Origin of the sequence: Brevundimonas sp. PWP3-1b1 (genome assembly GCF_049896065.1) — a bacterium.
In the GTDB taxonomy this organism is placed as follows: Bacteria; Pseudomonadota; Alphaproteobacteria; order Caulobacterales; family Caulobacteraceae; genus Brevundimonas; species Brevundimonas intermedia_B.
Map to the genome: position 1 here is coordinate 2,182,134 of NZ_JAFCTO010000001.1, position 57,671 is coordinate 2,239,804.

Genomic DNA, 57,671 nt, shown 5'->3' on the forward strand with positions numbered 1-57,671 from the left:
CGGTCGGACACGCGGCCCGAGGTCGGCGCCGTGACGCGGGTGTAGTCCAGATTCAGACGCGCCGTGCGGACGGCGGCGTTGGCGGCGGCCAGATTGGCCTGGGCCGCATCGACGGCGGCCTTGTTGGAATCATATTCGGCCTTGGACACCGCCTGCGAGGCCAGCAAGGTCTCGCTGCGGGCCAGGTTGGCGCGGCTCAGCGTGACCTGCGACTGCATCTGGGTCACTTGGGCCTGGGCCTGGGCCAGAGCGGCCTGGGCCGGACGCGGGTCCAGGGTGAACAGCAGCTGGCCGCGCTGGACCATCTGACCGTCGCGGAAGTGAACCGCCTGGATATAGCCGCCGACGCGGGCGCGCACTTCAACGCTCTCGACCGCTTCGAAGCGGCCCGTGAACTCGTCCCAGTCCCTGACCTGTTGCTTCAGCGGCGTCGCCACCGTCACCGGTGGCGCGCCTTGCGCCGGAGCTTCCGCCTTGGGGGAACAACCATAAAGCGCACCCGTCGCCATGACGGATACGGCCGCAATCTTCAGCCCGCGCATCTGCGCAATCTCCCTGTCGGAGGTAAAATCCCAGTCGTGCGGACAGAGGCCGATGGGGAGTCGGCCTTGTCAACGCGTGGTGACTTAATGGTCGGGGACGTGACGCTTGTCAACAGGCGTTGACAAAGCCATATGTGATCTACGGTTATTCACCTGTGGAGTGTCATCACCTTGTTATGTCCCGGCCCACGCCCGAGAAACGCCGCCGCAACCCGCACGGCCATTCTCGATGCTGCGCGTGAGAGATTCGCGGCAGACAGCTATGACGACGTGGGCATGCGCGACATCGCGCGGGATGTCGGCGTCGATGCGGCCCTGATCAGCCGATACTTCGGATCCAAGGACGACCTGTTCCTGGCCGCTCTGGACAGCTGCGGCGACGGCAGCGCGCTGATGCAGGGCGAGAAGGCCGACTTCGGTCGACGCGTCGCGCACGAGATCGTCTTCGAGCCCAAGAAGGCCGAAAAGTTGAAGGGCATGTCGATCATGCTGCGCTCCATCGGCTCGGCCAAGGCTGCGGAAATGGTTCAGACCACCTGCACCCAGCGTTTCTTCGGCCCGCTGGAGGATTGGCTCAGCGGACCCGACGCCACCGTGCGCGCGCGTTTGCTGGCCGGCTTCATCATGGGAATGTCAGTCAGCCGCGAGCTGGGCGGCGGCAGCTTCAACATCGAACCGGCCCAGTGCGAAGAGATGCGCGACCGGCTGGCGCCGATCCTTCAGGCCCTGATCGACGGCTGATCACGTTCCGATAATGAAGAAGGGCGCGGAGGTTTCCCTCCGCGCCCTTTGTCTTGTCCGGCGACCGGTCTCAGTGCGAGGCGGTCGATGTCACCTCAGCGCGCGGCTTGGTTCGGATGCAGGCGATGGCGAAGATGGTCAGGCCGACATAGCCCAGCATCGGCACGATGAAGGCCGGCTGAATTCTGCCCGCCGCATCGGCGATGTGCGCCGCGACCTGAGGCAGAAGCGCGCCGCCGATGATGCCGAAGACCAGCAGGCCCGAGGTCGCCGAGGTCGGCGCGGTCGAACGCTCCAGCGTCAGGGTGAAGATGGTCGGGAACATGATCGAGTTGAACAGACCGATCGACAGGACGGCATAGGCCGCCGTCGGGCCGCCGATCTGGCTCACGATCAGGCACAGGACAGCCGCCGCGACGGTGCAGCAGGCCAGAACGACGCCAGGGCGAACCTTGGTCAGGATGGCCGAGCCGATGAACCGGCCGACCATGGCGCCGCCCCAGTAGAGGGCGACCATCTTGCCCGCCGTCTCGATGGGGGCGTTCAGGATGTCGGGGCTTTCCAGGAAGTTGGTCAGCATGCCGCCGATGGCGACTTCCGATCCGACATACAGGAAGATGGCCAGGGCGCCGAAGACGGCCCAGGGCGAGGACAGCGCCTTCAGCGGCGACACCGCGTTGGTCGTGACCGGGGCGGCGGCGTTGATCTTCTTGCGCGCCGTGAAGATGAAGACGGCGACCAGAGCAAAGAAGGAGCCCATGCCCAGGAAGGCCATGTCGATGCTGCGCAGCGATTCCGTGCGCGTGGCGACGGTCACGACGGCGCCGGCGGCGAAGACCCCGCCGGTCAGCAGGACGTGCGAGCCCAGCCACGGGCCGATCGTCGTGCCTAGCGAGTTGAAAGCCTGGGACAGGTTCAGACGGCTGGACGCGTTCTTGGGGCTGCCCAGTTCGGCGACCAGCGGATTGGCCGCGACCTGCAGCAGGGTCACGCCCGAGGCGATGACGAACAGGGCGATCAGCACGCCGGGATACCAGTCGGCGGCGGTGGCGGCCGGCACGATCAGACAGCCCGCGACCATGACGATCAGGGCGCCGATGATCGAACGGCTATACCCCAGCTTGCTCAGCACCGAGGCGGCCGGCAGGGACATCAGCCCATAGGCGATGAACCAGGCGAAGGTCGTCAGGAAAGCCTCGGCGTTGTTCAGATCGAACACGCGCTTCACCGCCGCGATCAGCGGATCGATCAGCGAGGTGGCGAAGCCCCAGGCGAAGAACAGCGTGGTGACATAGGCGAAGGCCAGGCCCGCGCCCTGGCGTTTTCCGGCGTCCGGAACGGTCATGGATGTGATCCCCCAGTGAACAAAAACGGCCGCGCTGTGCTCGCGCGGTTCTCGCAAGGCTTGGTTCCGACATCGCGCTCCATGCGTCCAGCCGAAAAGCACGCTCTGTAACGAAACTTTTCCGTCATTCGACGGCGCGAGCAAAGAAAAGGGCCGCCTCGCGAACGCGGCGGCCCAAGTTTGCTCAGAAGAGAGGGGTGGAAATCAGAACCGGTAGTTCATGCCGACCGCGAAGGTCCGGCCGTAGCTCTGATAATCGATGGTCCGGCGCTCATCGCCGTTCTCGAAGGTCTTGAACGGCTCGTCGGTCAGGTTGTTGACTTGAGCCAGGATCGACAGACCCTCCAGCGGACCGGACTGGAACTCATAGCCGACCTGGGCGTCCACGACGGTTTCCGCAGCGACCGACCGCAGGGTGCGGCCGTTGCCGAAGCCGGCGACCTCGCCCAGATAGTCCGAGCGGTGACGGGCGGAAACGCGGGTCTGGAAGCCGTAGCGCTCGTAATACAGAGTGCCGTTGATGACGGTTTCCGACAGGCCGGGCATGGTGGTCGGGGCCACGTTCGGATCGGGCTGGACCTCGCTGTCCGTCTGCGACGCGCTGAACAGACCGCCGAAGCCTTCCAGCGCCGGATGGAAGATGTCGAACGGCGCCGAGACCGAGAACTCCAGGCCCTTGATCCAGCCGCCTTCGCCGTTGTCGGCGCGGGTCGACAGGCCCTGGTTGATCACCGGCGTCACGCCACCCGTGGGATAGCCGGTGAAGTCGACGATCTCGTTGCGGGTATAAACGTAGCTTTCCAGGTGCTTATAGAAGGCCGCCAGCGAGACGTAGCCCTTGCGGTTGGCGAAGTATTTCTCGAACGACAGATCGACCACATCGGCGATGTAGGGGCGCAGTTCGGGATTGCCGCCGCTGGCGCTCCAGGGCGAGGCGTTGTCAGGCTGGGCCGTGTCGTTGTTGTTGGCGATGTTGAACGAATAGTTCTGCGACGCGCGCATGTCGTCCATCCGCGGACGCGCCAGGGTGCGAGCCACGGCGAAGCGGGCGAACAGGTCGTCGCCGACTTCCAGGATGAAGTTCGAGCTGGGCAGGATTTCCAGATAGTCCACGCCGCCCGACACCGCGACCGTCTCGGACACGCCCGGACCGACCTGGCGGGCCGAGAAGCCGTCCGAGCTCTGATCGGTGTAGACGAACTGCATGCCGACGTTGCCGGTCAGACGACGACCGAACAGGTTATGATCGAGATTGGCGCGCACATAGCTGGTCGAAACCTTCTCGGTGACGCCCCAGTTGCCGGAAATGACGTCGGCGTTCGGGTTGCGGATCAGATTCAGCGCGCCGCTGTTGACCAGGCCGAGCGCGTCATAGCTGAGCACCTGCGAGATGCCGAGATAGCCCAGGTCGGTCGGGTCCAGCAGGAACTCGGAAGGCACCGCCAGATCGCCGCCGCCGGGGACGCCGAGGTAGTACTGGTCGTTGACGAAGGTCTTGGTGCGTTCGGAATAGTTGAAGCCGAAGTCGATCGACTTGAACGGGCTCTGGTGCAGCTGGCGGGTCGCCGTCAGTCGCACGGCCTTGATCTCGTCCTCGATGGACGGGGTGTTCATGTAGCCGGCCTGACCTTCCGGGATCACGTCGCCGCCCCAGCCCTGCGGGCTAGTCAGGAAAATCAGCGAAGGGTCAGCGTAGTCCAGCTGGCTGGTGAAGCGCGTCACGCCATCGTCGGTCAGCTCGAAGCCCAGGGTGTCCAAGGCGCCGTTGATGTTGCGGCCCGTACCGGCGTTGGTTTCAAGGATGATGTCGTTGCGCTCGACCTTCGAGTAGTTGACGTCCAGACCCAGGGTCCAGTCGTCGCTGGCGACGAACTCGGTGTTCCAGCCAATGGCCGTGATGTTGCTGTCGCGCTTGTTCAGGTCGTTGCGGACGACGCCCTTGATGTTGTCCCAGGTGCCGGCGACGATCAGACCGTCCTCGATCGTGGTGTCGGGACGCAGCGAGGGCGCAGGACGGCAGACGTTCGGCGTGGGAACGTTGTTGGTGATCTGGCAGCCGCCGAGGACCGTCTCGCTCCGGCCGGGGCTTTCGCCAAGACCGCCCCAATAGAGCGGGAACTCGATGCCGCGCAGGATCTGGGTGTTCTTGAACTCGGAATAGAAGGCGTCCAGCGTGGTGTGGAAGCGGTCGTTCGGACGCCATTCCAGCACGCCCATATAGCCATCGCGCTCAAGCTCCGAAGACATGACGTAGGGCTTGACGCCGCCCGTGACGAGCTGACCGATTTCGTCTTCATAACCGGGACGCGCCACGCGCACGCCATCGACCGTCTGGCCGAAGCGGTCGTCGTTGATGTCGATGGTCGGATAGCCCCAGCTGTTGAACCGCTCGGACTGGTACGGCGAGCTCATGTGGGCGTAACCCAGGGCGACGCCCAGCGTGCCGTCCAGGAACTGGTCGATGTAGGAGATGGTGTAGCGGTCGCCCTTGTCGGTCGTGCCCGAGTTCAGGGCGCCGATGTCGTTCCACTCGTGGCGATAATTCACCGCCAGGGCCTGACGGCCATAGGCCAGAGGACGCACGGTGCGCAGATCGACGGTGCCGGCCAGGCCCTGGCCCACCAAGGCCGCGTCAGGGGTCTTGTAGACGGTCACGCCGCCCAGCAGTTCCGACGGAAACTGGTCGAACTCGACGCCGCGGTTGTCGCCGGTCGTGACCAACTCGCGGCCATTCAGCAGGGCGGTGGTGAAATCGGGGCCGAGGCCGCGGATCGAGATGGCCTGGCTGCGGCCGTCGAGGCGCTGCGAGGTGACGCCCGGCAGGCGGGCCAGGGATTCGGCGATCGAAACGTCCGGCAGCTTGCCGATGTCTTCGGCCGAGATGACCTCGACGATCGAGGTGTTGGCGGCCTTGGCTGCGATCGACGCCTCGATGGAGCGGCGGATGCCGGTGACCACGATCTCGCCGACTTCCGTCGCTTGATCGTCGGCCTGAGGGGGCGTGGCGGCGGTCTGGGCTTGCGCCGCACCGACCGACATCATGGCGGCTGCGCCGAAGGCGACGCCGGATAGCAGGCGCGCGCGCCGGTTGAGACGTTGGAACATGGTCATCCTCCCTGGGGCTGATCGCGATTCTGAGCGTCGCGATCTGAAACCGTCGCAAAAATATGCAAATCTTTGGCAAGGTTGCAAGCAGTTAATATTGTCGCCCGATTTCAGCCCTCCCCGGGCGTCTCTTCAAGCCCCTGTAGGCTGGACGTAGGGCAACGAATGGCGACGCTTGCGCTGCATTGCAGCAAATTAAACCCGCGTTGACAGGCCCGGCCATTGCTGCAAAATCTTGCAAATCGATCTGGAAGGCTTTGCATTTTCCAGACAGCAGGGAGCGACCGTCATGAGGAAGAGGACCGCCGTCCGAAACGGACTGCACGCCATGGCGGCCGCAGCGAGCCTGCTGGTGGCCTCCAACGCCAGCGCCGACAGCCTGGCCGATCTGCGCCAGCGCCTGCCCCAGGACGAGGTGATCTATTTCCTGCTGCCGGATCGGTTCGCCAATGGCGATCCGTCGAACGACCACGGCGGTTACGCGGCCGAGCGGCTGAAGAGCGGCTTCGATCCGTCTGACACCGACTTCTATCACGGCGGCGATCTGGCGGGCGTGACCCAGCGCCTGGACTATATTCAAGGCCTGGGCGCCACAGCCGTCTGGCTGGCGCCCGTCTTCAAGAACAAGCCGGTCCAGTCGCACGGAAACTACACCGGCGCGGCGCACCACGGCTATTGGATCACCGACTTCACGGCCGTCGATCCGCACTTCGGCGACGAGGCGGCGATGCGCGCCTTGGTCGAGGCGGCCCATGCGCGCGGCATGAAGGTCTATCTGGACATCGTCGCCAACCACACCGCCGACGTGATCCAGTACCGTGAATGTCCCGAAGGGCGCTGCGCCTATCGCAGCCGCGCCGACTATCCCTACACCCGTCGCGGCGGCGTCGATGGCGCGCCGATCAACGAAGGCTTCGACGGCCGCGACTTCTCGCGTCTGACCCGGCCCGACTACGCCTATACGCCCTACGTTCCGGCGGGCGAAGAGAACGCCAAGGTTCCGGCCTGGCTGAACGATCCGATCCACTATCATAACCGGGGCGAGAGCACCTTCTCGGGCGAAAGCTCGCTGGATGGGGACTTCGCCGGTCTGGATGACCTGCTGACCGAGGATCCGGTCGTGATCCAGGGGATGATCGACGTCTTCGGCGGCTGGATCGACAAATACGGCATCGACGGCTTCCGCATCGACACCGCCCGCCACGTGAACCCCGCGTTCTGGCAGGCCTTTATCCCCGCCATGATCGCCCGCGCCGAGGCCAAGGGCATTCCGAACTTCCACATCTTCGGCGAGGTCTATGACCACGATCCGGCCGTGACGGCGCGGTTCACGCGCGTCGACGGCTATCCGGCCGTGCTGGACTTCCCGTTCCAGAAACAGGCGGTGGACGCGGCTTCGGGCAAGGTCGGCACCGACGCCCTGTCCAAGCTGTTCGACGCCGACACGATCTACGACAAGGGCGCCGACACAGCCGCCATCCTGCCGACCTTCCTGGGCAACCACGACATGGGCCGGGTCGGCTTCTTCGTGAAACAGGCCAATCCGAACGCGAGCGACGCCGAACTTCAGTCGCGCATCGCACTGGCCCACGCCCTGATGATGTTCAGCCGGGGCGTGCCCACCCTCTATTACGGCGACGAACAGGGCTTCGCCGGCGCGGGCGGATACGGAAACTCGCGCCAGGACATGTGGCCCAGCCAGACCCCGGTCTATGCGAACGAGACGCCCGTCGGCGGTCGCCAGCCGGCCTATTCGACCGATGCGCCCCTGTATCGCGCCATCTCCGAAATGGCCCACATCCGCGCCGCCGAACCGGCGCTGCGACGCGGCCGTCAGGTGGTGCGCGCCTATGGCGACAAGCCGGGCCTGTTCGCCATTTCGCGCATCGACCAGGACGGCGGCGAGGACGGGAGTGAAATCCTGGTCCTGTTCAACACCTCGACCACGCCCGTCGCCGCCCAGGTCGAGGTGGAGCCCGGCTCGCTTCGGTGGCAGGCTCTGCGCGGCGACTGCGCGGCCGAGTCGTCGGCTCCGGCCAGTGTCGCCGTCCGCATCCCTCCCCTCGATTACCTCGTCTGCAAGAGCGTGCCGTGACTGCCCAGCCTCTCGATCTTTCCACGGCTGACGCCGCTCCTGAACCTGCACACGACTGGTGGCGGGGCGCGGTCCTGTACCAGATCTATCCGCGCAGCTTCGCGGACTCCAACGACGACGGCGTCGGCGACCTGAAGGGGATCACCGAGCATCTGGATCATGTGGCCTCGCTGGGCGTGGACGGGATCTGGCTGTCGCCCTTCTTCACGTCGCCGATGAAGGACTTCGGCTATGACGTCTCGGACTATTGCGACGTCGATCCGATCTTCGGCGACCTCGCCGACTTCGACGCCCTGATCGCGCGCGCCCATGCGCTGGGCCTGAAGGTCGTCATCGATCAGGTCTTCTCCCACACCTCCGACGAACACCCCTGGTTCATGGACAGCCGCGCCGGTCGCCAAGGCGAACACGCCGACTGGTATGTCTGGGCCGACGCCAAGCCGGACGGCTCGCCGCCGTCGAACTGGCAGTCGGTGTTCGGCGGCCCGGCCTGGACCTGGGATGCGCGGCGCGGCCAGTACTATATGCACAACTTCCTGGCCTCCCAGCCTCAGCTGAACGTCAGGAACCCGGCAGTGCAGGACGCCCTGATCGCGGCGGCCCGCTTCTGGTTGGACAAGGGGGTGGACGGCTTCCGCCTGGACGCCATCAACTTCGCCATTCACGACCCGTCCCTGCGCGACAATCCGCCGATCGCCGACGGCAAGAAGCGGACGCGCCCGTTCGACTTCCAGGACAAGATCTACAACCAGTCCCACCCGGACATCATCGGCTTCCTGAACCGCGTCCGCGCCCTGACCGACAGTTACGAAGGCCGGTTCACGGTGGCGGAGGTCGGCGGCGATCACGCCGACCGCGAGATGAAGGAATTCACCGCCGGGAACGACCGCCTGCACTCGGCCTACGGCTTTCTCTACCTCTACGCCGACACGCTGAAGAGCGAGCTGATCGGCCTGGGCGACAGCATGTGGCCGGATCAGCAGGGTGAAGGCTGGCCGTCCTGGACCTTCTCGAACCACGATGCGCCGCGCGCGGTGTCCCGTTGGGCGCAAGGGCGCGACGAAAAGGCCTTTTCGGAAATGGCCTTGCTGCTGCTGATCAGCCTGCGCGGCAATGTCTTCGTCTATCAGGGCGAGGAGCTGGGCCTGGCCCAGGCCCAGGTGCCGTTCGAACGGCTGGTCGATCCCGAGGCCATCGCCAACTGGCCCCTGACCCTGGGCCGCGACGGCGCCCGCACGCCGATCCCCTGGGTGGCCTCGGCGCCCAACGCCGGCTTCTCGACGGTCGAGCCTTGGCTGCCGGTCGATCCGCGCCATCTGCCGCTGGCGGTGGACGCGCAGGAGGCCGATCCGACCTCGGTCCTGCACATTGCGAGACGCATCATCGCCCTGCGGCATGCGCACCCGGCGCTGCGCACCGGCGGGCTGGAGTTGGTCGAAGGACCGCAGGATCTGCTCGTCTTCCACCGCTTCGAGCGCGCTGACGGCGGTGAACGCCTGTTGTGCGTCTTCAACCTCAGCCACGATCCCATCGACTGGTCGCCGCCTACGGGTGCGCGTCGCCTTGAGGCCATCAACTGGACCGAGGCGGACGGACAGACCCTGCCGCCTCTCACCGGCCTGTTGTTCGCGGTCTGACGATGGGTTCAGCCGCCGCAGGTCTCGCGCACGATCAGCTCGGTGGGCACCCGCTCCGACCGGCCGGCGCCGACGTCGGCGCCGCCGTGGTCCAGCAGTTTGGACACCATCAGCCGGCCGGCCTTCATCGTGTCCTGGGCGATGGTGGACAGGGCCGGGCGCGAGTAGCGGCTGAATGGCACATTGTCGAAACCGATGACCGAGACCTGGCCCGGTACGTCGATACCAGCGTGCAGCAGGGCGCGCACGGCGCCCAGGGCGATCTGGTCGGAGGCGGCCACCACGCCGTCGAAGGCGACGCCGCGTCGGATCAGGGCGTCCACCGTGGCCTCGGCCGACTCGACCTCGAAATGGGCGGGCACGATCAGGTCCGGTTCGACCGCCAGCCCGGCCTGGGCCAGGGCGTCCAGATAGCCGCGATGCCGCTGCATCGACTCGGGCGGATCCAGGTCGCCCAGAAAGACGATCCGCTTTCGCCCCAGCCGCGCCAGATGCAGGGTCGCGCGCCGTCCGCCCGAGATGTTGTCCGAGCCGATGGAGCAATAGTCCTGATCCGGCAGTTCGGCGCCCCAGACGACGAAGCGATGGTCGGCGTCCACCAGCCGGTTGAAGGCCGAATGCAGGCTGGACTGCCCCAGGAAGATCACCCCGTCCGCACGGCTGGTGTTCAGCGCGCCCGACAGCTCGTCATAGTTGGCGGGCGAGATATGGCTCATCAGCAGGTCGCAGCCGCGTTCGCGCGCCGCCTCGCCCACCCCGGCCAGAAGTTCCAGGAAGAAGGGATCGCTGAGGCGCCCTTCGCGACCCTGCGGGCGCGGCACGACCAGGGCGATGGTGCCCTGGGCGCCGATGGGGCCGGCGGGCATGTGGCGGCGGAACGGATAGTCGTGCTCCTTCGCCAGCTTCCAGATCGTCTGTTTGGTGCGGTCGTTGACGGCGGGGCTGTCGTTCAGCGCGCGCGAGGCGGTGGCGATGGACACCCCCGCCAGGCGGGCGATGTCTTCCAGACGGGTTGTCTTGCGGCTCAAGGTCGCGGGTCCTCACAGCAGCATGGCGACGCTGCAAATTTTTCTGCAAATATTTCAGCCACCGTTCGCGGCGGTTGGCAAGAGGCGGCGTAACGGAGTTCCCATGATGCAACGCAGATCTTTCCTGGCCCTTGGCGGCGCTTCGATCCTGGCTTTTGGAGCGACCGGCGTGCGCGCCCAGACCACGCCGACCCATGCCCGAGCCAGCTCGCCCGGCGGCATGCTGACGGTCGAGGCCTTCACCGACAACGACGGCCGGCCGATGTATTCGGTCCTGCGCCAAGGCCGGGTCGTGGTGGCCCCGTCCAAGCTGGGCTTCCTGCTGACCGACGCTCCCGCCATCGAGCGCGGCCTGGCCATCACCGCCGGCCAGCCGGTCACCGTAGACGACACCTGGGAACAGCCGTGGGGCGAGCGCCGCCTGATCCGCAACCACTACAACGAATGGCGCGTGTCCTATGCCGAGCGTTCGGGCCTGCAGCGCCGCGTGGACGTGGTGTTCCGCCTGTATGACGACGGCCTGGGCTTCCGCTACGAGTTCCCGGACCAGGCCGCGCTGAAAACGGTGCGCATCGGGTCGGAAATCACCGAGTTCAACCTGGCCGAAAACGGCGAGGCCCTGTGGTGCCCGGCCTGGGAATGGAACCGCGAGGAATACCTCTACAGCCGCACGCCGATCGACGCGGTGGGCAGCGCCCAGACCCCGATGACGGTCAAGGGCCAGTCGGGCCTGCACGTCTCGATCCACGAGGCCGCCTGCATCGACTACGCCGGCATGAACCTGCGTCGCTCCGACGGCACCAACTTCCGCGCCCAGCTGACGCCCGGCCTGACCAACGCCGCCGTGGTGCGCGAGGCCCCGTTCAACACCCCGTGGCGCACGCTTCAGATCTCGGACAGCGCGGCGGGTCTGATCGATTCCAGCCTGATCCTGAACCTGAACGAGCCCAACAAGCTGGGCGACGTCAGCTGGTTCAAGCCGATGAAATACGTCGGCGTCTGGTGGGAGATGCACCTGGAGCTGAAGAGCTGGAACGCCGGTCCCAAGCATGGCGCCACCACCGAAAACACGATCAAGCACATCGACTTCGCGGCCCAGCACGGCTTCGGCGGCGTCCTGGTCGAGGGCTGGAACAAGGGCTGGGACGGCCAGTGGTTCGCCAATGGTTCGGACTTCAGCTTCACCGAGGCCTATCCCGATTTCGACATCGAGGCGGTGTGCGCCCACGCCCGGTCCAAGGGCGTGCAACTGATCGGCCACCACGAGACCGGCGGCAACGCCTTCCATTATGAGCAGCAGCTCGAACCGGCGATGGCCCTGTATGAACGCCTCGGCGTCCATTCGGTGAAGACCGGCTATGTCGCGGATGCGCAGGGCGCGCGCGTCGCCGGGCCGGACGGCCAGATGGTCATGGCCTGGCACGAGAGCCAGGCGATGGCCCAACACCATATGAAGGTCGTCGAGGCCGGCGCCCGTCACAAGGTGGCGATCAACGCCCACGAGCCGTTCAAGGACACGGGCCTGCGCCGGACCTATCCGAACATCATCAGCCGCGAAGGCCAGCGCGGTATGGAATATTCGGCCTGGGGCAACCCGTCGAACCCGCCCGAGCACGTGCCGAACCTGGTCTTCACCCGCCTTCTGGCCGGGCCGATGGACTATACGCCAGGCATCTTCGGCATGGAGACGCGCAGCCCGCAGGGCATCCAGACCACCTGGGCCAAACAGCTGGCCTATTACGTCGTCATCTACAGCCCGATCCAGATGGCCGCCGACCTGCTGGTCAACTACGAGAACAATCCCGGCCCGTTCCAATTCATCAAGGACGTGCCGGTCGACTGGGACGAGAGCCGCACCCTGGCCGCCGAAATGGGCGACTATGTCGTCACCGCCCGCAAGGAACGCGGCACGGACATCTGGGCTCTGGGGGCCGTCACCGACGAGCATCCGCGCGTCCTGTCCGCACCGCTGGACTTCCTGGACGCCGGCCGTCGCTATCGCGCGGAGATCTACCGCGACGGCCCCGACGCCGACTACAAGGGCAAGCGCGAGGACATCGTCATCGAGCAGCGCGAGGTCACCTCGGCCGACGTCCTGACCCTGGCCCTGGCCCCCGGCGGCGGCCAGGCCATCCGCTTCGTACCGCTGGGTCGGAGCCGTCGGTGATTAGCGGCCATCAGACCCCAAACCCGTCATCCTCGGGCTTGTCCCGAGGATCCAGACTCCCGGTGTCCGCCGGTGCGTCACGTCCTCGACGGAGTCTCTGGATCCTAGGCGCAAGGCCTAGGATGACGGCAATGAGGAGAGGCAAGGCATGAGCCTGCTCGCCCACCGCCCGCGCCTGTCAGGCCTGGCGATCTGGAACATGTGCGTCGGCTTCTTCGGCATCCAGATCGGCTTCGGCCTGCAGAACGCCAATACCAGCCGGATCTTCCAGACCCTGGGCGCCGAGGTGGATTCGCTGGCCATCCTGTGGATCGCCGCCCCGCTGACCGGCCTGTTGGTCCAGCCGATCATCGGCCATTTCAGCGACAAGACCTGGACCCGGTTCGGGCGTCGCCGCCCCTACTTCCTGGTCGGGGCCATACTGACCACCCTGGCCCTGATCGCCATGCCCAACAGCCCCAGCCTGTGGTTCGCCGCAGCCATGCTGTGGATCATGGACGCCTCGATCAACATCACCATGGAGCCGTTCCGCGCCTTCGTCGGCGACAATCTGCCGGAGGAGCAGCGCACCGCCGGCTATGCGATGCAGAGCTTCTTCATCGGCGCCGGCGCGGTCTTCGCCTCGACCCTGCCGTGGCTGCTGTCCAACGTCTTCAACATCGCCTCGACGGCCGAGGCCGGCGTCGTGCCCCTGTCGGTCAAGATCGCCTTCTATGTCGGCGCCGCTGGCCTGTTCGCAGCCGTCCTGTGGACCGTGCTGAGCACAAAGGAATACAGCCCCGAACAGATCGCCGCCTTCGAGCGCGCCAAGCAGGAAGCCCTGGGCGCCCCCGCCGACGACGGCCTCGAAGCGCCGGCCCGAAGCGTCCAAGGCTGGATGACCTCCGGCCTGGTCTGCGCCGTTCTGGGCGTGCTGGGCTTTGTCCTGATCGGCGCGCTGAACCTGGAAAAGGAGCTGCTGATCCTGGCCGGCTTCTTCGTCGGTTTCGGCCTGCTTCAGATCGCGGTCGGCATGATGCAGCGCCGCCGCATGGTCAACGCCGCGACCGAGATCCTGAACGACATCTTCCGCATGCCGCAGACGATGCGCGGCCTGGCGGTCGTTCAGTTCTTCAGTTGGTTCGCCCTATTCGCCATGTGGATCTACACCACCGCCGCCGTGACCCGCGTTCACTACGGCACGACCGACACGACCTCGGCCGCCTACGCCACGGGCGCGGACTGGGTCGGGGTGCTGTTCGGCGTCTATAACGGCGTGGCGGCCCTGGCGGCCTTCACCCTGCCGGTGCTGGCCAAGCGCATCGGCCGCAAGGCGACCCACGCCCTGATGCTGTTGCTGGGGGCGGCGGGCCTGTTCGGGGTCTTCGCCATACGCGAGCCAGGCCTGCTGTGGCTGCCGATGATCGGCGTCGGCTTCGCCTGGGCCTCGATCGTCTCCATGCCCTACGCCATCCTGTCGGCGGCGGTGCCGGACCGGAAGATGGGCGTCTATATGGGCGTCTTCAACATCTTCATCGTCGTGCCCCAGCTGCTGGCCGCCACCGTCCTGGGTCTGATCCTGAAGACCCTGTTCGACGGCCAGGCCATCTGGGCCCTGGTGCTCGGCGCCGTCTCCTTCGTGCTGGCTGCGGTCAGCGCGCTGTTCGTCCGCGAGTCCCGCTCGCTTCCCCCCACGCGCAATCCGTGAGGACCTCCATGCGTATGTCAAAGACCCTCTGCCTCGCCGGCGTCGCCGGCCTGGCCCTCGCCTCCGCCGCTTCCGCCCAGTCTGTGGCCCCTAATTCGGTTGCGCCGGGCGCACCGGGCGCTCCGCCCGTCTGGTCCAGCGCCGCCAAGACCGGCGCCGGCGCATCCTATGAAGCCTATGTCGATGGCCAATACCGCGACAGCGGCCCGACGGGCGCGGTGTCCAAGGTCTGGTTCTCCATCGCCGACGGCGTCCTGACCGAGACCATGTACGGCCTGATCCACGAAGCTCAGATCAAGGCCCTGCGCTTCGCCGTCGTCACGTCGGAAGGCCTCGCGCTGGAGGGTGACGACACCACGGCCAAGACCGAATATCTGCACGTGGACGCCGAGGGTCGCCCCCTGTCGCCGGCCTACAAGGTCACGACCCGCGACAAGGCCGGCCGGTTCGAGATCGAGAAGCGCATCTTCACCGACCCCGACCGCAACGCCTTGGTGCTGCGGGTCGTCATCACGGCCCTGAGCGGCGAGGCCACGCCCCATCTGCTGCTGGAGCCGCACATCGCCAACACCGGCGTCGAGGATCGCGGCGCCGTCACGGGCCAGGGCTTCCACGCTTGGGAAGGCGACACGCACCTGGTGCTGAAACCCAGCGAGGCCTTCGCCGCCGCCAGCGTCGGCTTCGTCGGCGCCTCCGACGGCCTGACGGATCTGAAGGACGGCAAGTTGGATTGGTTCTACGCCTCGACCGGCGAGACGGGCGGCAACACGATGATGACCGGCGCCCTGCCCACCATTCGTATGGGCCAAAGCCTCAGCCGCGACTTCGTCATCGGCTTCGGCGACAGCGAGGCGGCAGCCCAGGCGGCGGCGGACGGCGCCTTTGCAACGGGGCTGGACGAGGTGCTGGCCCGGTTCAACGGCGAGGGCGAGCGCGCCGGTTGGGAGGACTATGTCGCCTCCCTGACCGAACTGCCGCGCATCGCCCAACAGGCGACCGACGGCGGCAAGCTGGCCTATGCCTCGGCCCTGATGCTGAAGGTTCAGGAAGACCGCACCCACGCCGGCGCCCTGATCGCCTCCCTGTCCAACCCCTGGGGCGATACGGTGGACGCGTCCAAGTCCTCGACCGGCTACAAGGCTGTCTGGCCGCGCGACTTCTATCAGGTGGCCATGGCCCTGGCGGCCCTGGGCGACAAGGAGACGCCGCTGGCGGCCTTCAACTATCTGCCGCAGGTGCAGGTCGGCCCGAACACACCCGGCAACACCGGCGTCGGCGGCTGGTTCCTGCAGAAGACCCATGTGGACGGCGAGTTGGAATGGGTCGCGGTCCAGTTGGACCAGACGGCCATGCCGATCATGCTGGGCTATCGACTGTGGAAGATGGGCTGGCTGTCCGACGCCCAGATGACCGAACACTATCAGTCCATGGTGAAACCGGCCGCCGACTTCCTGGTGGACGGCGGCAAGATCGGCCTGTTGTGGAACGACTCCGAGGTCAAGCCGCCCTTCACCCAGCAGGAACGCTGGGAAGAGCAGCAGGGCTATTCGCCGTCCAGCACCGCCGCCGTGGTCGCCGGCCTGACGGTCGCGGCCGAAATGGCGCGCGCCTCCGGCGATGCGACGGGCGCCACGCGGTACCAGATCGCCGCCGACAGCTATGCGTCCAAGATCGAAGACCGGATGTTCACGACCAACGGCGACTTCGGCGACGGCCGCTACTACATCCGCATCACCCAGAACGAGAACCCGAACGACAAGGCCCCGATCGGCACAGCCAACGGCCAGATCGCTCCGGCCGAGGACCGGGTGGTCGACGGCGGGTTCCTGGAACTGGTCCGCTACGGCGTGCGCAAGGCCGACGATCCGCACATCCTGTCCACCCTGCCCGTCTATGACGATCAGTCGCTGGAGCCGCTATATCGCGTTCGCTACGACTTCGGTCCCGAGGGCGACAAGACGCCAGGCTGGCGCCGTTACGGCGTCGATGGCTATGGCGAGGATCATCTGACGGGCGCCAACTATGGCGTCGGCGGCGAGATGAGCCCCGGTCAGCGCGGCCGGGTCTGGCCCTTCTTCACCGGCGAGCGCGGTCACTATGAGCTGGCCCGCGTCAGCGTGAACGGCGCACCGTCGCCCGCCGACATCGCCGCCATCCGCCAGACCTATGTGCGCGGCATGGAGCGGTTCGCCAATGACGGCCTGATGCTGGCCGAACAGGTCTGGGACGGCGTGGGCGACCCGACGACCAAGGCCTACGCCCTGGGACAGAACACGGACTCGGCCACCCCCCTGGCCTGGACCCATGCCGAATATCTGAAGCTGCTGCGGTCCCTGGCTGACGGCAAGGTCTGGGACAGCTACGACCCCGTCCACGACCGTTACGCCCGCTGAATCAAAAAGGCCCCGGAGATCGCTCTCCGGGGCCTTTCTCTTTTAAGTCGGTCGCTGGATCAGAAGGCGAGCTTGATGGCCCCCACGATCCGGTCTTCGGCGCCCGGCACGCCATCGACGTCGGTGTCGTAGTAGCGGACGTCCAGACCCACCTTGTCGGTCAGGGCATAGCCCACGCCGGCGTTCCAGGTGGTGTAGTCGTCCGTCACGTTCAGCCATTGCTTGCCGACGGCGCCCGAGATCGTCCACTTGTCGGCCGGGCTGAAGGCGGCGTTGACCTCGGCATAGGTCGCCTCGTCGTCGATGCCGAAGAAGTCGGGCGAGTAATAGACGGCAGCGCCGAAGGTGGCGGGTCCGACGGCGCGCGACGCCGCAGCCTTGAACTCCGCATAATTGTAGTCCGCGCCGTCCGGCGCACCGGCGTACAGATAGCCGATCACGCCGAAATCGAGGGCGAAGCCGCCGGCCTCGGTGCGGTAGCCGCCGTACAGATCGACTTCCGCGTCGGTGTCGTCGCCGAAATCGACGTTTGAGGCCCAGGCGCCGCCATAGAAGTTGCCCGACGTCAGATCGACGCCGCCCTGAATGGCGGGATCCTCGCCGGTCTGGCTGAAGCCGCGGAACACATAGTCGCTGACGACGCCGACGTTCCAGGCGACATCGACGGTGCTCTGGGCCGAGGCTGGCGCGGCGAGGCCGATCAGACCCAAGGCGAGCGTTGCAGCAGCAGCCGCGCGGATGGTGATCTTGTTCATAGTCTATCCCCTTGTTGTGCTTGTTCTATTCGAGGTCGGGAAAGTCGGGCGCGGGGTTTGGGAGCCGCGCCCGATCTCAGCTCAGTGTTCCAGCGCTTCGCCGTGAAGCGAGGTGTCCAGACCGGCGGCTTCCTCCGCCTCGCTCACGCGCAGGCCCGTGGTGAACTTGCAGATGAACAGGATGATCAGGGTGCCGACGGCGCTGTAGACGATGGTCCACAGAAGCCCCAGCGCCTGGGCGCCGACATTGGCGCCTTCCGACAGGCTGTTGATCGCGGTCGTGGCGAACACGCCGGTCAGCAGGGCGCCGATCAGGCCGCCTGCGCCGTGGATGCCGAAGGCGTCCAGGCTGTCGTCATAACGCAGCAGCTTCTTGATCCACACCGACGAGGCGTAGCAGACCGGACCGGCGATCAGGCCGATGATGACCGCGCCCTTGGGATCGACGAAGCCGGCCGCCGGCGTGATGGCGACCAGACCTGCGACGACGCCCGACAGCATGCCGACCAGCGAGACCTTCTTCTTCTCGATATATTCGACGATCTTCCAGGTCAGGGCGCCCGCAGCGGCGGCCAGGATGGTGTTCAGCAGCGCCACGCCCATCAGGTCGTTGGCGGCGCCTGCCGAACCAGCGTTGAAACCGATCCAGCCCACCAGCAGCAGCGAGGCGCCGATCATGGTCAGGACGGGATTGTGCGCCAGGATCGGCTCGATGCCGTAACCCTTACGGCGACCCAGGAAGATGGCGCAGACAAGGCCCGCGACGCCCGAGTTGACGTGAACGACCGCGCCGCCCGCGAAGTCCAGCACGCCGGCCGAACCCAGGAAGCCGCCGCCCCAGACCCAGTGACAGATGGGCGCATAGACCAGCAGCGACCACAGGGCGGTGAACAGCAGCAAAGCCGAATATTTCATCCGCTCGGCGAAGGCGCCGGTCACCAGCGCAGGCGTGATGATGGCGAAGGTCATCTGGAAGGAGATGAACAGGAACTCGGGAATGCCCGGCAGCAGGGCGTTGGCGGTTTGCAGCGACACGCCGTTCAGGAACAGCATGTCCAGGCTGCCGATAAACGGCTGAAGCCCCGCATTGCCGTTGACGCCGAAGGCCAGGCTGTAACCGGCGATGAACCACACCAGCGACACCACGGCGAACACGCCGACGGACTGGGTGATGGTGGCGATGACGTTCTTCTTGCGCACCATGCCGCCGTAGAACAGCGCCAGACCGGGGAGGGTCATCAGCAGAACCAGGGCGGTGGATGTGCCCAGCCATGACGTGCCTGCGCTATCCAGTTCAAGCGCAGCCTGATGGCCCAGCAGGGCCGGCGCGGCGTCCTGCGCATTGGCCGCTCCGGCGGCCATGAGGCAGAGTGTTGGAAGAAGGAGCCCTGCGGCCCCCATAAGTCGGTTCGTTGTCCGCGACATGAGCTAGTACCCCCTATGCAATCTCGCAGTTGCGAAGGTTTTACTGCAATCGCGAAACACGCAAGGGGATTCACCGCCGCCGGTGCAACTTTCTTGCAACGGTCACACATTAAAAAGCATGAGGCGCATGAACCGTGCAGTTCATGCGCCTCTTAGATCAGTTTCGTGTCTTCACAGCCAAGGTTGTGAGGCAGGAAATTCACCGGTCGTTTGGGCCCATTTCCGCCCGACGCGCCTTAGGCCCAGTGCATCTGAACCCGATGCGCCGCCGCCCAGTGGATGGCGCGAATGGCATCGATGACGGCCTCGGTTGCCGCCCGAGTGCCCAACGCCCCACCCAGATCGGCGGTGACGGCGCCGGCCGCCAGCACGGCGGCGACGGCGGCCTCGATCGAATCGGCCTCGTCTTCCAGCTTCAGGCTGTGACGCAGCAGCAGGGCCGCCGACAGGATCGTCCCGACCGGGTTGGCCAGGTCCTGGCCGGCGATGTCCGGCGCCGAACCATGGATCGGCTCGAACAGGCCCGGACCGCCCGCGCCCAGCGACGCCGACGGCAGCAGGCCGATCGACCCGCCCAACACCGAAATCTCGTCCGACAGGATGTCGCCGAACATGTTCTCGGTCAGAATGACGTCGTATTCGCGCGGTTTGCGGATCAGGTGCATGGCCATGGAATCGACCAGGGCGTGCTCCAGCTCGATCTCGGGGAATTCCTCGGCGTGGATACGGGTCACGACCTCGCGCCACAGGCGGCTGGTCTCCATGACGTTGGCCTTGTCGACCGAGGTCACCTTGCCCCGTCGCTGGCGGGCTGTCTGGAAGGCGGCACGGGTGACGCGCTCGATCTCCGGCACCGTGTATTCGCACAGGTCGGTGGCGCGGTCGGCGGTGCGGGTCTTCTCGCCGAAATAGACGCCGCCGGTCAGTTCGCGGAAGACGATCAGATCGACGCCCTCGACGATCTCCTTCTTAAGCGGCGACCGATGCGCCAGCACCGGCGAAACCTGCAGCGGACGCAGGTTGGCGAACAGGCCCATGGCCTTGCGGATCGCCAGCAGGCCTTCTTCGGGCCGACGCTTGCCGCCGTCCCATTTGGGACCGCCGACGGCGCCCAGCAGCACGGCGTCGGAGGCGACGCAGGCGGCGCGCGTGGCCTCGGGCAAAGGCTCGCCCGTTTCGTCGATGGCGGCGCCGCCGATCAGGTGTTCGGAGAACTGGAAATCATGGCTGTAGAAGTCGCCGATGACGGCCAGAACGTCGCGCGCGGCCCGCGTCACTTCTGGTCCGACGCCGTCGCCGGGCAGCAGGACGATGTTGTAGGTCTTGGGGGCGGCGTGTGTCATTAGACGGTCTCTCTCGATCGCTCGTGGGCTTCGATCTCGGGCATGTTTGCTTGCAGCCAGCCCAGGGTGTCCACCCCGTCCAGCAGGCATTGGCGGGCGAAGGATTCGACCCCGAACGGCACGGGTTCGGCATTGCCGCGCTGGATCTGACTGGCTTGAAGGTCGATCGTGACCGGCTGATCCGGCTGCGACGCCAGATCGTCCCACACGGCCTGGCTGACGACGATGGGCAGCAGGCCGTTTTTCAGCGCATTCGATGTAAAAATGTCAGCGATCTCGGTCGAGATCACGGCCCGGAACCCATAGTCGTACAGGGCCCAGGGCGCATGTTCGCGCGACGAACCGCAGGCGAAGTTCTTGCCCGCCAGCAGGATGCGATGCTGGCTGGGGTCGATCCGGTTCAGGATCGCCTCGGGCTTTTCCGAACCATCCGCCTCGTAACGCCAGTCATGGAAGGCCGCCTTGCCCAACCCCTCGCGCGTGGTCGTGGTCAGGAAGCGTGCCGGAATGATTTGGTCGGTGTCGATATTGGCCTGGCTGAGCGTGACTGTCTTCGACGTGAGGACCTGGAAGGGCTCAGACATTTTGCGCTCCTACCGTCTCGCGCGCGGCGCTCGACTGCTTGAGGGCGGCGACCTCGTTCAGGAAGACGCGCGGATCGGTCAGCACGCCGGCCACGGCAGTCGCGGCCGCCGTCGCGGGGCTGGCCAGTATGGTGCGGGCGTCCTTGCCCTGGCGCCCTTCGAAATTGCGGTTGGAGGTCGAGACCGCCAGTTGCCCCGGCGAGACGAAATCACCGTTCATGGCGATACACATCGAACAGCCGGGTATCCGCCACTCGGCCCCGGCAGAGATGAAGACCTCGTGCAGGCCTTCCGCCTCGGCGTCGCGCCGCACGGCTTCCGAGCCCGGCACCACCAGCATCCGCAGGCCCGGCTTGACCTTGCGGCCGCGCAACACTTCGGCGGCGGCGCGCAGGTCGGGCAGACGGCCGTTGGTGCAGGAGCCGATGAAGACCACGTCCACCGACTGGCTGGTCGTCGCCTCTCCGGCGGTGAAACCCATATAGGCGATAGCCTTGCGGTCAGAATCCGACTGCGGCTGCGGCACCGGCGAACCGACGGGTGCGCCGGCGTCGGGGGTCGTGCCCCAAGTGGCCATCGGCTGGATGGCCGCGCCGTCGATGGCCACTTCCTTGTCGAAGACCGCGCCCGGATCGCTGGACAGTTTCAGCCATTCGGCCGTCGCCGCCTCATAGTCGGCGGGGACGTGTTTCCTGCCGCGCAGCCAGTCGATGGTGGTCTGGTCCGGAGCGATCATGCCCGCGCGGGCGCCGGCCTCGATGGACATGTTGCACAGGGTCATACGCCCTTCCATGTCCAGCGACCGCACCGCCTCGCCGGCGTATTCGATGACATAGCCGGTGCCGCCGCCGAAGCCGATGGCGGCGATGACGGCCAAGGCGACATCCTTGCCCGAGACGCCGGGCTGCAGTTGTCCGTCCACCGTCACCCGCATGGCCTTGGCCTTGCGCTGCAGCAGGCATTGGGTCGCCAGCACATGGCCGACCTCGGACGTGCCGATGCCGAAGGCCAAAGCCCCGAACGCGCCATGTGTGGCGGTGTGGCTGTCGCCGCAGACCACGGTCATCCCCGGCTGGGTCAGGCCCAGTTCTGGCCCCATCACATGGACCACGCCGCGGTCGTCGGAGTCCCAACCCGCCAGCGGCACCCCATGCGCGGCGCAGTTCTTCTCCAGCCGATGCACCTGGGCTTCGGCCTGGGCGGTGACATAGGGTTTCAGCCCGTTCAGCCCCGCCGGCAGGGTCGGGGTCGAATGGTCCAGAGTGGCGTAGGTCCGGTCGGGGCGGCGCACCTTCAGGCCGCGCGCCTCGATCTCGCTGAAGGCCTGGGGGCTGGTGACTTCGTGGACCAGGTGCAGGTCGATATACAGCACGCCCGGCGTATCGGCCGTTTCCGACCGCACGACGTGGGCGTTCCAGACCTTGTCGAACAGGGTCCGGGGGTTCGGCCCGATCTCACGCATACTGAGCCACCGCCACGCCGTCGACACGGTCGATGATGGCGATCAGTTCGGCGTCGCTGATCTCGCCGATCTGATCCGCGCGCTGCTTGAATCCGACGACCACGGCCGCCAGGCGTTCGCCCTCGATGGGCCGGCCGATGGTCTCGGCGCGCTTGGCGATGGCGTGACGGCCGGAGTGTTTGCCCAGCACGAACCAGCTGCCTTCGAACCCGACGTCCTGGGGCCGCATGATCTCATAGGTGCGGCTGTCGGCCAGCATGCCGTGCTGGTGGATGCCGGCCTCGTGGGCGAAGGCGTTGATGCCGACCACCGACTTGTTGCGGGCGATGACCGTCTCGGTGATCTCGCACAGGATCTTGGAAGCGCGGACCAGGTGGCGGCTGTCGGCGCCGGTGGTGACGCCGTAACGATCCTCGCGGACCTTCAGGGCCATGATGACCTCTTCGATCGAGGCGTTGCCGGCGCGTTCGCCGATGCCGTTGATCGCGCCCTCGACTTGACGCGCGCCGCCTTCGATGGCGGCCAGGGAGCTGGCGACCGCCATGCCCAGGTCGTCGTGGCAGTGGGCCGAGAAGATCACACGCGGATGGCGCTTGTGGATCCGCGCCGCCAGGGCGCGGAAAGTCTCGCGCACCTCTTCCGGGGTCGCATAGCCGACGGTGTCGGGCACGTTCAGGGTCCGGGCGCCCGCGTCCGCGGCGGCCTCCATCACATCGGCCAGGAACTCCGGCTCGGTGCGGAAGGCGTCCTCGGCCGAGAACTCGACATCATCGAACAGGGTGCGGGCGTATTCGACCGAGCGGACGGCCGTCGACAGCACCTCGTTGGTGGACATCTTCAGCTTGGCGGTGCGGTGGATCGGGCTGGTGCCGATGAAGACGTGGCAGCGGCGATGCGACTTGGGCGCCGGAGCCAAGGCGCGGAAGCTGGCGTCGATGTCCTTTTCGTTCGAGCGCGACAGGGAGCAGAAGACCGGCCCCTCGATCTCGCCCGCCACGCGGCGGATGCAGTCCTCATCACCCGGCGAAGCGGCGGCGAAGCCGGCCTCGATAACGTCGACGCCCAGGTCCTTCAGGACCTGGGCCATCTTCAGCTTGGCCTGAGCGCTCATGGAGAAGCCCGGAGCCTGTTCGCCGTCCCGCATCGTCGTGTCGAACACGATGACGCGGTTGGGATCGGCTGCGATCTGTTCGGTGCGCGATACTCGCACCTCTTCGGGGGTAATCATTACGCGGCCTCGGATTGAATAATGTCGTTGCCGATGCGGCGCACGCCGAACAGGCGGTCGATCTGGCGGCCCAGATTGTCCATGCAGCGTCCGGCGTCGCGGCCTCGCACGGTCATGGCGATGTGACGGAAGGCTCCTTCATCGGCCATGTTGATGCCGTCGATGTGGAAGCCGCGGCGCTCCACCAGGCCGATGAGACGCTGAAGCGAACCGTCCGCACGGTCGATCTGGATGTGGATCGTGTTGCTCATCTCAGGAGCCCTCCATCATTTCAGCATTGCTCTTGCCCGGCGGAACCAGCGGCCAGACATTGTCTCGGGAATCGATGACCACATGGGCCAGGCAGGGACCTTCGGCGGCCAGCAGACGCTGGATGCCATCGGACACCTGATCGCGACGATCGATACGGAAGGCCTCGATGCCAAAGGCCTCGGCCACCTTCACGAAGTCCGGATTGTCGGACAGGTCGATCTCGGAATAGTTCTCGGCGAAGAACAGCTCCTGCCACTGGCGCACCAGCCCCAGCGAAGAATTGTCGATCAGCACGATTTTCAGCGGGATGCCGTAACGCTTCAGCGTCGCCAGCTCCTGGATGTTCATCATGAAGCCGCCGTCGCCGGCGATGGTGACGACCGTCGCCGACGGATCGGCCAGCTTGGCGCCGATGCCGGCGGGCAGGCCAAAGCCCATGGCGCCCAGGCCGCCCGAGGTGATATGGGCCTCGGGCCGCGAGAAGCGGCAGTGCATGGCGGCCCACATCTGATGCTGGCCCACGTCGCAGGCGGCGACGAAATCGTCACCCGCCGCTTCCGAAACGGCCTTCAGCAGGGCCGGGGCATAGACCCCCTCGCCCGGCGCGTCATAGCGATAGGCATGGGTCGCGGCGGCCTGGGCGCACTCGACAACCCACGGCTGGATGTCCAGGGCCGGGCCGCCGTCCATCCGCGCCGTCAGGGCCTCGACCCCGTCCTTCAGCTCGCCGACGACGGCGACATTGGCCGCCCGCAGCTTGCCGACTTCAGAGGCGTCGATATCGAAATGGACGATTCGGGCGTTGGGCGCGAACTCGGCCAGCTTTCCCGTGGCGCGGTCGTCGAACCGGGCGCCGACGACGATCAGCAGATCGCTGTCCTGCACCGCATGATTGGCGGCGCGCGTCCCGTGCATGCCCAGCATGCCCAGCATGCCCGTCGCGTCGGTCGGGATGGTGCCCAGGGCGTTCAGGGTCGAGACCTGGGGAATGCCGGTCGCCTCGACGAAGGCGCGCAGGGCCTCGGTCGCGCGACCGATCTTCACTCCGCCGCCGATATAGACCAGCGGCTTCTTCGCGGCCCGGATCGCGGCCTCGGCGGCGGCGATGGCGTCGTGGTCGATGCGCGGCGTCTCGTTGGGAATGTGGAAGCCGTAGTCGTCGCTGGTCGTGGCGAACTGCACGTCCTTGGGCAGATCGACCAGGACCGGCCCGGGGCGGCCCGAGGCGGCGATGTGGAAGGCCTCCTCGATGGCGGCCGGAACATCTGCGGCGGACCGGACCAGGATCGAATGTTTCACGATGGGCAGGGTGACGCCCAGGATGTCGATCTCCTGGAAGGCGTCGGTGCCCATCAGACCCTGGGCGACATTGCCGGTGATGCAGACGATGGGCACCGAATCCATCAGCGCATTGGCGATGCCGGTGATCAGATTGGTGGCGCCGGGGCCGGAGGTGGCGATGCAGACCCCGACCTTGCCGCTCTTGCGCGCATAGGCGTCGGCGGCGAAGGCCGCGCCCTGCTCGTGGCGGACCAGGATGTGCTTCAGCTTGGACCCGGCCAGGGCGTCATAGACCGGCATGATGGCGCCGCCCGGATAACCGAACACCACCTCCACGCCCAGCCGCTCCAGGGTGGAGACCAGCAGGCGCGCCCCCGATTGAGGGGCGGCCTCGGCTGAGGATTTGAAGGCGGCGGCGGTCATCAGGGTCATCCGGTCTTTCGCTCGCGGCTCAGGCCGCTTCGGACTTGGGCGTGTTCAGCCAGGCCATCCGCTCGCGCAGACGGGCGCCGACCTGTTCGATCTGGCTTTCGCGGTCCGCCTTCAGCCAGGCTTCGTACTGCGGCTTGCCGGCCTCGTTCTCGGCGATCCAGTTGCGCGCGAAGGTTCCGTCCTGGATCTCGTCCAGGATGGTTTTCATGCGGGCCTTGGTCTCTTCGTTGACGACGCGCGGGCCGCTGGCGACGGCGCCGTACTTGGCCGTCTCAGAGATGAAGTGGTGCATCTTGGAGATGCCGCCTTCGTAGAACAGGTCAACGATCAGCTTCAGCTCGTGCAGGCATTCGAAATAGGCGATCTCGGGCTGGTAACCGGCCTCGACCAGGGTGTTGAAGCCCTGCATGACCAGCTCCTTGGCGCCGCCGCACAGAACGGCCTGTTCGCCGAACAGATCGGTCTCGGTCTCTTCGCGGAAGGTAGTTTCCAGCAGGCCGCCGGTCGCGCCGCCGTTGCCCTTGGCGTAACCCATGGCCCGGTCGCGGGCCTTGCCGGTCACGTCCTTCTCGATGGCGAACAGGCTTGGCACGCCGCGTCCGCGCTGGAACTCGCGACGGACCAGATCGCCCGGTCCCTTGGGCGCCACCAGGATCACGTCCATGTCGGCGCGCGGGGTGATCCGCTCATAGATGATCGAGAAGCCGTGGGCGAACAGCAGGGCCGAACCTTCCTTGGCGTTCGGCTCGATGATGTCGCGATAGACCTCGCCCTGGACCATGTCGGGGGTCAGGATGGCGATGATGTCGGCGCCCTTGACGGCCTCGGCCGGTTCGGCGGTCGGGACACCGTCGGCGGTGGCGTGTTTCCAGCCCGTCCCGCCATGACGGACGCCGGCGACCACGTCATGACCGCTGTCCTTCAGGTTTTGGGCGTGGGCGCGACCCTGCGAGCCATAGCCGATGATGGCGATGCGCTGGCCGGCGATGGCGCCCGGCTTGATGTCTTCGTTGGTGTAGATGGTGATGGCCATGGTTCAGGCGTCCTGAGCAGCAGTTGTCTTGTGAGACGCCGGGACTTGAGCCGGCGGCGGGTTGGGAATGGTGACCGCGCCTTGGGCCGCCGAGGCGACCGAGGCGCGGTATTTGGCGAAGACACCTCGCGCCGGGCGGACTACGTGGGGCGTAAAGCCCGCCCGGCGCGTCGCCAGGTCGACGTTGACGTCGATCCGGCGGTTGGTGACGTCGATGGTGATGCGGTCACCATCGCGAATGAGAGCGATCGGGCCGCCGACGGCAGCCTCCGGCGAAACGTGGCCGGCGACGAAGCCGTAGCTGGCGCCCGAGAACCGGCCGTCGGTCAGCAGGGCGACATTGTCGATCTTGCGGCCCTTCAGGGCGGCGGTGACCTGCAACATCTCGCGCATGCCGGGCCCGCCCTTGGGCCCTTCGTAGCGGATGATGATGACGTCGCCTTCGCCGACCGAACCGTCCTGAACGGCGTGGAAGGCGTCTTCCTCGCTGTCGAACACGCAGGCCGGACCTTCGAACGTATCGACCTTGTGCCCGGTCAGCTTGATGACCGCGCCCTCCGGGGCGACGTCGCCATAGATGACGGCGTAGCTGCCGCGCGCCATGACCGGCGCGTCAAAGCTGGTCACCACCACCTGGCCGGGGGTTTCCTCGGCGTCGCCCGCCTCGGCGAACAGGCTGCGGCCGCTGACGGTCGGGGTGTTCACGATCTTGCCGGCCTCGGCCATCCGTTGCGTGACCAAGCGGGTGCCGCCGGCGGCGAACAGGTGCGAGGCCAGGAAGCGGCCGCCCGGCTTCAGGTCGCAGATGACCGGCGCCTCGACGCAAGCCTGGTGACAGTCCTCGGCGCCGAAATCGACGCCGGCCTCGGCCGCGATGGCCGTCAGGTGCATGACCGCGTTGGTCGATCCGCCCGAGGCCGAAACCGCAACGGCGGCGTTCTTCAGGCTGGCGCGGGTGATGTATTTGCGGGCGGTGTCGCCGGCGAAGACCCGTTCGACGATCAGTCGGCCGCAGCGCAGCCCTTCCGCCGCCTTGTTCGGATCGACGGCCGGCACGTCATTGGCGCCCATGGGCGAGATGCCCATGACGGACAGGGCCATGGCCATGGTGTTGGCCGTGAACTGACCGCCGCAGGCGCCAGCGCCGGGGCAGACGGCCTGTTCGACCGCCTTCAAGCCCGCGTCGTCCAGCGCGCCCGCCGAATGGGCGCCGATGGCCTCGAACACCTCCTGGACCGAGACCTCCTTGGTTCCCCCAGGACCGGGCATGACGCCGGGCATGATCGTGCCGCCGTAATAGACCAGGCCCGGGATATCCATCCGCGCCAAGGCCATGGCCGCCGCCGGGATCGTCTTGTCGCAGCCGACGATGCAGACCACGCCGTCCAGCTGATGGCCCTCGATGGCCAGTTCGATGCTGTCGGCGACGACCTCGCGGCTGATCAGCGAGGCCTTCATGCCCGCCGTGCCCATCGAGATGCCGTCGGTGACGACGATGGTGTTGAAATCAACCGGATAGCCGCCCGCCGCGACGATGCCCGCCCGCACATCCTTGGCCAGGCGGTCCAGGTGCATGTTGCACGGGGTGACGGTCGACCAGGTGTTGACGATGCCGATCATCGGCTTGTCGAAGTCGGCGTCCTGCATGCCGGCGGCGCGCAGATATGAGCGAGCCGCGGCCCGGCTCGGGCCAGCCGTCACCGCCGCACTGCGGGCGTTGGGCTTTTTGGGCTCTGAGGTAGAATCTTGCGTCATCGGTCCAGTTCTTTTTGAACCGCCGCGCACTAAAAACCCCGCTTCCTTTCGGAGGCGGGGTGGTGCGAGGCGATCCTGAGGGCGTTTAGGTCAGGTCGCGTGCATCCACGCCGCTTGCGTAAGCAGGCCGAGAAGTACGAGGAGAATGAGGAATACGGGGCTTTCCAGGCCGACAGGCGCACGAACGGCCGCTACCGCCTGGGCAGTGCGTCCCTTCATCATGTCGCGCGTCATCGTGGCCACGGGTGGCTCCCTGTTCTGACGCCAAGAAACCATAGCCGCCGGACAGGCACAACCCCTGTCGCAAAAATTTTGCGCATTAGGGCGAATACCGCCGCCGTAAGGGTGTTTCTTACCCAGGGCCGCCAGAGCCGCCTCTCGAAGCGTAACCGTCCATCACATCACGTTACGCGCGTGGGGTTGAAACCCGTCCGCGACCGCTCCATTGAGACGCGCACCCTATAATAACGCTCGTCATACCGATCACAGGAGCTTCCTCATGACCGTTCGCGTCGCCATCAATGGTTTCGGCCGCATTGGCCGCCTTGTCCTGCGCTCGATCATCGAACACGGCCGCACGGACATCGAAGTCGTGGCGATCAACGATTTGGGTCCGGTCGAGACCAACGCCCACCTGTTCCGCTACGATTCGGTTCACGGCCGCTTCCCCGGCACGGTGACCTCGGGCGAAGACTGGATCGACGTCGGCACGGGCAAGATCAAGGTCACGGCCGAGCGCGACCCTGCCAACCTGCCGCACGCCGAACTGAAGGTCGACATCGCCTTCGAATGCACCGGCATCTTCACCTCCAAGGACAAGGCCAGCGCCCACCTCAAGGCCGGCGCCAAGCGTGTCCTGGTCTCGGCCCCCGCCGACGGCGCCGACAAGACCATTGTCTACAAGGTCAACCATGAGGTCCTGACCGCCGACGACATCATCGTCTCCAACGGCTCGTGCACCACCAACGCCCTGGCGCCCGTCGCCAAGGTGCTGAACGACCTGTTCGGCATCGAGCGCGGCTATATGACCACCATCCACTCCTACACCGGCGACCAGCCGACGCTGGATACGATGCACAAGGATCTGTACCGGGCCCGGGCCGCCGCCCTGTCGATGATCCCGACATCGACCGGCGCCGCCAAGGCCCTGGGCCTGGTCCTGCCGGAACTGAAGGGCAAGCTGGACGGCTCTTCGATCCGTGTCCCGACCCCGAACGTCTCGGTCGTGGATCTGAAGGTCGTCTCCAGCCGCGACGTGACGGTCGAAGAGATCAACGCCGCGCTTCAGGCCGCCGCCGACGGCCCGATGAAGGGCGTCCTGTTCACGACGACCGAGCCGCTGGTCTCCAGCGACCTGAACCACATCGCCGCCTCCTCCACCGCCGCCCTGCCTCAGACCCAGGTCGTCGATGGCAAGCTGGCCCGCGTCCTCAGCTGGTATGACAACGAATGGGGCTTCGCGACCCGCATGGCCGACACGGCCCTGGTGATGGCGAAGTTCCTCTAAGCCGACAACGTCTCCTCCCCACAGCGTGGGGAGGAGACCACGAATTGGTGGAGGGGCTCTCTCCGCCGCACCGAATTCGGGGCCAGAGCCCCTCCGTCACGGCGCAAACGCGCCGCGCCACCTCCCCATCGCTTCGCGACATGGAGGAGACAGGGAAACGACCATGACCTTCCGCACCCTCGACGACGCTCACGATCTCGCCGGCAAAACGGCCCTGGTTCGCGTGGACTTCAACGTCCCGATGGAGAACGGCAAGGTCACGGACGACACCCGGCTGCGCGTCGCCCTGCCGACGATCCAGCGCCTTCGCGACGCCGGCGCCAAGGTCGCGCTGCTGGCCCACTTCGACCGCCCCAAGGGTCAGCGCGTCCCGTCGATGAGCCTGAAGCCGGTCGTCCTGCCGCTGGAAAACCTGCTCGGCGCCCCCGTCCGCTTCGCCGACGACTGCATCGGCCCGGACGCCGTGGACGCCATCCGCGACCTGGACGCCGGCGGCGTGGTCCTGCTGGAAAACGTCCGCTTCCACGCGGCGGAAGAGGCCAATGATCCGGTCTTCGCCCAGAAGCTGGCGGACCTGGGCGACCTCTATGTCAACGACGCCTTCTCGGCCGCCCACCGCGCCCACGCCTCGACCGAAGGCATCGCCCACCACCTGCCCGCCTATGCCGGCGAATCCATGCGCCGCGAACTCGATGCGCTCGACGCCGCCCTGGGCAATCCGCAGAAGCCGGTGCTGGGCATCGTCGGCGGGGCCAAGGTCTCGACCAAGCTGGACCTGCTGAAGAACCTGGTCGGCAAGCTGGACCGGCTGGCCATCGGCGGCGGCATGGCCAACACCTTCCTGTTCGCCCAGGGCATCGACATCGGCGGCTCGCTGGCCGAACGCGACATGGCCGACACCGCGCGCGAGATCATGACCGAGGCCGAGGCGCAGGGCTGCACACTGCTGCTGCCCGTCGATTTCGTGGTGGCGACCGAGGTCAAGCCCGGCGCCGCATCCCGCCCCGTCGTCGCCGGCGCCGCCCTGTCGGCCGACGACAAGATTCTCGACGCCGGTCCGGCTACGGTCGCGCGACTGCTGGAGGCCCTGACCGCCTCAAAGACCCTGATCTGGAACGGCCCCCTGGGCGTGTTCGAGGTGCCGCCCTTCGACGCCGCCACCGTGACCGTGGCCCGTCATGCGGCGGCCCTGGCCAAGGCTGGAGTGCTGGTCGCCGTCGGCGGCGGCGGCGACACGGTCTCTGCCCTGAACCACGCGGGTGTGTCAGACGACATGACCTTCGTCTCCACGGCCGGCGGCGCCTTCCTGGAATGGATGGAGGGCAAGCCCCTGCCCGGCGTCGAGGCCCTGCGCGTCTGATTGACGGCGATGCAGGCGGACCACGCCTGCGTCCTGACCTTCTGAATTCACGCTGAAACGGCTGCAACGCGGCGTGACTTCGCCACGCCTCGCAGCTAGTCTCTCGCCCAATCAAAAAAGACTATTCGGCTCAGGAGACTATCCCATGGCGCGCATCACGCTGCGACAGCTGCTCGACCACGCGGCAGAGAACGACTACGGCCTGCCCGCCTACAACATCAACAATATGGAACAGGGTCTGGCGATCATGGAGGCGGCCCACGAGGTCAATGCTCCCGTGATCATCCAAGCGAGCCGAGGCGCCCGGAACTACGCCAACGACATCGTCCTGGCCAAGCTGATCGACGCCCTGGCCGAGCTCTATCCGCACATCCCGGTCTGCATGCACCAGGACCACGGCAACGGCCCCGCCACCTGCGCCACTGCCATCCAGTACGGCTTCACCTCGGTGATGATGGACGGTTCGCTGGAAGAAGACGCCAAGACTCCCGCTTCCTACGACTACAACGTCGATGTCACCCGCCGCGTCACCGAAATGGCCCACGCCTGCGGCGTCTCGGTTGAGGGTGAACTGGGCGTGCTGGGATCGCTGGAGACCGGCATGGGCGAGGCCGAAGACGGCCATGGCTTCGAGGGCAAGCTCGACCACTCGCAACTGCTGACCGACCCGGACCAGGCCGTCGATTTCGTCGCCGCCACCAAGGTCGACGCCCTGGCCATCGCCATGGGCACCAGCCACGGCGCCTACAAATTCTCGCGTCAGCCGGACGGTGAAGTCCTGGCCATGAACGTGATCGAGGAAATCCACCGCCGCCTGCCCAACACCCACCTGGTGATGCACGGCTCATCCTCGGTGCCGCAGGATCTGCAGGACATCATCAACCAGTACGGCGGCGAAATGCCCCAGACCTGGGGCGTGCCGGTCGAGGAAATCCAGCGCGGCATCAAGCACGGCGTGCGCAAGGTCAACATCGACACCGACAACCGCATGGCCATCACCGGCGCTATTCGTAAAGCGTTGATGGAAAAGCCGGGCGAGTTCGACCCCCGCTCCTATCTGAAGCCCGCCAAGGAGGCGATGAAGAAGCTCTGCATGGAGCGCTATCAGCAGTTCGGCTGCGAAGGCCAGGCGTCCACGATCCGCCCGCTCTCCACCGCCCATATGGCCAAACGCTACGCCTCGGGCGACCTGGATCCGTCCTTCCGCGGCGCCTCCGTCAAGGCCGCCTAATCGGGGCCGCCTGAGCCACGTCTAGACCGGGTAGCGGCCGCTCAGTTCGCGCCGCACCCGGCGAACGTCCCATTCGGCCTGGTCCAGCGCGTCGCGCGCGTCTCGGGCGTTTCGCCGCGCATCGCGGATTTCGCCCCGGACGTCTTGGATGCGGTCGCGGATCCGATCCCGCTGCTCGTCCGTCAGCCCCTCGCCCCGCAGTTCGTTCTGCTTGGCCTCCAGCTTGTCCTCGCGATTCTCGATCCGGGCCTCGGCGCTGCTCAGTGCGCCTTGCGCCGCCTCGAACGCGTCCTCGACCTCATGCAGCCTCAACCCGTCCTGATAGGCGGGCACGAACGCCTGCTCCTCCTCCGGCCGACAAACGCCGTAATAGGTGTTGCCGGCGCGGCCCTCGGCCCATCCTCGCTCTAAGGTGCAGTAGGTCCGCAACCCGTCCTCGCGCGCCGAACCATAGGCCGCTGGATTGGGCGCGACCTGATATTTGGCGCAGGCCTTGGCGTGATCGTCCAGCCGCGTCATCGGATAGCCGGATGTTCCGTCGGCATAGCCCTTCTCGCCCCAGGCGCCGGCCAGGCATTGGTCCTTGCTCATGGTCGTGCAACTGCCCAGCAGCGCCGCCACGGCGACCACGCCCCCGGCGATCATCAACCGCGTCATCGGATGCCCTCTTGCGCCCCCAAGCTTGACTATCGCCCCACGTTCGCCCCTCGCGCAAGCGGCCGCTCGTGCTAGGGAGGCCCCGTGTCCAGCCCTGACCTGATCGACGACGACGACCTGTCCCCCGCCTCCGCCCCTGCCGAGGTGCTGGAGGCGCGCATCCACGCGTCCGGCGTTCGGCTGGACAAGGCCCTGGCCGAGGCCTTCCCAACCCTGTCGCGCGCCCGGCTGCAGGCCCTACTGGCCGAAGGCGCCGTCACCCGCGACGGCGCGGTCCTGACCGGCGGTTCGGCCAAGGCCCAGCCCGGCCTGTACGTCGTCGCCCTGCCGCCCGTCGCGCCCGCCACGCCCCAGCCGCAGGCCATCCCCCTGACTGTCCTCTATGAGGACGCCGACTTGATCGTCATCGACAAGCCTGCGGGCATGGCCGCCCATCCCGCGCCCGGCACGCCCGACGGCACCCTGGTCAACGCCCTTCTGGCCCACTGCGGCGACAGCCTGTCGGGCATCGGCGGCGTGGCTCGCCCCGGCATCGTCCACCGGCTGGACAAGGACACCTCCGGCGTCATGGTCGCCGCCAAGACCGACCGCGCCCACCAGGGCCTGTCGGCCCTGTTCGCAACTCACGACATCGAACGCACCTACATCGCCCTGACGCGCGGCGCCCCCTCGCCGTCCAGGGCACGGATCTTAACCCGCATCGGCCGCTCCAGCGGCGACCGCAAGAAGATGGCCGTGCTCAAGGCCGGCGGCCGCGAGGCGATCACCGACTATGTCGTCCAGACGACCTTCGGCGAACCGGCCAAGTCGGGGGGCGCCCCAATGGCCGCCCGCGTTGCCTGCACTCTGCACACCGGCCGCACCCACCAGATCCGCGTTCACCTGTCGTCGAAGGGCTCGCCCATCCTGGGCGACGCGACCTATGGCTCGGGCAGCCCCGCCATTCCCGTCCGCGCCGCCATCGCCGAGGCCGGCCTGGCGCGTCAGGCGCTTCACGCCGCCGTCCTGGGCTTCGTCCATCCCGTCACCGGCGAACAGATGCGCTTCGAAACCGCGCCCCCGACTGATATGTTGCGCCTCGAAGCCCTGCTGTCCGGACTCTGAGACCCGCCATGCTCGATCCCGAAATCCACGACAATGCCGAGCTGAAACGCTACGAACTGCCGGTCGATGGTGAACTGGCGATCGTCACCTACAACCTCTCGCCGCCCAATCTGATGATCACAGAAACCTTGGTCCCGGAGCGGCTTGAGGGCCAGGGGATCGCCAGTCGCTTGGCCAAACATGTGCTGGCCGACGCCAAGGCCCGCGACCTGCTGATCCTGCCGGTCTGCCCTTTCTTTTCTGCCTATATTCAGAAACACCCCGAACACGCCGAGGCGGTTCACCCGACCTATCGCAGCATCCTGGGAATCTAGGATCCGGCGCCGAACACCCCGGCCATGGCCATCACGAACAGGCCCACGATCGCGATGGCCGACACGCCCGCGGCGACCGCCCCCACTGCGAGGACGACAATCAAGACCTGTTCGCGCACGCTCTTTTTCATTGTCGCGTTTTAGACTCCCGGCTTGCCTCTCGTCCAATGCGCACGTCTTGAATAGCAACCGACAAAGTTCTATATGGTCCTCTGATCGGCGCGAGTGGTGCCAGGGCCACGGTCACGCTTTCGTGTGACCATCCGCCTCTAAAAACGGCGGCAACCCATAGCTACTTCACCGGTTGAGGGGTGAGACTTCGGCGCACGCACCGTGGCCGATGACGAAGAGCCCGCTCGTTCAGACGGTCGGAGGGACCTGTATATGGCTGCCAATAGTACGCTCGCGGTGATGTCGCCTGAACAAGGCCTGTCGCGTTATCTGACGGAAATCCGCAAGTTTCCGATGCTGACCAAGGACGAGGAGTTCATGCTGGCGAAGCGCTGGTCTGAGCACCAGGACGCCGAGAGCGCCCACCGCCTTGTCACCTCGCACCTTCGTCTCGTGGCCAAGATCGCCATGGGCTATCGCGGCTACGGCCTGCCGATCGGCGAAGTGATCTCCGAGGGCAATGTCGGCCTGATGCAGGCCGTGAAGAAATTCGACCCGGACAAGGGCTTCCGCCTGGCCACCTACGCCATGTGGTGGATCCGCGCCTCGATCCAGGAATACATCCTGCGCAGCTGGTCGCTCGTGAAGATGGGCACCACCGCCGCGCAGAAAAAACTGTTCTTCAACCTGCGCAAGGCCAAGAGCCAGATCTCGGCCTTCGAGGAAGGCGACCTGCACCCCGAACACCTCGCCGCCATCGCCACCAAGCTGGGCGTCAGCGAGGAAGAGGTCACCAACATGAACCGTCGCCTCGGCGGCGACGCCTCGCTGAATGCGCCCCTGCGCGCCGACGGTGAAAGCGAATGGCAGGACTGGCTCGCCGACGACACGGCCGTGTCCCAGGAGACCCAACTCGCCGAAGACGAGGAAAAGGGCATCCGCATGAGCCTCCTTCAAGAGGCCATGGAGGAACTGACCGACCGCGAGAAGCACATCCTCACGGAACGCCGCCTCAAGGACGACCCCGTCACCTTGGAAGAACTCGCCGGCCAGTACGGCGTGTCGCGCGAACGCGTGCGCCAGATCGAGGTCCGCGCCTTCGAGAAGCTGCAAAAGGCGATGCGCGCCGCCGCCGAAGAGCGGAACCTCGTCGACGCCTGATTGAGCCAAACCTGTCGCGCTCTATCGGCGCGACAGGCCTCTATCGGTTCAGGACGCCCGCGCCATCGGGGCCATTTCTTCTGCAGCTTTCGCCGCCGCAACCACCGCGCCGATCGGCTGGGCCAGTCCGACCTTGGTCACCTGACCGCCAGCTAAATAGGCCTGCAGCGTCGCCACGACCATCGCCAGTTTGGCGTCCGCCGTCTTGATCGCCAGCCCGTTCAGCGTTTCGGCCTGCTGTCGAATGGCGCGCGTGGCTTGCGACGGGTCCTGATCGAACTGCGCCAATGCCGAAATCAGGATGCGGATCGCCTGATCCTTCACCTCCGCCGGCCCTCCGCCTACCGTACCATCGCTGCGCCGCTTGCGCGCACCGGAAAATTCGCCCGAGTTGAACCGCCGTCGATCCGGCCCGACATAGCCGACCGCCTCGATCCAGGGTCGCGGCTTCAGCGCCACGTTCTCGACCCGCTTGAACAGGTCGCCGGTCGTGAAGGGCTTTCTCAGGAACTCGTGGATGCCGGAATCGCGCGCGCCCTTGATGGCGGCGGCGGTCGCCTCGCCCGTCACCATGATGATCGGCGACATGCGGCACGCCATGCTCGACCGTCGCACCCGCCGCGCCAGCGTCTCGCCGTTCAGCGCCTCGCCGGACCGCTCGGTGAAGATCACGCCCGGCTCGACGTCGCGCAGCAGCTCCAGCGCCCGCTCCTCGTCAGTCTCGGCATAGACCTCGCGCGCACCCATCCCCTTCATGATGTCCGTCAGCAGTCGTGCAGACGACAGGTTGGGATCGACGATCACCACCCGCCTGACGGCGGGTTCGATGCGGCTCAAGGTTCTGGCGTTTGCGGCGAACACGTCCGTCTCCGGGTTGCAGCCGTTATCCTTACCGCGCGCTGGTTAAAGCCTGTTGAATCAAGGAAACTGTCGTCTCAACCCTGGAAGGGGTCCCGCATCAAAATCGTGTCGTCGCGTTCCGGGCTGGTGGACAACAGGGCCACCGGCGCGCCGATCAGCTCCTCGATCCGCCGCACATATTTGATGGCGTTGGCGTTGATGTCCTTGAAGCTGCGGACCCCGGCGGTGCTTTCACTCCAGCCTTCCAGCTCTTCGAACACCGGCTCGGCCGCCGCCTGGGCCTTAAGGCTGGACGGCAGATAGTCCAGCACCTCGCCATCAACCTTGTAGCCGACGCAGATCTTCAGCGTCTTCAGCCCGTCCAGCACGTCCAGCTTGGTCAGGGCGATGCCGTCGATGCCGTTGATCGCCACCGACTGGCGCACCAGCACAGCATCGAACCAGCCGCAGCGTCGCGCCCGGCCCGTATTCACCCCGACCTCGCGGCCGACAGTCGCGAGATGCTGTCCGACCTCATCATCCAGCTCGCAGGCGAACGGGCCTTCACCGACGCGGGTCGTATAGGCCTTCACGATCCCCAGCACATAGCCGACGCCGCGCGGACCGATGCCCGATCCGGCGGCCGCCTGTCCCGCCACGGTGTTCGAGCTGGTGACATAGGGATAGGTGCCGTGGTCCACGTCCAGGAAGGCGCCCTGCGCGCCCTCGAACAACACCCGCTTGCCGTCCTTCTGCGCCTGATCCAGCACCCGCCAGGCCGGCTTCACATAGGGCAGGATCTTGGGTGCGATCTCCAGCAGTTGCGCCAGCAGCGCCGCCGGATCGATCGGCTCCAGCCCCAGGCCCGCGCGCAGCGGATCGTGGTGCGAGCGCAGGCGGTCGATCTTGACCTTCAGATCGTCTTCATTGGCCAGATCGCACACCCGGATGGCTCGCCGACCGACCTTGTCCTCATAGGCCGGACCGATCCCCCGCCCTGTCGTGCCGATCTTGGCGCCGGGCGCGCTCGCCGCCGCCTCGCGCGCCACGTCCAGCGCGGGGTGGATGGGCAAGATCAGACAGGCGTTGTCCGCGATGGTCAGAATCTCGGGGCTGATCGACACGCCTTGGGCCTGGATCTTCTCGATCTCGCCGACCAGATGCCAGGGATCGACGACCACGCCGTTGCCGATGATCGACGGCTTGCCCTGAACTACACCCGAGGGCAGCAGCGCCAGCTTGTAGACCTTGCCGTCCACGACCAGCGTATGGCCCGCATTGTGACCGCCCTGGAACCGCACGACCATGTCGGCGCGGTTGGACAGCCAGTCCACGATCTTGCCCTTGCCCTCGTCGCCCCACTGGGCGCCGACCACCGCTACGTTCGCCAAGGTCCGTACTCCGCCTTAGCGTTCTCCTTGGAGAACGCGTCAAAACCAGCAGGCGCCGCGTCATCGCGGCGATCTGAATGCGGGCGCAGCCTATAGCGGGGGAATCATCCGATGTCGTCCCTCTAATCCTCTCCCGCGCAGCGGGGGAGGGGGACCACGAAGTGGTGGAGGGGGCGGACGCGCCTCCGACCTACGCCCAGCTCGCAAGAAAGCAATCTGAAAGGCCGAGCGCGCTATCCGCCCCCTCCACCATGCTGCGCATGGTCCCCCTCCCCCGTTACGCTACGCTTCTCGGGTGAGGACCAATTCCGAGACCGCCGTTTCGAACGCCCATTCCAGCCACGGCGTCGCCGCGACCACATCCGCCGTCTCGACCGTGCAGCCGCACCACAGGCGCAGTCCCGGCGGGGCGTTGCGGTGCGGCTCCATGTCGAACACCGCCGCCTCGCCTTCCAGCAACGCCTTGAACCGCATGACGAACGCCTTCTGCGCCTTGGCGTCCAGCGCCGCGATCCGCGCGTCGGTGAACTTCAGGCACACCGACGTCGTCGACCGGATCTCCGGCCGATCCGGCAGGAAGGCGATCCAGTCCGTCCGCTCAACCCACTCCGCCAACGCGGCATAGTTGGCGTCCGTGCGCCGGATCAACTCGCTCAGACCGCCCACGCCCTTCGCCCAGTCCAGGGCGTCGATCCAGTCCTCAATGGTCAGGATCGAGAAGGTGTTGATCGCCACCCCGTCCGCCAGCGCCCGGTCGAACCCCTTGCCGTCCGTCAGCCGCAACAGCTTGGGGATCGCCCGATCCGGCCGATACCCGTCCAGCCGCGCCACCGCACGCGGCGACAGCACCATCACGCCGATGCCCGCCTCCCCGCCCAGCGCCTTCTGGAAGCTGAAGGTCACCACATCCAGCTTGTCGAACGGCAGCGGCATGGCGAACGCCGCCGAGGTCGCATCGCAGATCGCCAGACCCTCGCGGTCGTCGGAAATCCAGTCGGCGTCCGGCACCCGCACGCCCGAGGTCGTGCCGTTCCACGGAAACACCACGTCCTTGGACCAGTCCGCCTGGCTCATATCCGGCAGCTCGCCCCACGGCGCCGTCAGGGCCTCGGGCTCCAGGGCCAGATGATCCTTCACGTCCGCCAGCCACGTCAGGCCGAAGTTCTCGAACGCCACGACCTGCACCGGCCGTTGCCCCAGCATGCCCCACAGGGCCGCCTCGACCGCGCCCGTGTCCGACCCCGGCGTATAGAGCATCACATGGCTCTCGGGGACTTCCAGCACCTCGCGCGTCAGCCGCAGGCCATGCGCGAACCGCTCCACCACTTCCGGCGCCCGGATGCCGCGTCCCAGCAGATCGGACGGCAGGCCCGCCAGGCTGTAGCCCGGCCGTTTCGCCGTCGGCCCCGCTGAAAACCACGGCCGCGCCGGCTTCACTTCAGGCTTGGAAGTCATGCTCTTTCCCCTTGGCGCTACCGCGCTTCGCGCTGCTTGAGCGCGCTCAACGCCCCGGCGTGTAGGGCCGCTTGGCCCGCCATTCCTCAGCGAACCGGGTCAGGGCCTCGTCCGGCTCGTCCGGCAACGTCACCACCAGCCGCGCCAGCAGATCCCCGCGCTTGCCCGCCGCATAGGCCCCCCGCGCCTTCAGCCGCAGGATTTTGCCCGAGTTCGACCCCGCCGGGATCGTCATCTGCACCACGCCCTCGGGCGTCGGCACCCGCACCTTGGCGCCCAGCACCGCGTCGGGCACCGACACGGGCAGGTCCATCGTCAAGTCCGCTCCGTCGCGCTTGTAAATCGGATGCGCCTCGATCTTCAGCTCGATCAGGGCGTCGCCGTTCTCGGCCCCGCGCCCCGGCGAACCCTGTCCACGCAGGCGGATGGTCTGGCCTTCGGACGCGCCCTTGGGAATGGTCACGTCCAGCGTGCGCCCATCCGAGAACTGGATCCGCCGCGTCGCTCCCGCGATGGCGTCCTCCAGACTGATGTCCAGCGTCGCCTTCACGTCCTGCCCGCGCGAGGTGAAGTCCCGCGCGCCGCGCTGACGCCCCGCACCGCCGAACATGCCGAACAGGTCGTCCAGATCGACGCCTTCGAAGTTCGCACGACCGCCCGGCCCGCCGCCGAAGCCGCCGCCCGCACCACCCTGGCCGAACGGACTGCCGCCCGCGCGACCGCCGCCGCCGAAGCCGCGATATTGTTCGTTGCCGTCGTTGTCGATCTGGCCGGCGTCGTACTTGGCTCGCTTCTCTGCGTCGCCCAGGATGTCGAAGGCCGCCGTCACCCGCTTGAACTTGTCCTCGGTGATCTTGTCGCCGGGGTTCTTGTCGGGGTGCAGCTCCTTGGCGAGCTTGCGATACGCCTTCTTGACCTCGTCCGCGCTCGCGCCCTTCGAAACGCCCAGTTCCTTGTAGGGGTCGCCTGCCACGTCCGTTGCCGCTCCAACTGAAAAGATCGAGAGGCCGTCAGTTAAGCCATGCCCCGCCCCACGCAAAGGGCCGGACCCGTCATTTGCTCAGATCAGCCCGATTTCCGCCTCCACACCCCACCCGAAGCCCTCGCCCCACTGCGCCACGGCGATCCGCGCGCGCGCCGTCACGCCCTCGGGGAAGTCCGCCGCGAAGGCAGCCGCCGGATAGAACGCAGACAAACCCTCCGCCTCCATCGTCCGAACTCCGACGCCGCCGTCCAGCACCCGCACACGGAACCGCATCGGATCGACCGCCGCAGGCTCCCCGTCCCAGCCGTCGCCGAACAGCCGCACACGCGGTGTCCACCGGATTGTTAGCCCCTCACCCTCCGCAGCGACCGCCAGTCCACACGGCGACCACGGTCGGTCATGCACGCCCCTCGACTGAAACACCGTCTCGGTGAACCCCGCCCCGCCCGGCGCCGCCCCGGCCGGCGCCGCGCGACAGACCAGCGGCAGGCCACGCTCCCCCCGCCCGATCTCCGCCCACGCCAGCCGGTCGTCCAGGAACACCACGACCGACCCCGCCCCGGCGCCCGCCCGCATCTCGACCTCGGTGCCCTGCTGCCCCCGCAACAGACCCTCCAGCCGCCACGTCCCCGGCCCGACCAGCACCGCCGACCGATATTGCACGATCTCCCAGCCCGCCGCCGTCCCGACCGCCAGCGCATTGCCGCCGCCCAGCACCGCCGTCTCGACCGCGCTCTCAGGCGCCGCGCCCTCGACCCGCACCACGACCGCATGAACCTCGTCCCAGCGATGCCGCACCCCGGGCCCCAACGCCTCGACCAGCACCCCGACCGTCGCCGGCGTCTCCACATCCGCCCGCGCCGTCAGCGTGTCGACCGATGCTCCCGCATGCAGCCGCATCGTCCGCCAGGGCTCCGCCGCAACCGCCACGACCGGCCGCCCATCCTCCTCGCGCCCGATCAAGGGCGGCAGATCCATCACCCTCACGAAGGGCGCCCCGACCACCGCCGGCGTCTCGCCCCCGCGCCAGACGCCATCGTCCTCGACGACCCGCCGCGCGAGCAGCGGCTCCAGCACCGCCGACGGCGTCTCGTCCGCCGTCGTCCGCATCACGCGCCAGTCGCCCGCGACGCCGTCCAGCCGCACCCCGTCCCCCGGCTCCAACCGCAAGGCCTCCAGCGGCCCAAGCGCCAGCGTCTTCGCCTCCACGCCCTCGCCGTCCAGCGCCCGTTCCGCCGCCGCCCTGGCCAGCCCGCCGCCGCACACCAGTGGCAGGTCCATATCCACCCCGCCAGCCGTCGCCGCTGCATCATCCGACCGCACGACCACCGCGCCCGTCTGATAATCCGCCGTCTCGTCGATGAACCGTACCCGCGCCTCGCCCGCCTTGGGCCCCAGCGTCCGCGTCGCCGCCTCCGCCGCCCCGCCGTCGGGCAAAGCCAGCGCCTCGCCTGCGATCTCGACCCCCGTCTCCACACACCCCTGCACGGCCACCCGCCCGTCGCGCTCGGCCGCCACGGCGTCGAACGCCGCCAGCAGCGGCTCCAGCGCATCGCGCGTCCGCATCGGCCGATCGATGACATAGCCGGCCGCCGCACCTTCCACGCCCTCGACCGACATCTCAGACGACGACAACCCGCCGCGCGCCAGCACCGCCTCGATCAGGTCGCGCCCATCCCCTGCCAGCCGCCCGTTCAGCCAGTGCCCGGCCCGCCACGCCCCTGCATCCGCCCACACATCCCCCCTTGCCGGAAACGCCGGATAGGGCCGCGCGTCCCAGCACCAGGCGTCCGCCGTCTCCAGCATCCGCCTGCCATAAACCGCCGAAACCGGATTGTTCTCAGGGTCCGCATAATGCCCCAGCACCGCCTCCAGCGCCGCCCGCTGCACCGCATCGTCGCGCTCGCCGGTCGATCCCGGCGGCAGATGGCTCTCGTTGCTCTTGGGGTCCAGGAACAGGTTCGGCGCATTGCCGCCCCGGTCCACCGCCGCACAACCGAACTCCGACAGCCGCACCGGCTTCATCCCCGGAACCCAGGCCGTCGGCGTCGCCGCCCTCACCCCGCCCGGCCGGTCATGGTGCGCGTTCGACCACCAGGCTTTCAGGTCCTTGGGCCGAAACACCTAGTCCTCGCCGTGCGCCCCATCGCTGATGGCCGTACGCACCTGCGCCGCCCGATCCGCCTCGTTCGCATAATACCAGTCGAACCCATCCCCGCCCGCGACCCCCGCCGCCAGATAGGCCGGGTCCGCCGCCCCGCCGAACGTCGCCGCGTCCACCCCGCCGTCGCCCGCACGCCAGTCCGTCAGCGGCGGATACCAGTCGATCGACACATGATCGATGGTCGCATCGGCCCACAGCGGATCGAGGTGAAACACCACCTCCCCGCCCGTCTGCCGCCCGAAATATTCGCTCCAGTCCGCCGCATAGGACAGCTTCACCCCCGGCCCCACCACCGCCCGGCATTCCGCTGCCAGCGCCCGAAACTGATCCACCGCCGGAAAGCCCCCGGCCGCATCCCGCGTCCAGGTCACGCCCCGCATCTCCGACCCGATCAGCAGGCCGTCCGCCCCCTCCTCCGCCGCGATCCGGGCGTAGTGCAGCGCCATCCGACGCAGCCCCCAATCCTCGTCCCCGCCGAACAGGGCCGCGATCTCCGCCGTCGCCCCCGCCCCATCCACGCCCGCCATCCGTCCGCGCCACGGATAGCCAGGGCAGTCCATGAAGATGAAAGGATACAGGGTCACCTCCAGCCCCCGCGCCTTCAGCTCGCGGATCGCCTGCCGCACGCTCTCGTCCGATGGCGTCCCGCCATAGGCCGGCGCCCCGTCCAGCTGACTGACCTCATAGGCGTCTTCGCGCGCCACCCCCGCCACGGACCAGACCATCGGCTCCGTCGGCTTGTCCCTTCGCTCCACCCCCGGTCGCACGCGGCATTCCCCAGCTCTCAGATCGCTGCCGAACCAACCGGCCACCAGACTGACCCGCTTCAGGTTCGGCAGTTGCGCCTGCAACTGATCCAGCGAGACCATCAGGTCCGCCCGGCCCTCGCCGTTATGCACATTCTCCGCCGCCGTCCGCGTCAGCCCCTCGCGCCGCATCACCGCCTCGGTCGCCAAGGCGAACTCCCCCGCCCCAGGGATCAGGCACACGCCTTCCAGCATATCCTCCAGCCGCGCCGCCTGCCCCCTGGGCCGCCTGAACACCTCGAAACTCAACTGCGGAACCCGGTCCCCGAACGGCCCCAACGGCAGATCCTCGAACACCACATAGGCCGTACCGCGATAGGCCGGCGCCGCCCTCTCGACCGCCTCGATCAGCGGATCCGGCGTCTGGTCCTCGCCCCCGCGATGCACCCGCATCACGACGCCCGTCATGTCCATCAGCCGCCCATCGGCCCATACCCGCCCGACCCCGTCGATCTCGCCCTCGCAAAGCGCCACCGCAAAACTCAGCGAATAGACATAGTCGACCGTCTTCGGCCCGCCCTTGCCCGCCCGCCCCTTGGTCTTGCCTTCCAGGAACCGCGCCGCCCAGATCACCTGACCCGTGACCCGCGCCCGCCCGAACACACAGGCCATCGGCGACCCTTCCGCCGTCCCCTGCACCTTCAGCGTTTCCAGCCTCGGCCCCACCTGCCGCGCCGGCCCCAGCGCGCTCACCACGCGATTGTCGATCGCCCGCCCGAGGGTCGAGCCGATCACTCGTCCGACCGGCCCGCCGACCGACTGCCCCACCGCGCTCAGAACGACTTGCGCCATTCAACCCTCCTCAGGAAACCGGAACACCGCGACCAGCCGTCGCCGCCACCACACGCCCATCCAGCTCTCGACGACCGCGCGCCCCCAATAGGCGTGGATCATCCTCGGCTCCGGCCCCTCGACGTCGCTCAGAATGGCGCAATGCTTCACCGCCGCCCCCGGCGACATGCGAAACAGCAGCACGTCCCCCGCCTGCATCTGATCGACCGCAACCGGCCTCAGCCACCGCCCCGCCGCCTCCAGCAGCGTCTCGCGCCCGCCTGTCTCGGCCCAGTCCGCCGAATAGGCCGGCAAGACCTCCGGCTCCTCGCCTGCCACCTCGCGCCACACCCCGCGCACCAACCCCAGACAGTCCGCCCCCACGCCCTTCACGCTGGCCTGATGTCGATAAGGCGTGCCCAGCCAGGATCGCGCCGAAGCAACAACCGCCGCCGCACGCGCTTCTCCCTCCCCCTGCGGGGGAGGGGGGGCGAGCCGCAGGCGAGACCGGGTGGGGGCGGCCAGGCGACCCGCGCCCACTCTCCCTGCCGTCCCCACCCCGTCGCTTCGCGACGACCCTCCCCGTTCCGGGGAGGGAGAAATCATCGCCCCGCCCCTCACCGCCGGCTCCCGCCGTCGTTCCGCGCGCTTCCCGCCGGATACGCCGTCAGGAAGTCGTCCCCCGGCACATCCGGGAACCCGCGAAAGTTCGCCCCATTCGCAAACGTCCCAAGGCAGGTCTCCCACCGCTTATCGCAGACCCGTCCCGCCGCCTCCGCGACCCCGCACCGCTGGTCCCCCAGCCGCGCATCGCACATCCGCCCATAGGTCCGCCCGACCACCCGCTCCAGCTTCGCCAACGGCCCCTCAAGCTCGGCGACGAACCCTCCCCCTTCCCGTCGAATCCGCGCCAGCGTCCCCGCCCACAGCCGAACCCTCAAATCCGGCCGCGCCCAGTCCACCCGCCAAAGCTCGACCGTTGCCGCATCGAACAGACCCGCCGCCACATCCTCTTCACTGATGGCCTCGTCATCCAGCGCCCCCGCCGCCGAGACCGACCCCGCCGTCAGCCCGACTGCGCTCTCGCCCGCCCCCGCCGTCCAGCCGCTCGCAGCCCGACAGAGCACCCCATCCACCACCAGGTCCCGGTCGTGATCGGTGAACCCCATCACCACTCCATCGGCCCGCTTCAGCCGCCAGACATGACACAGCGTCGCCGCCCCGCTCTCGATGCGGGCGACCATTTCTTCCGGTATGTTTCGCATGGTTCAGACCCGAACCTCGATCAGCGGCACGGCCGCCATCCGCCCGGCCTCGAAACTCTCCAGCGTCGTCTCGATCCGATCGCTGTCGAACCGCACGGGCGTGTCAAACGCGAACCCCGCCGTCACCACGGCGCCCGCCGCCGGCGCGCTCGCCAGAGTCATCACCCCCGTCGCCTCATCCACGGTGAAATCCGCGACCTCGACGCCCCCGACCGCCACGCGCACCGACCCCGCGACCGGCTTTGAGATCGGCCGCTCCACATCGCCGTATCGCTTGACCAGGCCGAACGCCGTCCGCACCCCGTCCCCGACGCCCAGCGCCTGATCCCCCGCCGACACCGTCCCGCCCGGCGCACACGACTTGAAGTCGGCGAAGTCCTTGAACCGGAACCCGTACAGCCGCCCCCGCCGCGCCTCGAAGAAGGCGACCAACTCGGCCATGTCGTCCAGCGATCTCAGGTTGGCCCCGATCAGATAACGCCTGCGCCCCAGCGCCCAAGGCGTCGACCGCCGCTCGAACCCTGACGCCAGCGTCGTGATCTCCGTCCGTCGCTCCACCCCGCCGGTCGAGCCGAACGCCAGCCGCGCAGGCAGGCGCACCTCATGAAAGGCGCCCATGATCACTCTCCTGTGCAAAGCCGCGCGCCCGGTCCAAACCTTGGCGGCGGCGCTTCGGGCCGCGCCTTTTCCTGGACCACGGCCTTGCGCGGCGAAATCCTCAGCTACGACCCCGTGACCGGCGACGGCCTGATCAGCGGCGACGATCTTCAGCGCTACGCCTTCACCTCGACCACCGCCGGTCTCGAACCGGGCCGTCGCGTCGATTTCGTCGTTCAGGATGACCGCGCCGTCAGCCTGATGGTGCTGCGCGACGGCCCCTTGCCGACCGCCGTCTATGCGCCGGAACCCGACCTCGGGCTGTGGGGCTATTTCGTCCGCTGCGTGACCGACCTCTACATCGAGGGACAGGGACGTGCGCGACGCAAGGAATACTGGTCTTTCGCCCTCTTCCAGTTCCTGATCCTGATGCTCGCCATCATGCCGATCATCGGCCTGGCCATCGCCGACGCCGAGACCGGCTATGACATGGAGGCCTGGGGCGTCGCCTGGATCTGCGTCGTCGCCCTGGCCTACTTCGCGCTCATCATCCCCTATGTCGCCGTCGCCATCCGCCGCTTTCACGACGTCGGCCTCAGCGGCTGGCTGATCCTGATCGGCCTCGTCCCCTACGTCGGCGGCCTGTTCGTGTTCATCATCAGCCTTCTGCCGTCCCAGCCGGCCGTGAACGTCCACGGCGCGCCGCCCAAGGGCCTGGGCCAAATCGGAGTTTGAGAGAAATTCTCAGGAACCGTTCGCCAAGCTTGACCTTTCAGTCTTGTCCGGCTCACGTCGTCCGGCGACGTTCGCAAACTGCCGCTCGGCGGCGACAACCAAGGAGACCTCCGTGCGCGGTGAAATTCTCAGCTACGACGCCACGACCGGCGCCGGTCTGATCAGCGGCGACGACGGCGCCCGTTACGACTTCACCTCGGCCGCGCTCCAGTCGCCGGCCGTGCCCGCCGCCGGCGTCCGCGTGGACTTCGTGCCCGAAGGCGCCGTCGCCACCCAAATCCTGATCCTCGCCGGCGCGGCGACCACCACCGGCGTCGCCGGCGGTTACGCCGCCTCAACCGCCGTCGCAGCGCCCGGCTCGGGCTTCGACTTCCAGTCCGCCATGCTGTCCTTCAATGGGCGCCTGCGCCGTTCGCACTTCTGGATCGGCTTCCTGATCATCTTCGGCGCCAGCCTGGTGCTGGGCTGGATTCCCCTCCTGGGCGGGCTGATCTCCCTGGCCCTGATCTGGCCCAACCTCGCCATTTCGGTGAAGCGTCTTCACGACATGGGCAAGAGCGGCTGGCTGGTCGCCATTCCCTGGGCGATCTCCACGATACTGGTCATCGCCGGCTTCGTGATGATGTTCGCCGGCATCGCCGCCAGCGGCATGGACGAAAGCTATTACGAGGATAACCCGATGGCCGCCCTGTCCATCATGGGTCCGGCCTTCGGCGCCTTCACCATCGCCACGCTCGTCAATCTCGCCTTCCTGCTTTGGATCGGCATCACGGACAGCCAGAAGGGCGAAAACCGCTTCGGCCCGAACCCCAAGGGCCAATAGTAGCAAGTGGCGAGTGACGAGTGGTCAGTGGCGAGACGCGCCGCATCTGCATCGTCGCTCGCCACTCGCCACTTCTAACTACATCCGCCTTGCGCCCAGACTGACGGCCCGCGCCAGCATCTGTGCGATCTGCGCCTCGGACCTCAGCAGGGCCGGCGCGCCGCCCTCCACCGCCACATTGACCGTGACCCCGCCGCCGGAAGCCGGCCCGATCTCGCCGCCCGTCGCGGGTCGAAACACCTCCGGCCCGCGCTCTCCGACCAGATAGGCGCCGCCGCCCAGCACCGGCCCGCCGTCCGCCCGCGCCCCGCCGAAACTGGACATCGCCGCCTGGCCGAGCGCGCGATCACGCCGATCTGACGCGCGACCTTTTCGGCTGCTGCCGCGTCCTCGATCTCTGTCTTGCAAACCTTCTGCGCGGCCTCTTCCATCTTGGCCTTCAGCATCAGGAACATCGGCTCCAGCCATCCGGCGCAGGCCGCAGCGCTCCCGCGAGCGCCGACACCGCCGCCCTCTCCGTCATCCCGATTTCCCGTCATGCCCAAACCATAGCGCAGCAGCGTCCTCAGGCCGGAAGAACGCCTACATAATTCGCCAACGATTTGTTTTCTAAAGACTTGAACCAGCGTCATTGCGCTGGCTAGCGGGGGCTACCCTAGCAGCCTCAGCCCCGCTCCAGCATCCATTCCGGCGCCTCGAAATCCAGCGCATCTTCCGGCTGGGCCAGCGACAGCTCCGAAATCGTCTGTCCCCGCACCGACACTCCGGCCGTATGCACCGTCTCGCGACTGCCCGAGATCAGATGATGCCACCCCGCCAGCGGCCGCCCCTCGTGTAGCCGGCGATAGGCGCACGACAGGGGCATCCACCCCAGCGCCTGGATGTTTCCGGGCGTCAGCTTGATGCAGTCGGGCACCTGCGCATTGCGGTTCGCATAGTCCGAGCACGAACAGGCCTGGGAATCGAACAGCTTGCAGTGCACCCGCGTCGGAACGACGTCGCCCGTATCCTCGTCCTCGAACCGGATCACGCAGCACAGCCCGCACCCGTCGCACAGCCCCTCCCACTCGGAAGGCGACATCTCGGCCAGGGTCTTGGTTTCCCAGTAGGGCTGCATGGCGCGCCTCATACGCGCCACGCTGCCGATTGTCACAGCCTCAATGCCCCACCGTCTTGGAGAACAGGTTGATCACCACCACCCCGCCGACGATCATCGTCAGGCCCGCGATGGCCGGCAGGTCCAACCGCTGGCGAAACGCCAACGTCCCGATCACCGAAATCAGCACCACCCCCAGCCCGCTCCAGATCGCATAGGCGATCCCCACCGGCATCTGCTTCAGCGCGACCGACAGCAGATAGAAGGCCAGGCCATAGCAGGCCGCCATCCCCGCCGTCGGCCAGACCCTGGTGAACTGCTGCGAAGCCTGCAGCAGCGTCGTCCCCGCCACCTCCAGCGCAATGGCGCCCAGCAGCGCCGCCCAGGTCACGGGGCTCATGCCTCGTTGGCCGTTATCGGATGGCCGGGCGTCAGCAGCGACAGCAGCGCCTGCCGCTGCTCCGGGGAGACCTCATGAATGCCGAACAGGTCCGACACCCACAGACCGTCGGCCAGCAACCGCAACATCAGGGCGTCGTCGGCTCCGACCGGATCGCTGGGATCGTCCACCTTCACCCGATCCACCCAGGTCCGCCAGCGTCGGGCCAGCGCCGGTTCGATGGCGCAGGCGGCCATCACCACCCGGCCGATGCTGACGTCCTGCGGCGTCACCGGCTCGGTCACCGTGGCCCGCAGATAGGCCCGCGCATTGCGGCCATAGGGTTCGGGATCGCGCGCCGCCTCGGCCAGGATGCCGTCGGTATGCATCTGGCCCAGATGGTCGATCATCCCTTCCAGCAGGGCGACCTTGGTCGGAAAATGATGCAGCAGCGCCCCCTTGCTGACCGTCGTCCGCGCCGCCACCGCATCCAGGGTGAAACCCGACGCCCCCAGCTCGGCGGCGACCTCCAGGGCCTTGTCGATGATCTCGGCGCGGGTGTCGTCGGGCGCGCGGCGGCGTGTGATCGTGTCCATGACCGCCACATACCAACCGGACGGTAACTGTCAAACTCCGAAATCGAAGGATTGCATCGTTAATGACTTCGGGTTGTTGTTGCACATGCGCGCAACCATCCTGACGCAAAAGCGAGCCCGCGCCCTCAGGCGGTCGATGACCTTGCCCGAAGTCCTCGTGTGGCAACGTATCCGCAGTCACGGCTTTCGCCGACAGCACGCGCTGGCCTTCTACATCCTGGATTTCTATCGCCCCAAGGACCGCCTTTGCATCGAGATCGACGGGCAAGGACACGACCCGGATCACGACGCCAGACGTGACGCCTTCCTTCTCGAACGAAACATCCGCACCATCCGCATCCCTGCGTCCTCGGTCCTGCGCGACCTCGACGCCGTCACAGACTACATCCTCTCGCTCTAACAAAAATCCTCCCCCGCCTGCGGGGGAGGGGGACCGCGAAGCGGTGGAGGGGGCGACCGCCCCACCGACCTTTACGCCTGAAAACCGCTCCCTTTCGGACGCCTGCGATGCGTCCGCCCCCTCCACCACGCTGCGCGCGGTCCCCCTCCCCCGCTTCGCGGGTGAGGATCGGGCTGGCGTCATCGCGCCACAACCCTTAGATCACACCCGTTTCCGCCCCTCCCTCCGCGCCCCGCGCGGTCCCCCTCCCCCGCATCGCCAGGGAGGATCGAAAGTCACATGGCAGCCAGACCCCCCCTCGTCGCTCTCAAGGACGTCCGTCTTCAGGACGGCCAGCGCCCCCTCTTCGACGGCGTCGACCTCGCGGTCGAACCGCGCAGCCGCGCCGCCCTCGTCGGCCGCAACGGCGCCGGCAAGTCCACCCTGATGAAGGTCGTCATGGGCATGATCGAGCCCGACAGCGGCGACCGCTCGGTCCAGTCCGCCGTCCGTTTCGCCTATGTGCCGCAGGAGCCGGTCATCACCGGCGAGACCCTGCTGGACTATGCCTCCTCCGGCGAGGCCGAGAGCTGGACCGCTGAATCCTGGCTGGCCACCTTCGGCCTGAACCCCGAGAAATCGACCCAAGGCCTGTCCGGCGGCGAGACCCGCCGCGCCGCCCTGGCCAAGGCCTTCGCCGAAGAGCCCGACCTGCTGCTGCTGGACGAGCCGACCAACCACCTCGACATCCTGGCCATCGAATTGCTGGAGAACGAGCTGATCCAGGCCCGGTTCGCCCTGCTGGTCGTCAGCCACGACCGCGCCTTCCTGAACCGCGTCACCAACACCGTCCACTGGCTGGAAGGCCGCCGCGTCCGCACCCTGAGCAAGGGCTTCGTCGAGTTCGACGAATGGTCCTCCAAGGTCATGGAGGAGGAGGCCGAATCCCTGCGTCGCCTGACCAAGACCATCGAGCGCGAGACCGCCACCTTCTACTCCTCCATCACCGCCCGCCGCAGCCGCAACGAGGGCCGCGCCCGCTCGCTGAATGCGCTCCGCGCCGAACGCGCCGAGAAGATGAAGGACGCCCCGCGCGAGCTCTATCTGGGCGTCGATTCCGGCGGCACCTCGGGCAAGCTGGTCGCCGAGATCAAGGGCGTGTCCAAGGGCTTCAACGGCCGCACCCTGTTCAAGGACCTGACCACCCGCATCATCCGCGGCGACCGCCTGGGCATCGTCGGTCCCAACGGCGCGGGCAAGACCACCCTGGTCAAGACCCTGCTGGGCGAACTGCCGCCGGACGAGGGCACGGTCCGCATGGGCTCCAACCTGGAGTCCGTCTATCTGGACCAGTCGCGCGAGGGGCTGAAGTCGGACATGACCCTGTGGGACGCCCTGACGCCGGGCGGCGGGGACTCGATCCTGGTGCGCGGCGTGTCCAAACACGTCGCCGCCTACGCCAAGGACTTCCTCTTCTCCGAGGCCCAGCTGCGCCAGCCGATCTCGACCCTGTCGGGCGGCGAACGCAACCGCCTGCTTCTGGCCCGCGCGCTCGCCAAGCCCGCCAACCTTCTGATCCTCGACGAACCGACCAACGACCTGGACATGGACACCTTGGACAAGCTGGAAGAGCTGCTTGAGGGCTATGACGGCACCCTAATCCTGGTCTCCCACGACCGCGACTTCATCGACCGCCTGTCCACCTCGACCCTGGCCCTGAACGGGCGCGGCGACATCGTCGAGACCCCCGGCGGTTGGACCGACTTCATCCGCCAGAACCCCGGCTTCCTCCAGCCCGGCTCCAACCCCCGCCCCCAGGACAAGGCCGCCGCCCAGCGCGCCGCCGAGGCCGCCCCGGCCGCCGTCGCCCCCAAGAAGGCCGGCAAGCTGACCTTCAAGGACGCCCACCGCCTGAAGGAACTGGAGGCCCTGATCGAGGCCCTGCCCGCCACCATCGCAAAACACGACGCGACCTTGGCCGACCCCGCCCTCTACGCCCGCGACCCCAAGACCTTCGACGCCACGATGAAGGCCGCCGACAAGGCTAGAGCCGACCTGGAAAGCGCCGAACTGGAATGGCTGGAGCTGGAAGAGAAGAAGGCGGCGCTGGCGGGGTGACCACCCCATAGTCCGTCACCCTCGGGCTCGTCCCGAGGGCCCACCCTTCCGCCACTCGGCCGCGAGACGCCGCAGGCCAGCGCCCAAGCCAATCACGCAATCCCGTGCCGCCTCCGCCGTAGGCCCTCGGGACTAGCCCGAGGGTGACGGGTTTTATGCAAGCGGGCTCCACCCCTTGAAACCAAATCCACCGCCGCACACTCAAGCTTCATGACCCTGCGCACCCACCTCGTCGAGTTCGCCCCGCCCCAGCAGGCGGCGGTGCGGCGGATCAACGCCGTCCTGGCCCGCGCGCCGCGCCTGCGCACCGACGGCTGGCGGATCGATGCGGGTCAGCGGCTGTCGCTGTGGCTGGACGCCGCCGCCGGTCGGGTCACGGTCCCCCGCCTCAGAAAGCGCGGCGTCACGGTCGAGATCATTCAGACCGACGGCGACCACCCCGTCCCCTTGCGCATCCTACATCCCGTCGGCACGCCCCGCGCCGTCATCCTGGACATCCACGGCGGCGGCTGGGTGCTGGGCAGCGCCGGGCTGAACGACCGGCTGAACGCCCACTTGGCGCACCACGGCTTCTGCGTCGTCTCGGTCGATTACCGCCTGCTGTCAGAGCGTCGCCAGATCTATGTCGACGCCGCCATCGCCGACTGTTTAGCCGCCGCCTACTGGACCGTGACCAACGTCGACCGGCTGGGCGCCTCGACCCTGTTCCTGACGGGAGAATCCGCCGGCGGCCATCTGGCGGCCCTGACGGCGGCGGCCCTGCGCGACCAGGGGCTGATCGACCTGGTGAAGGGCTGCGTCTTCACCTACGGCGTCTTCGACCTGTCGGGGACCGAAAGCGTCCGCTCCGCCGGGCCAGAGACCCTGCTCTTCAACGGCCCGACCATGCGCGCCGACCTGGCCCGGCTGGCCCCCGACCGCGACGAGGCGGGCCTGCGTCGGCCCGACGTCTCGCCCCTCTATGCCGACCTGACCGGTCTGCCGCCCGCCCTGTTCATCGCCGGCGAGGACGATCCCCTGTTCGAGGACAGCCTCTTGATGGCCACCCGCTGGGGCGAGGCGTCGCAGGCCGACCTGATCCGCGTTCCCGAGACCCCGCACGGCTTCCTGCATTTCGGCGGCCCGGCGGCTCGGGGCGCGCGCGCCGCCATTCGCCACTGGCTGGGCGCCAGGCTCTAGCTTTCGATCAGCTCGCGGATCCGGCTGCCCAGGGCCTCCATGCCGAAGGGCTTGGTCATGACGTGCATGCCGGGGTCCAGGTGGCCGTTGCCGACCACCGCATTCTCGGCATAGCCGGTGATGAACAGCACCTTCAGGTCCGGCCGCTCCAACCGCGCGGCGTCCGCCATCTGGCGCCCGTTCATTCCGCCGGGTAGGCCCACGTCGGTGACCAGCAGGTCGATCCGCGCCTCGGACTGCAGCAGCTTCAGCCCCGCCGCCCCGTCCGAGGCCTCGATGCACTGATAGCCCAGCTCGTGCAGGATTTCGGCGACCAGCATCCGCACCGTCGGCTCGTCGTCCACGACCATGACCGTCTCGCCGGCCTGGGCGCGCGGGGCCTGTTCGACCTCGGGAACGGCCTCGCCCTCGTCCACCGCGCCGTGGTGACGCGGCAGATACAGACACACCATCGCCCCCTGTCCCGGCTCGGAATAGATCCGCACCTGGCCGCCCGACTGGCGCACGAAACCATAGATCATCGACAGCCCCAGCCCCGTCCCCTCGCCCAGCGGCTTGGTGGTGAAAAAGGGCTCGAACGCGCGCGCCACGACGTCCGGCGCCATGCCGCCGCCGGTGTCGCTGACGCAGATGGAGACATACTGGCCGGGGTCCAGGTCCTGGGCCTTGGCCGTGCGCGCGTCGATCCAGCGGTTGCCGGTCTCGATGGTCAGCCGCCCGCCGTCCGGCATGGCGTCGCGCGCATTGATGCACAGGTTCAGCACCGCGTTTTCCAGCTGGTGCGCATCGATCAGCACGGGCCACAGGCCGGTGCTGGCCACCACTTCCAGATGGACCCCCGGCCCCGTGGTGCGCCGGATCAGGTCCTCCATCCCGCGGATCAGGCGGTTGGGATCGGTCGGCTTGGGGTCCAGGGTCTGGCGCCGCGAGAAGGCCAGCAGCCGGTGCGTCAGGGACGCGGCCCGCTTCGCCGCCCCCTGGGCCGCCGCAGTGAACCGTTCGACATCGCCATACCGACCCTGGGCGATCCGGTTGGTGATCAACTCCAGACTGCCGCTGATCCCCGCCAGCAGATTGTTGAAGTCGTGGGCGATGCCGCCGGTCAACTGGCCCACCGCCTCCATCTTCTGGCTCTGGCGCAGCGCCTCTTCGGTCTTCATCAGGGCGCTGGTGCGTTCGGCGACCTGGTCTTCCAGAGTCTCGTTGAACCGCGCCAGTTCGGCCGACTGGCGACGCAGTTCCTCGATGTCGATATTGGAGCCGACCCAGCGGGTGATCCGGCCCTCCTCGTCATGGACCGGCTCGGCCCGCACCATGAAGGTGCGATAGACGCCGTCGTGGCGAAGGATGCGGAACTCCGCCTCATAGACCTGACCCCTCGCCAGGGCCTGCGACCAGCGCGCAGCCGCCATCTCCCGATCATCGGGATGGACGATCTGGCCCCACCCGTCCGTCCCGTCCAGCGCACCCTGGATCAACCCGGTATAGGCATAGACCTGGGGGTTGAACCAATACAGCGACCCGTCGGCCCAGCTGGCCCAGATCTGGTTCGGCGTGGCCTGGGCGAAGACCCGGAACTGGGCCTCGCTGTCGCGCAGGGCGGCCTCGCTGCGGGCCCGCTCGGTCGCCATCCGCACCCGTTCGGCCACGTCGCGCATCAGCTGAAGATCGCTTTCGGTATAGTGACGCGCCGTCGCATGGTTGACGAAGACCATCGCCACCACCCGGCCCTGCTCCATCAACGGCATGTTGACGAACGACCCGGCGCTGATGGCCTTCAGGGCTTCGGCGGTGTCGGCCGTGCGGGGATCGCGCGCGACGTCGTCGATCGCCACCGTCTCCCCGCGCTTGATGTTCTCGATGTAGGATCCATAGTCGCGGAAGGACAGGACGCCGGCCAGGCTCGTCACCCCCGCCTGGTTGAAGTCGCGCGCGATGGTGATGGTCTCCGCGACCGTATCCACCGTGCCATATCCCGCGCGGCTGACACCCATGGTCTGCGCGAGCACCTCGGCGGACGCCTGGGCGATCTCCTCGGCGTCGGTCAGGTCGCGGATGGCGTCGTTCAGCTCCAGCAGGGCGTTCTGGCGCGCCTCGCTCTGTTTGCGCTCGGTGATGTTGTTGAACAGGATCGCGACCTGCCAGGCGCCCGGCTGGCCGATGCGCAGCGCCTGCACGTCGTACCAGCGGCCGAAGATGTCGGCGGAGTTTTCAAACCGCGCCGGCTCGCCCGTGCGGGCGACGCGGCGGTAGCGGTCGAACCAGTGTTGCTCCAGCCCCGGCGCGATCTCGCTGACCCATTTGCCGTAAGGATCGACCAGGCCCGTCATATCCTCGAAGGCCTGGTTGCCCTCGACGATCTTGTAATCGACCGGCCGATCCGCCGCGTCGAACTTCATCTCGATGACGCAGAAGCCCGTCGCCATGGCCGCGAACAGTGCGCCGTATCGCGACTCGCTCTCCGCCAGGGCCTGGTCGGCGCGGTGGCGATCCGTGACGTCCATGCCCTGGATGAAGACGCCCCAGACCCGACCGTCTTCCTTCAGGGGCTGGAAGACGAAATCGACATAACGGTCCACGACGTCGCCGCCGGGTTCGGCCTGAACGGCGTAAAGCGCGCTGTCGGCCCTGTGCGCCTCGCCGGTGCGATAGACCTGATCCAGCAGGTCCAGATAGCCTTGCGCCACCGCATCGGTCAGCACCTCGGCCATCGTCCGCCCGATCACCTCGCGATGGCCGATGACCTTCTGATAGTTCGGATTGGTCAGTTCGAACCGATGCTCGGGTCCCGTGACCAGCGCCATGAAACCCGGCGCATGGGCGAACATCTGGGCCAGCTGGCTGCGATTGATGCCGATGGACAAGGCGTGATCAGACCCGGTGATGGACAAACATTTCCCCCAAGGACTTCCGTCCGCTGATCACAGAACCCAAAGCGCGGCGCGCGGTTGCAGCGCAAAGTGTCCGACGCCGGACACAGGCGTCTATCGCCGCGTTTCTGTGGACAAGGCAAGCCGCTGTTACGCCAGCGCGAATTTGATCCGTCCACCGATGTTCACAGGCTTGTCCACCGCCGCCGGGCCAGTCGTGCACATCGGGGCGAGATCGGGCGCTTGCCTCATAGCCGCTTTCGTCCGAACGTCAACAGGCCAAGGGACACGGCGGCGCGGAAATCCAGGGGAGACCCCGGACATCAAGCGAACCGGCCCGGCTCTCCGACCCGGCGCGATCGGGCGATCTTCGGATCGTAACGTGCGACAGGCGGGATCCAGGCTCCAGTCCTCGACGGTCTCCGGATCGACGTGGAACGAGAGAACCGGATCGGGATCAAGGGACGACACGGACGCAATGCCGTGGGACGCCCAAGACCAGGAGCGCGACAGGACACAGCCGACCGCCCTTTCGGGTTCGCCCGAAACGGCGCTGACGCCAAGACCCTGACCCAGACGGCCAAGTCCAACCCGGACTTGGCGAGGGGACGAAGAGCACGGGCTTGCCCGCACGCTTCGTCCCCTCGCTCAATTGGCCTTCGATTTCACAAAATCACGCTAGACAGCCGCCGCTCCAGATGCACCCATGAAGTGCAGACGGAGACACCCATGCGCTCAGCCCTGTTCGGCCTCGGCCTCGCCCTGACGACCGCCCCCGCCTTGGCTCAAGTGCCGATTGTATCCCGCCAGGCCGCGACCTCGCCCGATCAGGCCATGCTTCAGATCCCTGCGACAGACATCCGCTGCGACGGACGGCGGGTTCAGCCGACCTATGCCGACGATCTGCGCATCGAGACCACCGGCCCCTCGCGTCCCGAAAGGCCGAACGTCGTCCTGTCCTTCTCCGTCGACGAGACGGGGCGCACGCGCGACATTCGCCCGGCGTCGATGTCGGCGCCGACATCGGCTCCGAGCGCCAGTCCGGTCATTATCTCAACCGCCATCCCCACGGAGCAGGAACAGGCCGCGCTCGCCGCCTGGCGCTTCGACGGGCCACGCCGCGATTGCAGCCTGACCATCCGCTACGCCGCCAAGCCCATGGTGGAAGCGTCGAAGGGCGACCTGCTGCGCTATTTCGCCGTCACGCGCACGCGCGGCCCGATCCGCGACGCCGTCGCCGCGCGGCTGGCCGGTCCCGACGCCGACTGCGGCGGCGAACGCCGGGGCGGCCGCTCGCCGCGCACCGTCAGCTTCCCCGACTACAAGATCGGACAACGTCCGCCGCCCGGCGGCCGGGCCTGGACCGTCGTGCGCTGGGGCATGGACGCCGAGGGGCGCGCCGTCGATGTGGAAACCCTGGGGTCATCCGGCGATACGGTCTTCGATGCCGAGACGCGCCGCGCCGTGTCCGAAACCGTCGTTGAGGG

General features: G+C 67.4%; 46 protein-coding genes and 2 pseudogenes (2 of these 48 cut by a window edge). 18 read left to right on the forward strand and 30 right to left on the reverse strand.

Going from position 1 to position 57,671, the window contains the following annotated elements; all coding sequences use genetic code 11:
- On the reverse strand, positions 1-542 hold the 5' portion of the coding sequence (locus tag ACP69V_RS10745) for an efflux RND transporter periplasmic adaptor subunit (RefSeq protein WP_346494990.1). 661 nt of this gene lie to the left of the window's left edge; the window shows 542 of its 1,203 coding nt (coding positions 1-542); its start codon is at positions 540-542; its stop codon lies beyond the left edge, outside the window.
- Positions 543-713: 171 nt separating this feature from the next.
- On the opposite strand from ACP69V_RS10745, the gene ACP69V_RS10750 reads away from it, so the two are divergent.
- Positions 714-1,283 carry a TetR family transcriptional regulator gene (locus tag ACP69V_RS10750; RefSeq protein ID WP_409714026.1) on the forward strand — a complete coding sequence of 190 codons (570 nt, stop codon included), beginning with the start codon at positions 714-716 and terminating at the stop codon, positions 1,281-1,283.
- Positions 1,284-1,353: 70 nt separating this feature from the next.
- On the opposite strand, the gene ACP69V_RS10755 is transcribed toward ACP69V_RS10750, so the two are convergent.
- Both ACP69V_RS10755 and ACP69V_RS10760 read right to left on the reverse strand, forming a co-directional pair.
- A complete protein-coding gene (locus tag ACP69V_RS10755) occupies positions 1,354-2,628 on the reverse strand; it encodes a sugar MFS transporter (protein WP_426023814.1) in 1,275 nt (424 codons plus the stop codon).
- A gap of 204 nt (positions 2,629-2,832) precedes the next feature.
- Positions 2,833-5,733, reverse strand: a complete 2,901-nt coding sequence (locus ACP69V_RS10760) for a TonB-dependent receptor (RefSeq protein ID WP_426023815.1) — start codon at positions 5,731-5,733, stop codon at positions 2,833-2,835.
- 289 nt (positions 5,734-6,022) lie between these two features.
- On the opposite strand from ACP69V_RS10760, the gene ACP69V_RS10765 reads away from it, so the two are divergent.
- Both ACP69V_RS10765 and ACP69V_RS10770 read left to right on the forward strand, forming a co-directional pair.
- A complete protein-coding gene (locus ACP69V_RS10765; protein WP_426023816.1) occupies positions 6,023-7,828 on the forward strand; it encodes an alpha-amylase family glycosyl hydrolase in 1,806 nt (601 codons plus the stop codon).
- Complete coding sequence (locus tag ACP69V_RS10770; RefSeq protein ID WP_426023817.1) at positions 7,825-9,465, forward strand: alpha-amylase family glycosyl hydrolase; 1,641 nt, start codon at positions 7,825-7,827, stop codon at positions 9,463-9,465. Before ACP69V_RS10765 ends, ACP69V_RS10770 begins: the two co-directional genes overlap by 4 nt.
- 8 nt (positions 9,466-9,473) lie before the next feature.
- Here ACP69V_RS10770 and ACP69V_RS10775 read toward each other — a convergent pair whose 3' ends face one another.
- Complete coding sequence (locus tag ACP69V_RS10775) at positions 9,474-10,493, reverse strand: LacI family DNA-binding transcriptional regulator (protein WP_426023818.1); 1,020 nt, start codon at positions 10,491-10,493, stop codon at positions 9,474-9,476.
- Positions 10,494-10,599: 106 nt separating this feature from the next.
- Between ACP69V_RS10775 and ACP69V_RS10780 the strand changes: the two genes are divergently transcribed.
- The 3 genes from ACP69V_RS10780 to ACP69V_RS10790 all read left to right on the forward strand — a co-directional run bounded on the left by ACP69V_RS10780 (position 10,600) and on the right by ACP69V_RS10790 (position 16,740).
- Positions 10,600-12,660 carry a glycoside hydrolase family 97 protein gene (locus ACP69V_RS10780; protein WP_426023819.1) on the forward strand — a complete coding sequence of 687 codons (2,061 nt, stop codon included), beginning with the start codon at positions 10,600-10,602 and terminating at the stop codon, positions 12,658-12,660.
- A 148-nt stretch (positions 12,661-12,808) separates the two neighbouring features.
- Positions 12,809-14,347 carry an MFS transporter gene (locus ACP69V_RS10785; RefSeq protein ID WP_426023820.1) on the forward strand — a complete coding sequence of 513 codons (1,539 nt, stop codon included), beginning with the start codon at positions 12,809-12,811 and terminating at the stop codon, positions 14,345-14,347.
- A gap of 8 nt (positions 14,348-14,355) precedes the next feature.
- The gene (locus tag ACP69V_RS10790; RefSeq protein ID WP_426023821.1) at positions 14,356-16,740 is read left to right on the forward strand and encodes a glucan 1,4-alpha-glucosidase; all 2,385 of its coding nucleotides are present in this window, start codon (positions 14,356-14,358) and stop codon (positions 16,738-16,740) included.
- Positions 16,741-16,799: 59 nt separating this feature from the next.
- On the opposite strand, the gene ACP69V_RS10795 is transcribed toward ACP69V_RS10790, so the two are convergent.
- The 11 genes from ACP69V_RS10795 to ACP69V_RS10845 all read right to left on the reverse strand — a co-directional run bounded on the left by ACP69V_RS10795 (position 16,800) and on the right by ACP69V_RS10845 (position 28,533).
- Positions 16,800-17,495 carry a TorF family putative porin gene (locus ACP69V_RS10795; RefSeq protein WP_426023822.1) on the reverse strand — a complete coding sequence of 232 codons (696 nt, stop codon included), beginning with the start codon at positions 17,493-17,495 and terminating at the stop codon, positions 16,800-16,802.
- Between the two features lie 81 nt (positions 17,496-17,576).
- Positions 17,577-18,920: an ammonium transporter gene (locus ACP69V_RS10800; RefSeq protein WP_426023823.1), complete on the reverse strand. Its 1,344-nt coding sequence runs from the start codon at positions 18,918-18,920 to the stop codon at positions 17,577-17,579.
- A 236-nt stretch (positions 18,921-19,156) separates the two neighbouring features.
- A complete protein-coding gene (leuB, locus tag ACP69V_RS10805; RefSeq protein WP_426023824.1) occupies positions 19,157-20,263 on the reverse strand; it encodes a 3-isopropylmalate dehydrogenase in 1,107 nt (368 codons plus the stop codon).
- Entirely contained in the window at positions 20,263-20,847 is a 585-nt protein-coding gene (leuD, locus tag ACP69V_RS10810; RefSeq protein WP_426023825.1) for a 3-isopropylmalate dehydratase small subunit, read from the reverse strand. Before leuD ends, leuB begins: the two co-directional genes overlap by 1 nt.
- The gene (leuC, locus tag ACP69V_RS10815) at positions 20,840-22,309 is read right to left on the reverse strand and encodes a 3-isopropylmalate dehydratase large subunit (protein WP_426023826.1); all 1,470 of its coding nucleotides are present in this window, start codon (positions 22,307-22,309) and stop codon (positions 20,840-20,842) included. Before leuC ends, leuD begins: the two co-directional genes overlap by 8 nt.
- Positions 22,302-23,537 (reverse strand): 2-isopropylmalate synthase, encoded by a 1,236-nt coding sequence (locus ACP69V_RS10820; RefSeq protein ID WP_426023827.1) that lies wholly within the window; start codon positions 23,535-23,537, stop codon positions 22,302-22,304. The genes leuC and ACP69V_RS10820 overlap by 8 nt, the downstream gene beginning before the upstream one ends.
- Positions 23,537-23,788, reverse strand: a complete 252-nt coding sequence (locus ACP69V_RS10825; protein ID WP_426023828.1) for an ACT domain-containing protein — start codon at positions 23,786-23,788, stop codon at positions 23,537-23,539. The genes ACP69V_RS10820 and ACP69V_RS10825 overlap by 1 nt, the downstream gene beginning before the upstream one ends.
- Position 23,789: 1 nt before the next feature.
- Complete coding sequence (ilvG, locus tag ACP69V_RS10830; RefSeq protein ID WP_426023829.1) at positions 23,790-25,502, reverse strand: acetolactate synthase 2 catalytic subunit; 1,713 nt, start codon at positions 25,500-25,502, stop codon at positions 23,790-23,792.
- A gap of 19 nt (positions 25,503-25,521) precedes the next feature.
- Positions 25,522-26,535: a ketol-acid reductoisomerase gene (ilvC, locus tag ACP69V_RS10835; RefSeq protein ID WP_426023831.1), complete on the reverse strand. Its 1,014-nt coding sequence runs from the start codon at positions 26,533-26,535 to the stop codon at positions 25,522-25,524.
- A gap of 3 nt (positions 26,536-26,538) precedes the next feature.
- Complete coding sequence (locus ACP69V_RS10840; RefSeq protein ID WP_426023832.1) at positions 26,539-28,290, reverse strand: dihydroxy-acid dehydratase; 1,752 nt, start codon at positions 28,288-28,290, stop codon at positions 26,539-26,541.
- Between the two features lie 90 nt (positions 28,291-28,380).
- Positions 28,381-28,533, reverse strand: coding sequence for a hypothetical protein (locus tag ACP69V_RS10845; protein ID WP_426023833.1), 153 nt, complete (start codon positions 28,531-28,533; stop codon positions 28,381-28,383).
- A gap of 256 nt (positions 28,534-28,789) precedes the next feature.
- Between ACP69V_RS10845 and gap the strand changes: the two genes are divergently transcribed.
- The 3 genes from gap to fba all read left to right on the forward strand — a co-directional run bounded on the left by gap (position 28,790) and on the right by fba (position 32,388).
- Positions 28,790-29,797: a type I glyceraldehyde-3-phosphate dehydrogenase gene (gap, locus tag ACP69V_RS10850; protein ID WP_426023834.1), complete on the forward strand. Its 1,008-nt coding sequence runs from the start codon at positions 28,790-28,792 to the stop codon at positions 29,795-29,797.
- A gap of 163 nt (positions 29,798-29,960) precedes the next feature.
- Positions 29,961-31,157, forward strand: coding sequence for a phosphoglycerate kinase (locus ACP69V_RS10855; protein ID WP_426023835.1), 1,197 nt, complete (start codon positions 29,961-29,963; stop codon positions 31,155-31,157).
- A 145-nt stretch (positions 31,158-31,302) separates the two neighbouring features.
- Positions 31,303-32,388 (forward strand): class II fructose-bisphosphate aldolase, encoded by a 1,086-nt coding sequence (fba, locus tag ACP69V_RS10860; protein ID WP_426023836.1) that lies wholly within the window; start codon positions 31,303-31,305, stop codon positions 32,386-32,388.
- 21 nt (positions 32,389-32,409) lie between these two features.
- Here fba and ACP69V_RS10865 read toward each other — a convergent pair whose 3' ends face one another.
- Positions 32,410-33,045: a DUF2799 domain-containing protein gene (locus ACP69V_RS10865; RefSeq protein ID WP_426023838.1), complete on the reverse strand. Its 636-nt coding sequence runs from the start codon at positions 33,043-33,045 to the stop codon at positions 32,410-32,412.
- An 84-nt stretch (positions 33,046-33,129) separates the two neighbouring features.
- Here ACP69V_RS10865 and ACP69V_RS10870 point away from each other — a divergent pair, with 84 nt between their 5' ends.
- Positions 33,130-34,149, forward strand: a complete 1,020-nt coding sequence (locus tag ACP69V_RS10870; protein ID WP_426023839.1) for an RluA family pseudouridine synthase — start codon at positions 33,130-33,132, stop codon at positions 34,147-34,149.
- Between the two features lie 8 nt (positions 34,150-34,157).
- Positions 34,158-34,463: a GNAT family N-acetyltransferase gene (locus ACP69V_RS10875; protein ID WP_426023840.1), complete on the forward strand. Its 306-nt coding sequence runs from the start codon at positions 34,158-34,160 to the stop codon at positions 34,461-34,463.
- Here ACP69V_RS10875 and ACP69V_RS10880 read toward each other — a convergent pair.
- Positions 34,460-34,594 carry a hypothetical protein gene (locus ACP69V_RS10880; protein ID WP_425982286.1) on the reverse strand — a complete coding sequence of 45 codons (135 nt, stop codon included), beginning with the start codon at positions 34,592-34,594 and terminating at the stop codon, positions 34,460-34,462. The genes ACP69V_RS10875 and ACP69V_RS10880 overlap by 4 nt on opposite strands.
- 253 nt (positions 34,595-34,847) lie before the next feature.
- Here ACP69V_RS10880 and rpoH point away from each other — a divergent pair, with 253 nt between their 5' ends.
- Complete coding sequence (rpoH, locus tag ACP69V_RS10885; protein WP_135193456.1) at positions 34,848-35,735, forward strand: RNA polymerase sigma factor RpoH; 888 nt, start codon at positions 34,848-34,850, stop codon at positions 35,733-35,735.
- A gap of 48 nt (positions 35,736-35,783) precedes the next feature.
- Here the strand turns inward: rpoH and ACP69V_RS10890 are convergent, their stop codons facing one another.
- The 8 genes and pseudogenes from ACP69V_RS10890 to ACP69V_RS10925 all read right to left on the reverse strand — a co-directional run bounded on the left by ACP69V_RS10890 (position 35,784) and on the right by ACP69V_RS10925 (position 46,030).
- Positions 35,784-36,596, reverse strand: coding sequence for a response regulator (locus ACP69V_RS10890; protein WP_426023841.1), 813 nt, complete (start codon positions 36,594-36,596; stop codon positions 35,784-35,786).
- A 74-nt stretch (positions 36,597-36,670) separates the two neighbouring features.
- On the reverse strand, positions 36,671-37,966 hold the full coding sequence (locus ACP69V_RS10895; RefSeq protein ID WP_426018194.1) for an adenylosuccinate synthase: 1,296 nt from the start codon (positions 37,964-37,966) through the stop codon (positions 36,671-36,673).
- A 282-nt stretch (positions 37,967-38,248) separates the two neighbouring features.
- On the reverse strand, positions 38,249-39,421 hold the full coding sequence (locus ACP69V_RS10900) for a phosphoserine transaminase (protein WP_426023843.1): 1,173 nt from the start codon (positions 39,419-39,421) through the stop codon (positions 38,249-38,251).
- A 46-nt stretch (positions 39,422-39,467) separates the two neighbouring features.
- Positions 39,468-40,394, reverse strand: a complete 927-nt coding sequence (locus tag ACP69V_RS10905) for a DnaJ C-terminal domain-containing protein (protein WP_346494960.1) — start codon at positions 40,392-40,394, stop codon at positions 39,468-39,470.
- Positions 40,395-40,481: 87 nt separating this feature from the next.
- A pseudogene (locus ACP69V_RS10910) lies at positions 40,482-44,168 on the reverse strand (baseplate multidomain protein megatron).
- On the reverse strand, positions 44,169-44,648 hold the full coding sequence (locus ACP69V_RS10915; protein ID WP_426024058.1) for an NlpC/P60 family protein: 480 nt from the start codon (positions 44,646-44,648) through the stop codon (positions 44,169-44,171).
- A 116-nt stretch (positions 44,649-44,764) separates the two neighbouring features.
- Complete coding sequence (locus ACP69V_RS10920) at positions 44,765-45,412, reverse strand: baseplate hub protein (protein ID WP_426023844.1); 648 nt, start codon at positions 45,410-45,412, stop codon at positions 44,765-44,767.
- Positions 45,413-45,415: 3 nt separating this feature from the next.
- Complete coding sequence (locus ACP69V_RS10925; protein ID WP_426023845.1) at positions 45,416-46,030, reverse strand: phage distal tail protein, Rcc01695 family; 615 nt, start codon at positions 46,028-46,030, stop codon at positions 45,416-45,418.
- On the opposite strand from ACP69V_RS10925, the gene ACP69V_RS10930 reads away from it, so the two are divergent.
- Positions 46,016-46,744 (forward strand): DUF805 domain-containing protein, encoded by a 729-nt coding sequence (locus ACP69V_RS10930; RefSeq protein WP_426023846.1) that lies wholly within the window; start codon positions 46,016-46,018, stop codon positions 46,742-46,744. The two genes, ACP69V_RS10925 and ACP69V_RS10930, sit on opposite strands and share 15 nt — an antisense overlap.
- Before the next feature lie 112 nt (positions 46,745-46,856).
- The gene (locus ACP69V_RS10935; RefSeq protein ID WP_426023847.1) at positions 46,857-47,567 is read left to right on the forward strand and encodes a DUF805 domain-containing protein; all 711 of its coding nucleotides are present in this window, start codon (positions 46,857-46,859) and stop codon (positions 47,565-47,567) included.
- A 78-nt stretch (positions 47,568-47,645) separates the two neighbouring features.
- Here the strand turns inward: ACP69V_RS10935 and ACP69V_RS10940 are convergent.
- From ACP69V_RS10940 to ACP69V_RS10955, 4 genes and pseudogenes are all read right to left on the reverse strand, one after another.
- Positions 47,646-47,900 (reverse strand): annotated as a pseudogene (locus ACP69V_RS10940) (phage tail tape measure protein); the annotation flags it as partial.
- 331 nt (positions 47,901-48,231) lie between these two features.
- Complete coding sequence (locus ACP69V_RS10945; RefSeq protein ID WP_425985698.1) at positions 48,232-48,684, reverse strand: YcgN family cysteine cluster protein; 453 nt, start codon at positions 48,682-48,684, stop codon at positions 48,232-48,234.
- Positions 48,685-48,724: 40 nt separating this feature from the next.
- Complete coding sequence (locus ACP69V_RS10950) at positions 48,725-49,063, reverse strand: DMT family transporter (protein ID WP_426023849.1); 339 nt, start codon at positions 49,061-49,063, stop codon at positions 48,725-48,727.
- Positions 49,060-49,638 carry a TetR/AcrR family transcriptional regulator gene (locus ACP69V_RS10955; protein WP_426023850.1) on the reverse strand — a complete coding sequence of 193 codons (579 nt, stop codon included), beginning with the start codon at positions 49,636-49,638 and terminating at the stop codon, positions 49,060-49,062. The genes ACP69V_RS10950 and ACP69V_RS10955 overlap by 4 nt, the downstream gene beginning before the upstream one ends.
- Between ACP69V_RS10955 and ACP69V_RS10960 the strand changes: the two genes are divergently transcribed.
- From ACP69V_RS10960 to ACP69V_RS10970, 3 genes are all read left to right on the forward strand, one after another.
- A complete protein-coding gene (locus tag ACP69V_RS10960; RefSeq protein ID WP_426023851.1) occupies positions 49,637-50,038 on the forward strand; it encodes an endonuclease domain-containing protein in 402 nt (133 codons plus the stop codon). The genes ACP69V_RS10955 and ACP69V_RS10960 overlap by 2 nt on opposite strands.
- Before the next feature lie 279 nt (positions 50,039-50,317).
- On the forward strand, positions 50,318-52,135 hold the full coding sequence (locus ACP69V_RS10965) for an ABC-F family ATP-binding cassette domain-containing protein (protein WP_426023853.1): 1,818 nt from the start codon (positions 50,318-50,320) through the stop codon (positions 52,133-52,135).
- A gap of 210 nt (positions 52,136-52,345) precedes the next feature.
- Positions 52,346-53,314 carry an alpha/beta hydrolase gene (locus tag ACP69V_RS10970; protein ID WP_426023854.1) on the forward strand — a complete coding sequence of 323 codons (969 nt, stop codon included), beginning with the start codon at positions 52,346-52,348 and terminating at the stop codon, positions 53,312-53,314.
- Here ACP69V_RS10970 and ACP69V_RS10975 read toward each other — a convergent pair.
- On the reverse strand, positions 53,311-56,178 hold the full coding sequence (locus ACP69V_RS10975; protein WP_426023855.1) for a PAS domain S-box protein: 2,868 nt from the start codon (positions 56,176-56,178) through the stop codon (positions 53,311-53,313). The two genes, ACP69V_RS10970 and ACP69V_RS10975, sit on opposite strands and share 4 nt — an antisense overlap.
- A 735-nt stretch (positions 56,179-56,913) precedes the next feature.
- On the opposite strand from ACP69V_RS10975, the gene ACP69V_RS10980 reads away from it, so the two are divergent.
- Positions 56,914-57,671, forward strand: partial view of a TonB family protein gene (locus tag ACP69V_RS10980; protein WP_426023856.1) — the 5' portion only. Its footprint extends 430 nt past the window's final position; the window shows 758 of its 1,188 coding nt (coding positions 1-758); its start codon is at positions 56,914-56,916; its stop codon lies off the right edge, out of view.

Excerpts from the sequence above, each read along its gene's own strand:
- ACP69V_RS10755 (WP_426023814.1), bottom strand. The coding sequence starts at position 2,628 with ATGACCGTTCCGGACGCCGGAAAACGCCAGGGCGCGGGCCTGGCCTTC.
- ACP69V_RS10760 (WP_426023815.1), bottom strand. The coding sequence starts at position 5,733 with ATGTTCCAACGTCTCAACCGGCGCGCGCGCCTGCTATCCGGCGTCGCC.
- ACP69V_RS10765 (WP_426023816.1), top strand. The coding sequence starts at position 6,023 with ATGAGGAAGAGGACCGCCGTCCGAAACGGACTGCACGCCATGGCGGCC.
- ACP69V_RS10780 (WP_426023819.1), top strand. The coding sequence starts at position 10,600 with ATGCAACGCAGATCTTTCCTGGCCCTTGGCGGCGCTTCGATCCTGGCT.
- ACP69V_RS10785 (WP_426023820.1), top strand. The coding sequence starts at position 12,809 with ATGAGCCTGCTCGCCCACCGCCCGCGCCTGTCAGGCCTGGCGATCTGG.
- ACP69V_RS10790 (WP_426023821.1), top strand. The coding sequence starts at position 14,356 with ATGCGTATGTCAAAGACCCTCTGCCTCGCCGGCGTCGCCGGCCTGGCC.
- ACP69V_RS10795 (WP_426023822.1), bottom strand. The coding sequence starts at position 17,495 with ATGAACAAGATCACCATCCGCGCGGCTGCTGCTGCAACGCTCGCCTTG.
- ACP69V_RS10800 (WP_426023823.1), bottom strand. The coding sequence starts at position 18,920 with ATGTCGCGGACAACGAACCGACTTATGGGGGCCGCAGGGCTCCTTCTT.
- leuB (WP_426023824.1), bottom strand. The coding sequence starts at position 20,263 with ATGACACACGCCGCCCCCAAGACCTACAACATCGTCCTGCTGCCCGGC.
- leuD (WP_426023825.1), bottom strand. The coding sequence starts at position 20,847 with ATGTCTGAGCCCTTCCAGGTCCTCACGTCGAAGACAGTCACGCTCAGC.
- leuC (WP_426023826.1), bottom strand. The coding sequence starts at position 22,309 with ATGCGTGAGATCGGGCCGAACCCCCGGACCCTGTTCGACAAGGTCTGG.
- ACP69V_RS10820 (WP_426023827.1), bottom strand. The coding sequence starts at position 23,537 with ATGATTACCCCCGAAGAGGTGCGAGTATCGCGCACCGAACAGATCGCA.
- ACP69V_RS10825 (WP_426023828.1), bottom strand. The coding sequence starts at position 23,788 with ATGAGCAACACGATCCACATCCAGATCGACCGTGCGGACGGTTCGCTT.
- ilvG (WP_426023829.1), bottom strand. The coding sequence starts at position 25,502 with ATGACCCTGATGACCGCCGCCGCCTTCAAATCCTCAGCCGAGGCCGCC.
- ilvC (WP_426023831.1), bottom strand. The coding sequence starts at position 26,535 with ATGGCCATCACCATCTACACCAACGAAGACATCAAGCCGGGCGCCATC.
- ACP69V_RS10840 (WP_426023832.1), bottom strand. The coding sequence starts at position 28,290 with ATGACGCAAGATTCTACCTCAGAGCCCAAAAAGCCCAACGCCCGCAGT.
- gap (WP_426023834.1), top strand. The coding sequence starts at position 28,790 with ATGACCGTTCGCGTCGCCATCAATGGTTTCGGCCGCATTGGCCGCCTT.
- ACP69V_RS10855 (WP_426023835.1), top strand. The coding sequence starts at position 29,961 with ATGACCTTCCGCACCCTCGACGACGCTCACGATCTCGCCGGCAAAACG.
- fba (WP_426023836.1), top strand. The coding sequence starts at position 31,303 with ATGGCGCGCATCACGCTGCGACAGCTGCTCGACCACGCGGCAGAGAAC.
- ACP69V_RS10865 (WP_426023838.1), bottom strand. The coding sequence starts at position 33,045 with ATGACGCGGTTGATGATCGCCGGGGGCGTGGTCGCCGTGGCGGCGCTG.
- ACP69V_RS10875 (WP_426023840.1), top strand. The coding sequence starts at position 34,158 with ATGCTCGATCCCGAAATCCACGACAATGCCGAGCTGAAACGCTACGAA.
- ACP69V_RS10880 (WP_425982286.1), bottom strand. The coding sequence starts at position 34,594 with ATGAAAAAGAGCGTGCGCGAACAGGTCTTGATTGTCGTCCTCGCAGTG.
- rpoH (WP_135193456.1), top strand. The coding sequence starts at position 34,848 with ATGGCTGCCAATAGTACGCTCGCGGTGATGTCGCCTGAACAAGGCCTG.
- ACP69V_RS10900 (WP_426023843.1), bottom strand. The coding sequence starts at position 39,421 with ATGACTTCCAAGCCTGAAGTGAAGCCGGCGCGGCCGTGGTTTTCAGCG.
- ACP69V_RS10920 (WP_426023844.1), bottom strand. The coding sequence starts at position 45,412 with ATGCGAAACATACCGGAAGAAATGGTCGCCCGCATCGAGAGCGGGGCG.
- ACP69V_RS10930 (WP_426023846.1), top strand. The coding sequence starts at position 46,016 with ATGAAAGGCGCCCATGATCACTCTCCTGTGCAAAGCCGCGCGCCCGGT.
- ACP69V_RS10925 (WP_426023845.1), bottom strand. The coding sequence starts at position 46,030 with ATGGGCGCCTTTCATGAGGTGCGCCTGCCTGCGCGGCTGGCGTTCGGC.
- ACP69V_RS10945 (WP_425985698.1), bottom strand. The coding sequence starts at position 48,684 with ATGCAGCCCTACTGGGAAACCAAGACCCTGGCCGAGATGTCGCCTTCC.
- ACP69V_RS10950 (WP_426023849.1), bottom strand. The coding sequence starts at position 49,063 with ATGAGCCCCGTGACCTGGGCGGCGCTGCTGGGCGCCATTGCGCTGGAG.
- ACP69V_RS10960 (WP_426023851.1), top strand. The coding sequence starts at position 49,637 with ATGACCGCCACATACCAACCGGACGGTAACTGTCAAACTCCGAAATCG.
- ACP69V_RS10955 (WP_426023850.1), bottom strand. The coding sequence starts at position 49,638 with ATGGACACGATCACACGCCGCCGCGCGCCCGACGACACCCGCGCCGAG.
- ACP69V_RS10965 (WP_426023853.1), top strand. The coding sequence starts at position 50,318 with ATGGCAGCCAGACCCCCCCTCGTCGCTCTCAAGGACGTCCGTCTTCAG.
- ACP69V_RS10970 (WP_426023854.1), top strand. The coding sequence starts at position 52,346 with ATGACCCTGCGCACCCACCTCGTCGAGTTCGCCCCGCCCCAGCAGGCG.